Below are 54172 nucleotides of genomic sequence, written 5' to 3'. Positions count from 1 at the left end.
GGGCGCTGAGGGTCGCCACGCTTGCGACCGGCCTCGGCGACAAGGCCGTCAGCCTCTTTTACGAGAAAAGGCTGCACGGCGCGGTCTCGGCGCTCTGGGTCGACCGCTGCCGTCGCCAGATCGAAGAGACGCTTCAGGTTCTCGAAACGAGCCGCTCGGAAGGCACGGGCGCCTACTGGTTCGGCGAGCGCATCGGCCATGCGGATATTGCCGTTGCGGCCGTGTTGCGCTTCCTCAAGGAGGTGCATCCCGATCTGGTCGCGGTGGCGCGCTATCCGCGCCTGCAGGCGCATGCAGACATGCTTGAAGCGCTTCCGGTGTTCCAGACGATCAGCCAGCCCTTCATCCCGCCGGCATGAGGGGCAGGGCTTCTCGTCGAAGCCTGGCCGCCACATCACCAAGGCGTGATTGCCCGGCTACCTTCAGCCCGGTGCAATTTCCATCATCCGGTCACAAACGCGGCAGATTCTCGTGGTGAGGCTGGCGTTCAGGAGCCTCTTGGGCGTTTGGTGCCTCTGGCAAAGGGGAATTTCCATGAAAATCACCCGCATTGCAGCCCTCACCGTTCTCTCGCTTTCTCCCTTCTTTTTTTCATCCGGCGCACACGCACTGAGCATGAGCGAGTGCAGCGCGAAGTATAAGTCGGCGCAGGCTGCCGGCTCGCTCAATGGCATGAAGTGGAACGATTTCCGAAAAGCCCAGTGTGGCACGGAAGCTGCCGCCAAGCCGACCGCCATGACCAATGAAGAGCCCACTGCAAGCAACACGGAAAGTGCTCCGGAACCGGCCGCGACGACGGCCAAGGCGCCGAAGGGCGTGGTCTTCCCGAGCAAGGTCGATGCGAAATACTCTACGGAAACAGCCGGCAAGGCGCGCATGCACACCTGCCTCGACCAGTACAACGCCGACAAGGCGAACAATTCATTGAACGGCCTCACCTGGATCAAGAAGGGTGGCGGCTACTACAGCATCTGCAACACGCAATTGAAGCATTCCTGATCTCAGGCCGTCCCGGCAGTCGGCATTTCGAGCCGCTGCCGCTCGATGCTGTCTCGCGGTGACCTGCCTTTGGCTGCGGCAACCCGTAAGCCGCCAAAGGCAGGTCATGGCACCGCGGGCGCTTTAGCGCGCCGGCAGCAGCGGCCAGCGGGCGAGGATCTTCGCGGAGCCCGTCCCCTTGCGCGCATGGATCAGCACGAGTTCGCGCTCCACCCAGGAGACCGGCTCTGAAACGCGGATCTCCGGCGCGACCCGATCGTTCCGGTAAAGCGTCATGTGAGGGATTGCCGCGAGCGGGCGTTTGAGCGCCCCGATCTGCCGGACCAGCGCGCTGAAGCCCGGTGCGGCGTCGCTCGTCGTCAGGGTGCGTGGGCGGTCGCGGCCATTGCCGTTGCTGACCAGCCTGTCGAGGTGGATCTCGACCGGCGGCACGTCGATGCACGCACCCTGCCGCAGCGCATCCGCGACCGCGAAGTCGGGTATGCCGCGGCCCTGCCAGCGCTTGTCGACGGAGACGTGCAGGCGATCGGGCCGGTAGATGAAGCCGTCCGCCGCCTGGTCGGCGAAATCCCTTTCGGCGATTGCCAGCGCCTGCGTGGCGGCGGGCTCGTCCGGAAGCAGCGCGAAGTAGAGGATCTCGGTTGCCGGAGCCGGCTGGGGATCACCGAGATCGAATGCGAATTGGTTCGACGACACGGCATCCTCCACCGCCCGGGGCGCGCGCCACGACATGTGGCCTCAAAGGCAGATGGGGATGCCGGCCGACAATGCCAAGGACATCCGGTGGGCAAGGGAAGACTTCGCCCGTTGGCTGAGACTCCTGCTTCGCTATTCCGTCGGCATCCGGCTAAATCTCTGCAGGTCCGGATCGAGACGGTCCCAGGCAAGGCCGCGCACCGCATAGGTCACCGCCTGCGGCCTGTAGCGGCTCGGATCGTCGAGGCTTGCCGCGCGAACGCTGAAGAATTCCGGCATGGCCGAGAAGGTCATGTAGACCGGCGAGCCGCAGGTGGGGCAGAAGCCGCGCGTCTTCACATGGCCGCTGTCGGCGACCATGTCCCAATGCGAGGCCTGGCCTTCGAGCTTCACGCCCTCGCGACGGAACGTCATATGCGATCCGTGCCCGGTCCCGCTTTCGTGCTGGCAATCACGGCACTGGCAGTCGTTGGAAAAGACCGGTTCACTCGAGATCTCGTAGCGGATGGCGCCGCAGGCGCAGCCGCCGATATATGACTTGCTCATGCATTCCTCCTGTTGCGGGCACGACAAAGCCGGCGCGCGGCCGCACAGGCGGGCGCCGATCGAACGCTTTGTCTATCGAGGTGGGTACGGTGCCGGATCGCCGTGGCGATCCGGCCGGGCTTCAATGCTGTTCGTCGGTAACGGTGCCAATACGCGACAGGACCTTCGGCCAGCCATTGCTCATGTTGGCATAGGCGCTGTCGTTCTTCGGCGTGACGAAGCCGGAATGAACGAGCCGGAGGCGGGTGCCGTTGTCGACCTTCGTCAGCGTCCAGGTGACGACCGTATCGAGGCGCGAGCCATAGCCGCTATTGCCCACGTCGCCGCCTTTCCAGGAATAGACGAAGCGTTCATGCGGGCGCACTTCCAACACCTGGCAACGGATGGTGCCATCCCACGCGCCGGCCGGCGTCGTCTGGAAAGTGAAATGGGTGCCTTCCACCGGTTGGAAGCCCGCCGGCGGCATGATCCAGCGGCCCATCAATTCGCCGTTGGTCAGCGTCCTCCAGATCGTCTCAGGCGTATGCGGAAAGACCTCGTCGACGACGATATCCTGGGTCTCGAGTTTCAAGGCTGCTGCGTCGGTCATGGATCGATCTCCTTGAGAAGGGTGCGCAGATTGGCGAAGCGGTCGCGCCAGAAGCTGCCGTAGTGGCTCATCCAGTCGACGAGCGGCGCCAGGCCCTCGGGCTCGGCGCGGTAGTAGACGTTGCGGCCCTCCGGACGCTCGGCGACGAGGCCCGCCTGCTTCAGCGATTTGAGGTGCTGCGATATCGCGCCCTGCGTCACGCCGCTGCCGCGCGTCAGTTCGACGACGGTGATTTCCTCGGCATTGGCGATGCGCTCGAACACGGCGCGCCGGGTCGGATCGGCAAGGGCGCGCATGACGGCGGTGATAGGGGCGGTTTCGATCATCATGAATAAACGAATAGCGGATGCTAATTGATTAGTCAATGCTATTGATTTTTATGCTGCTGCAGAAAGAAAAGGCACGCTCCAGGCGTGCCTTCTGTCGCTTTGATCCCAGGAGCGGATCGCCTCAATGCGGGCTCGCCGTCGGGCGCACGATGATCTCGCTGACGTCGACATCGTTGGGCTGGCCGACGGCGTAGGAGGTCGACGATGCAACGGCGTCGGGAGTGATGCAGACGGCCCGCCATTCCTTCATCGCCTCGCGCGCGATGTGGTCGCTGATCGTATCGGCGAGCTCGGAGGTCGTTGTTCCGGGCGAGATGACGGTAACGCGGATGCGGTCGGTCTCCTGCCTCAGGCCGTCCGAGATCGCCCGGACGGCGTACTTGGTGGCGCAATAGACGGCGGCCGTCGGCGACACCGAATGGCCGTCGATCGAGGAGATGTTGATGATCTGCCCGGATCCTTGCGCACTCATGATCGGCAGGGCAGCGGCAATGCCTTAGAGCACGCCCTTGATGTTCACGTCGACCATGCGGTCCCACTCGTCGATCTTGAGCGCTGCCAGCGGCGACAGCGGCATCACGCCGGCATTGTTGACGATGACATCGAGGCGCCCGAATTCGGCTTGGGCAAAGCGGGCGAAGGCGGCAACGTCGTCGCGGTCGTTAACGTCGAGCACGCGAAAGCGCGTTTCGCCGCCGGCAGCGGCGATTTCGTCGGCGATGCGCTCCAGCCGGTCGGCTCGGCGTGCACCGATCACCACCTTGGCGCCGGCCGCAGCCAGCCGCTTGGCGGTGGCTTCGCCGATGCCGCTGCTTGCGCCGGTGATGGCCACGACTTTTCCCTCAACATTATCCATGGGTATCGCCTTTCAAGAGGTCCGTTTCTGATTGGCTCGGGTGCTGATGCCCCTGAGTTGATGAGACGGAGGATAGAAAAGGCGATCCGTTCGATCGAGCGGCCAATCGAGGATGGCGTGGTCAGAAGCTCTAACCAATGATGGCGACGGTGGAGCAGGGTTCCACGCGGATTGGTCGTTAGGCTGGCCCTGGAGACAAGCGAAGGGGCGAAGCTTCGCGCTTCGCCCCCATTTCTGTCGCTGTCCGTTGAGGCCGCTTATTCGCTCGCCTGCGCGGCCTGCTCGATGATCGCGGCCACCGCCTCGGGCTTGGAGACGTAGATGGCGTGGCTGCCGGGTGTCTCGACGACGGTGGAACCCGCCCGCTTTGCCATCTGGCGCTGGGCGGCCGGCGGGATCATGTGGTCGTCGGTCGCGACCAGGTAGAAGCTCGGCTTTTGCTTCCACGCCGGAGCGGTGACGGCGCCGGTTGTCGCTTCAATGCCCCACGGTACCTGGGAGTCGGCCATGAAGGCGGCAAGCTCAGGATCGACATCGGCCGCGAAGGCGGCAGTGAACTTTTCCTTGTCGAGCGAGAGGAAGCCATCGACCGGCGGCAGGATCGGCGGAACGGGCGCGCCGGCCGGCGGGTTGGCGATGAGCGAGGAAACGGACTCGCCCTTATCCGGCGCAAAGGCGGCGATGTAGACGACCGACTTCACCTTCTCGTCGGTGCCGGCTTCCGAAACGACCACGCCGCCATAGGAGTGGCCGACGAGCACGACCGGTCCGTCCTGCGCGGCGATCGCACGCTTGGTGGCCGCAACGTCGCCGGCAAGCGTCACAGTCGGGTTCTGGACGATGGTGACGTTGTAGCCGTCCTTCTTCAGGATGTTGTAGACGCCCTGCCAGCCGGAGCCGTCGGCAAAGGCGCCGTGAACGAGCACGACATTCTTGGTGGCGGGGGCCGCGTGGGCCGGTGTCAGCGCGCTTGCGGAGAGGGCGAAAGCAGCGGCGGTGATCAGGGACTTGAGCATTTCGGATCTCCTTCGGTAAGTTGTTTTCGCGATATTTATTATCGCGATAGTCATCGTATACGGCGACTCGGTTTTCTTGTAAAGATATTAATTATCGCGATATCTAATTTCGCGGCGAAAGGCCGCAAACGCCGCAAGGAGGCCGGAATGTCCGACGACCCGACAACGCTGCCGCTCGACAGCCAGCTCTGTTTCTCGATCTACTCGGCGTCGATCGCCATCAACCGCGTCTACAAGCCGATGCTCGATGCACTCGGCGTGACCTATACGCAGTATCTCGTCCTGAGCACGCTTTGGGAACGGGATGGGCTGACGATTTCGGCGATTGCCGATCGGCTGGGTCTGGAATCGAGCACCATCACGCCGGCTGTGAAGCGCCTCGAAGCCGCCGGCTTCCTGGGGCGGCATCGCAGCGTCACGGACGAGCGGCAGGTCGAGGTCCATCTCACCGCGAAAGGGCGCAGCCTGCACGTGAAGACCGGTTGCCTGACCGATGCGCTCCTGGAAAATTCCGGCTTTACCGTACCGGAAATGATCGACCTCAACGAACGGGTCCGAAAACTGCGCGATGGGATGCGCGACGCGGTGAAGTAGGGCTGCATGCGGGCGGCGACTGTGCCGGGACGCAAAAAGGGCGCGCCGAAGCACGCCCTTTAACGTTTCTATCGCCGACGCAGCAGATGCGTCCGCGCGTTTATTCCCACTCGATCGTGCCTGGCGGCTTCGAGGTGACGTCGTAGACGACGCGGTTGATGCCGCGGACCTCGTTGATGATGCGCGTCGCCGCGCGGCCGAGGAATTCCATGTCGTAGTGGTAGAAGTCCGCCGTCATGCCATCGACCGAGGTGACGGCGCGCAGTGCGCAGACGAACTCGTAGGTGCGGCCATCGCCCATGACGCCGACGGTCTGCACCGGCAGAAGCACGGCGAAGGCCTGCCAGATGGCGTCGTAGAGGCCGGCCTTGCGGATCTCGTCGAGATAGATCGCATCGGCTTCGCGCAGGATCTCAAGCTTCTCGCGGGTGATGCCGCCCGGGCAACGGATGGCGAGGCCCGGACCCGGGAAGGGGTGGCGGCCGATGAAGCTGTCGGGCAGGCCGAGCTCGCGGCCGAGCACGCGCACTTCGTCCTTGAAGAGTTCGCGCAGCGGCTCGACGAGCTGCATGTTCATGCGTTCGGGCAGGCCGCCGACATTGTGGTGCGACTTGATCGTCACCGACGGGCCGCCGGTGAAGGAAACGCTTTCGATGACGTCGGGATAGAGGGTGCCCTGAGCGAGGAAGTCGGCGCCGCCGAGCTTCTTCGCCTCTTCTTCGAACACTTCGATGAACAGGCGGCCGATGGTCTTGCGCTTGGTCTCGGGATCGCTCTGGCCTTCCAGTTCGCCGATGAAACGGTCGGATGCGTCGACGTGCAGGAGGTGCAGGTTGTAGTGCTCCTCGAACATCGCAACGACGTTCTTCGCCTCGTCCTTGCGCATCAGGCCGTGGTCGACGAGGATGCAGGTGAGCTGGTCGCCAACCGCTTCATGGATCAGCAGGGCCGCAACCGAGCTGTCGACGCCGCCCGAGAGCGCGCAGATGACCTTCTTGTCGCCAACCTGCTTGCGGATCGCTTCGACCGCCTTGGCGCGGTAGGCCGACATCGACCAGTCGCCCTTGATGCCGGCAATCTTGTGCACGAAGTTGGAAATCAGCTTGGCGCCGTCGGGCGTGTGCACCACTTCCGGATGGAACTGCACGGCGTAGTACTTGCGCTTTTCGTCGGCGATGAAGGCGAAGGGCGCGTTGGCGGAGGTCGCGACGACCTCGAAGCCCTCGGGGATCGCGGTCACGCGGTCGCCGTGCGACATCCAGACCTGGTGGCGCGAGCCGACCGACCAGAGGCCTTCGAACAGCGGGCAGTCCTTCTCGACTTCGAGGAAGGCGCGGCCGAATTCGCGGTGATGGCCGCTCTCGACCTTGCCGCCGAGCTGGGCGCAGATGGTCTGCTGGCCATAGCAGATGCCGAAGACCGGCAGACCGGAATCGAAGATCACCGAGGGCGCACGCGGCGAGCCGATGTCGAGCGTGGAGGCCGGGCTACCGGAGAGGATGACGGCCTTCGGCTTCAGCCGCTGAAAACCTTCTTCGGCCGACTGGAACGGCACGATTTCGCAATAGACACCGGATTCGCGGACGCGTCGGGCGATGAGCTGCGTCACCTGGCTGCCGAAGTCGACGATGAGGACGGTGTCGGGATGGGCTGTCTGGGTCATTGGGTGCCTTCAAACAAGCTTGATCATGGCGAGCCTTTAATGAAAGCCCGCCATCGACGCAACGATTCAATTGCACCCGGACAATTCCGGGGTTTTAGAGCGGGATCGCGCCACTCAAGACCGCATTCTCCAACCGGTCGATCACGCTTGCAAGCCTCTCGTCGATGACGTGAAGATACTCCGTCCAGTCGTTGACATGCTTCAGTTCGGCCTTGCCGTCGGAAATGCCGCGAAGCGCAATCAAGGGAGTTCCGAAGGACTGGCAGGCGCGTAAGACCGCGAAGGTCTCCATCTCCACCATGTCGGCGTCGATCCCATCATAGGCAGCGCCCGAAACGATGTTGGCGCCAGTCGAAAGCCGCGCCTCGGGCACGCCGGGGATGCGCAGCGGCAGCGGCACCACGGCCGGAAGGTCGAGAAACGGCGTTCTCCCCTTCTCGAAGCCGAGCGGCGAGGCGTCCATGTCGCGGTAGCCGACGGAAACAGCCTGGTAGACTTCCGTCTGTTCGAGCTTGGCCGCACCCGCCGAACCGAGGGAAACGACGAGATCGGGCAGGGCCCGCTCGGCCGCGAGTTCAGCAAGCGTGCGCGTCAACACGACGGCCGCCTCAACGGGGCCGACGCCGGTCATCAGCGGCTTGATCCGGCGCTTCAGATGCGGACCGTATTCGGCATCCACGGCCATGACGTAGAGCACCTTGCGTCCGGCAACGTCCTTGACGGCAAAACTCATCCTTCGATCCCTTCGCGTCCGCGCACCACCATCATCGTTCCGGTCATCGACGCGATCAGCTTTGCCGGTCCGTCGGAGCGGATCGCATAGCCGCGACCGTCGGAAACGATGATCGTCGAGCCGGGCTTGGTCACCTCGCCGCGGAAAAGGAACCGCTCGCCACGTCCGGGCGAAAGCAGGTTGACCTTGAATTCGATCGTCAGGATCGAGGCATCCGGGTCGATCACCGAATAGGCCGCATAGGTGCCGGCCGAATCCAGCGCTGCGGAGATCACGCCGGCGTGCAGGAAGCCATGCTGCTGCGTCAGCTTGTCGTCGAAGGGCAGCTCGATTTCGACCGTGCCCTGCTCGACCAGCGTCAGTTCGGCACCGATCGTGCGCATCGCCGCCTGCCGCGCAAAACTGTTGCGGATACGGTTTCGGAAATCGGGGGGATCGCGGTCGTCCATCAGTCCACGGGCCTTTGTGTCGCGCGGCATCATTATGCTGGGCGGACAGTGGCACGCTCATGAAGGTCCGACAAGTTCAATTCATGAGCAAAATCGCGCTGTTGAGTGCGGTCGCAAACGCAACCCAGGCGAGATAGGGGAGGAACAGCAGGGCCGAAAGACGGTCTCTTTGCCAGCTTGCTATGACGAAGCCGGCGACCGCGATCACGAGCGCAAGGATGACGATCAACGCCGACGAGATATCCTGCATGCCGAAGAACAGCGGCGACCAGAGGAAGTTGAGGATCATCTGCGCCAGCCACAGGCGCATGGCGGCGGTACGGCGATGGTCGAGAAAGATCCTGGCACCGGCGATGCCGATCATCACGTAGAGGATCGACCAGACGGGCGCGAAGACCCAGTTCGGCGGATTGAAGGCGGGTTTTGCCAGCGACTGGTACCATTCGCCGGGGATGTTGTTGTAGCCGATGAGAAGGCCGAGGCCGAGAACGGCGGCGATGAAGATTGTGTAAACGATCGGTCTGTTCATGGCTTCGACAGATAGAACAAACTTTGACGCTTTCCAGCGGCCTTGCCGTTTTGAAGCCGCGATGTGTCACCTATATCATCGCCATGAAGAGCTTCAGACGCATCGACATCCGCCCGGCCGGCCCGGATGACATCATGATGATCGCCTCCGTTATCGTCGAAACCTGGCGATCGACGTTCCGCGGGCTGATTTCCGATGCCTTTCTCGACGGCATGAGCAGCGAGGAACAGGCGCTGCGTCACGCAAGGCGCATGCGCATCGCCGATGTGTTCCATCTGGTTGCGGTTGACATGAGCACGAACAGGGTGATCGGCTTTGCCAATTACGGCAAAGCGCGCTCGATGCCGCCGCGGTTCGACCGGGAACTCTATGCGCTCTATATCCTCAAGGAGTTCCAGGGGGCCGGCATCGGCTCGGCACTCGTGCGCAGCGTCGCCGGCCACTGCCGGGAACTGGGCGGCAAGTCGCTCTTTGCCTGGGTGCTTTCCAGCAACCCGAGCCGGGGTTTCTACGAGCGCCTCGGCGCCGTTGCCGTCGGCCAGGGACAGGTGAGTCTCGGTGGCGAAAACCACGACCAGACCGCCTATCGCTGGAACGATCTGGCAAGGCTCTCGGGCGACGGCCGCTTTTCGGCCTGAGATCGCTTTGGCGCTAAACCAGCCGCACGATGTGCTGGTCCCAGGCCACGCGGCTCTTGTTGGCCTTGAAGTGACCGTCATAGGAGGAAACGGCAAAGCCGTGATCGGCGCTGGCGACCCCCGCCGCATCGACGACGCGCTCTTGCTTCAGCACCGCGCCGGTTCGTGCGTCGAGCGTCACCGCCACGCCGCCCTTCGGAGACGTCAGCCCGATCAGTCCCTCGTTCCGGTTGACGGCGATGGCACCGACATAGTTCGCCAGCGCTTCCGTCGTGCGCTCGGGCAGCGACAGGAACTTCAGGTCCTCTCCCTGGGAAAACGAGCCGACGAGCGGCGGCAGATCGTTGCGCGCACCTTCGTATTGGCAGGCAAACCAGATTTCGCCCTTCGGGCCGATGTCGACATGCCGGGTCGACAGACGGCTGAGATCATCCGGCAGACCGTGCTTCTGCACCAACGCGCCGGTCGTGGTATCGACCAGCGTCAGGCTCGGCTGCATGTGGTCGAGATTGAGCTTGGTGCGGCCGAAATCCGGATGGGTCTCGATGCCGCCATTGGCGATCGCCAGCAGTTTCCCGTTGGCGCTCAGCGTCATGTCGTGCGGGCCGATGCCATAGGTCGGGAATTCGCCGATGCGAGCAAAGTTATCGCTGCCGTCATAGATACCGACCATGCCGCGGTTGGCGGCAAAGTCGTTCTCGGTGGCATAGAGCAGCTTGCCGTCTCCTGAGAAGCAGCCGTGGCCGTAGAAATGCCGGCCGTCGGCCGCGACAATGACCACCGGCTCGGCCGAGCCATCGGTCGCAAGGATCATCGCATAGGTGCCGGGTCTGCGGGCAAACGCGACGGCGCGGCGGCTGGCCGGCGAATAGGCCATGCCGTGGGCTCGGGCCGGCAGCGCCGTGCTGTCGATGATCTCGCCGGCTTCCGTCAGCGTCGCAACGCCATAGCTGCCATCAGGCGCCATGAAGGCCGAGGCGAAGACCGCATCCGCCCGGGTCAGAGCGAAGGCCCGGTCGGGCGCAAGGCTCGCCATCCAGGCAGCGCCCGCCACTTTCAGGAAACTGCGTCGGTCGATCAGGCCTGTGGCGGCTGTCATGCCATTGTCCCCAGTCATGGAATTTCCGCACAAACGGCGGCTGTGCCGCCGTTTGTCTTGGCACCTTAAACGCTCAGAGCCAGCCCCGGCGCTTGAAGTAGAAATAGGGCACGATTGCCGAGATCACCATCAGCATCAGTGCCGCAGGGTAGCCGAATTCCCACTGCAGTTCCGGCATTACCCCGAAGTTCATGCCGTAGATCGAGGCGACCAGCGTCGGCGGCAGGAAGACGACGGCGGCAACCGAGAAGATCTTGATGATCTGGTTCTGCTCGAGATTGATAAGGCCGAGCGTTGCGTCAAGCAGGAAGTTGATCTTGTTCGACAAAAACAGCGCGTGGTCGCCAAGCGAGGTCGCGTCCCGCTGGATCAGCTTGATCCGCTGACGGCTCTCCTTGCCGGCCTTGCGCGGCCCCATGCCTTCGAGCGCCACGTGATAGGCGACGAGCCGGCCGATGCTGACCAGGCTTTCGCGAATGACCGTCAACAGATCGCCCTTCTGGCCGATCTGCTCGATCAGCGACTGCAGGTTGCGCGTCTTCTTGGTAGCGCTGGCATTGGTCTTGCGGAACACTTCGCGCGAGATCGCGTCGACCTCGCTGCCGGCGCGCTCCAGCGCGTCCGCCGTGCGGTCGATGATCGCTTCCAGGAGGCCGAGCATCACAAGTTCGCCGCTCTCGCAGATCTGGCCGTTGGCCTTCTGGATGCGATGGGAAAAGGTCTGGAACGGCTTCGGGTCCGCATGGCGCACCGTGACCAGCGTCGTGCCCTTGAGGATGAAGGTCACCGGCACCTTGACCGGATAGTCGCTGTCGAGCTTGGCCGCTGCGGTCATCGTCATGAATTCCGCGCCGGCTTCCTGGTAGAGCCGGTCGGAAAGCTCGATCTCCTGCATCTCGTCGCGGGTCGGGATCTCGATGCCGAGCTGGCCCTCGACCAGGCGCGTCTCCTCGGAGGAGGGATTGAGAAGGTCGTACCAGATGGCAGGGGTCGGCAGCGCGATGCCATCGAGCATGTCGACAAGCACGAGGTGGCTGTTCTGGCTTTTGAAGATGCGCAGCATATTGGGCTCCATAGGGCGAGTCATCCGACCGCCGTGAAGCCCTGATCAAATCAGGACCGGACGGTCGTGAGCGTGAAGGCTCGACTTCGACTGTCGGGGTTCATTGGGAGTTGGTCCTTGTGGTGAAACGTGCCCGCGAGAGCGGACACGGGAAGCGCTTTGCGCCCAAAAATCGTCCTTGTCAACACCCGGTCGGGCCGCCGGATTTCTCAGTCGCCATCGGCGAAGGAGAAGCCGGCGCCAAGGCCGATCGCGCCGCCGAAATCGTTGTTCAGGCGGTTGAGCAGGTCGTTAACGTTGAGCGACAGGAAGGCGAGCTTGCCGCGTTTGCCTTCGTCGGCAAGGGCGGCGTCGATCGGCCCGTCGACATTGCCGGCCATGCTGATCACCGACTTGAAGACGAAGTCGGCCGAACCCGCGACCGAGCGGCTGTCTTCCGGCAGCAGGCTCTGCATGTCGGCCACATCGAACAGGGTCTTCAGCCCCCGGACGTTCGCGGCGATCGACGGCATGGTGTTGCTGGAGCGCCAGTAGATCGCGAGCTTCGGATGTCCCTTGTCGTCCTTGCCCTCGTAGAAGGGCTTCAGCCGTTGGTCCTTTACCGTCTCGACGCCATGGACGAGAATGCCGAGCAGTTCGGTGGCCGCCTCGCGGTTGTCGCGGAACTCGGGATTGTCGGGCCCCGGATGTTTCCAGGCCGCCTGAATGCCGTCGGGCTTTTGCCACGCGGCCAGGAACTCGTTGGCGATGGTGTCGAGGTTCTTGGTGATCGCCAGGCCGTAGCGGCAGCGGAAATCGCCGTCCTTGTTCAGAAGCGTCTCGGCGCCCGTGCCGTAGAGCACGTATTCGAGCGCGCCGAGGCCTTGCGCTGCAACGCTTTTGCCCTTGAGCTTGGCTTCGTCCGCAGCGCTTTCGTCCCTCTTCGAGATGATCGCCTGCACCTGCTTCAAGCCCGTGCTCTTGCGGTCGGGGTAGAACAGGAACCGCTCGAAGCGATTCTGCTCAAGCGCCGGACCAAGCCTCACCACCTCGATCGCCGACCAGGCGCCGACCACCTCGGAAAACGCAGTGCGAGCGCCGTCGACCGTTGCCTGTGATGGCGCCGCGCAGAGCTTGGCCGTGGCCTTTGTAGCGGCAGCGGTCTTTTCCGTGAGGTTGCGGTAGCCGGGGATGATGAAGTCGTCGACGGCCTTGGCCATGACCGTAGGCACGGCCGCCTCGTTGACGACGCGCGGCGAGAGCGCGCTTCCTTCTTGGGCCACTGCGGGGAAAACGGGCGTCAGTGTCAGGGCAAAAGCGAGAGTAAGCGTATGCGTGCGGGGCATCAGAGTGACTCCAGGAAGGCAAGGAGATCGCGGCGATCGCCTGCGGCAAGGGCGGCAAAGGCATCACGGGCCTTCTGCCCTTCGCCGCCGTGCCACAGGATCGCTTCGGTGAAATTGCGGGCGCGTCCGTCGTGTAGCAGAAAAGTGTGCCCACTGACGGTCTTCGTCAAGCCGATGCCCCAAAGCGGCGGCGTGCGCCACTCGCGGCCGGTAGCCACACCCACCTGCTGTCCGTCGGCAAGACCCTCGCCCATGTCGTGCAGCAGGAAATCGGAATAGGGCCAGATCAGCTGGAAGGATTGCGCCTTGCCCACCGCATCGCGGCGGGTGACGAATTTCGGCGTGTGGCAACTGGTGCAGCCGAGATCGTAAAAGACCTTCTTGCCGCGGAGCGTTTCGGCAAAGCTCGCCTTGCGCCGTGCCGGCACGGCGAGGTTCTCCGAGTAGAAGGTCACGAGGTTGAGCACCGGGTCGGGCGCCTCTGTGGGGCCGAGGCGCGCCTGCTCGCCGGTCGGCATGGTCAGGCATTCTTTCTGGGCTGCGGTGCAATCGCCGTGCGGCCGGTCGGCGTCGGGAGACGAGATGCCGATATCGGTGGCGAAAGCATCGGCGCTCTGCTGCCGAACGGTGGCGTTCTGCGCCTTCCAGCCGAAGCGGCCGAGCATAAGCTTGCCGGTCTTGGCATCCCGCGTCAGCGCCGGTCGGCCGCTGATGCCGTCACCATCCCTATCGTCGGGGTCGGCGTTCGCCAGAATATCCGCCTCATGGATCGCCTCTATCAGGCCGAGGCCGATCATCGGCTGCGCCACGCGGGGCGAGAGCGTCGTTGCCGGATCGAGCGGTCCGTAGGCAAGGTCGGCGACGGAATAGCTGGGCCGGCGCAGAGACGCGGCTTCGCCGTCAGGAAAGGTGAAGGGCTCTTCGGTGTAGCTGACCTTCAGATGGCCTTCGGCGGCAAGGCCGGGCACTGCGCTATCCTGAAGCTGGGCGCCATAGACAGGGTCGCCGAAGTTCACCACTTCGTGCGCCGTAATCATCCGCCGCTCCTCGTCGTCGCGGGGCGGCCGCGCCAGGCGGAAGAACATCGAGGTCGTATCGACGGCGCCCTCCGGCGGACGGCCGCGCCCGTCCTTCAGGTGACAGCTCTGGCAGGCGCGGGCGTTGTAGAGCGGGCCGAGCCCGTCGGAGGCCTGGGTGGAGGAGGGGGAGGAAACCCAAAGCTTGCGAAAGAGCGCGTTGCCGAGCTTGAAGCCCTCTTCCTCCTGGAAGGTGAGGTTGGCCGAAAACTGCGAAAAACTGTCGGCATTGACGGGCGCGATCGAGGTCGCGGCACCCCCGGACATGGCCTCGAAGGTTTCCGCCTTGGAGAAATCGGTCGCAGGCTGGGTCACCGCCTGCACGCGCTGGCGGTCCTTGTCGTCGAGATCGGAGCGTTCGGTCAAAAGGCCATCGCCTGCGAAGGCGGGCAGGACCGTGGAAAGCGCTTGCACGAGAAGAAGCGCGTAAAGGCGGGAAGCGCCGAGTTTCATCTCAGGAGGATCGGGCCGCATCTTTGTCGATGCGGCCCGCCTTTTCAGCTTATTGGAAGACGGCGTTAGGATTATCCAGGCTGTCGGAACCTTCAAGCTCGACGGTGCCGAGATCCAGCGACGCAATGACACGCTGTACGGTCTTTGCCTGGGCGATCAGGCCGTCGATCGCCGCCTGAATGGTGGCGTTGCCCTCGGCATTGCCTTCGCCGATCATCTGGTCGTAGGACTCGGTCGTTTCCGCGCGCTTGGCCATCGCCTGCATCTTCTCGACCGTGGTTGCGAGGTTGCCCGCCATCTCCTTGTCGAGCGCGGCATCCTTGGCCGCGACGAGTTCGGAGAGCGACGGGCCGGTCATCTTGGTGCCGTCGACGCGGGTGTATTCGCCGGTATAGGCCGACTGGATGCCGATCGCATCGTGCAGGTGCGAGTTGTGCGTGTTGTCGGAGAAGCAGTCATGCTCTTCTTCCGGATCGTGCAGCAAGAGGCCGAGCTTCATGCGCTCGCCGGCCAGTTCGCCATAGGAGAGCGAGCCCATGCCGGTGAGGATGGCGACGAGGCCAGCCTTCGGGTCGGCCTCGACCGCCTTGGTCGCGGCACCATCCGGCGTCCAGTTGGCGACCATTTCCTTGAGGTCGGAAACGAGCAGCTCGGTCGCAGCCTTCAGATAGGCGGCGCGGCGGTCGCAATTGCCGCCAGTGCAGGCCTTGGTGTCGTAGTCCGTGTAGAGGCGGTTGCCGGCGCCGGCCTTGGTGCCGTTCAGGTCCTGGCCCCAGAGGAGGAATTCGATCGCGTGGTAACCGGTCGCGACGTTCGCCTCGATGCCGCCGGCTTCCTGCAGCGTGCCCGCCAGGAATTCCGGCGTGATGTTGGAGGCGTCGACGTCCTTGCCGTCGATCTTGATCGTCTTGTTGGCGATGACATTGGCGGTGAACAGCGCGTTCTCGTCGCTCTCGGTGCCGTAGCTCGGGTCGACATAGTCGATCAGGCCTTCGTCGAGGGGCCAGGCGTTGACCTTGCCTTCCCACTCGTCAACGATCGCGTTGCCGAAACGGTAGACTTCGGTTTCCTGGTACGGGTTGCGGGCCTTCTTCCAGGCGTCGCGCGCGGCCTTCAGCGTTTCTTCGCTCGGCGTCGCGATCAGCGCGTCGACCGCCTTGTCGAGCGCTTCGGCAGTCGTCAGCGCGTCTTCGAACTTGGCGTGAGCGACGGCGGTGTAGTGCTTCACCACGGCGGCGGCATCGGTCGCGGCATGGGCCGGCTGCAGGGCCATCGCCGAGGTCGCCGTCATCAGCGCCAGCGCGGCGCCGCGGAAAAATTTCTTGGTCATGACCCTCTCCTGTTGCGTCCCCCGGCGCCGTCGAACGCGCCGCAAAACATGGCGTCGTTCAGCCGTCAGGCCATGAGAAAAGCCCCGCCGAGCCCGCTTCTCATGAACCAAAAGCAAACTTGTGTCAAAGTGTATAGTTTAGAACGCTTTCAATCTGATGCGTGTCTTTTGCCGATCGTCAAAAGGCCTTAACCCTTGCGTTGCATCAGGCAGAAGAAGAAGCCGTCCGTGCCGGTGGAAGCGGGTGTCAGCGTCACCGTCTTCATGTCCGCCGACCAGGGCTGCGGCTTGTCGGTGCCGAACAGCGTCGCCCAGATATCGGCGGCCGACAGGATCTCGAATTCCGGATTGTCTTCGCAGAAGCCGTAGACCTGCGCCTCGTTTTCCTCAGGCAGAACCGAGCAGGTGACGTAGATCAGGTGGCCGCCGGGTCGGACGAACTGCGCCGCACTTGCCAGCGCTTCTTCCTGCTGGGAGATGCGCTCTTCGAGGTTCTTCTGGTTCAGCCGCCACTTGGTGTCGGGGCGACGGCGCCAGGTGCCGGTGCCGGTGCAGGGCGCATCGACCAGCACGCGGTCGAAGCGGCCGACGAGCGGCGCAAGGCTTTCGGTCGATTCATGCACTTGGACATTTCGGGTGCCGGCGCGCTTCAGCCGCTCGATGATCGGGGCAAGCCGCTTGCGGTCGGTGTCGTAGGCGTGGACCTGGCCCTTGTTGTTCATCGCTGCCGACATGGCGAGCGTCTTGCCACCGCCGCCGGCGCAATAGTCGAGCACCTGTTCGCCTTCCTGCGGATAGGCGAGTTCGGCGACGATCTGCGATCCCTCGTCCTGGACCTCGAACCAGCCCTTCTGGAAGGAAAGCTCGGCGGTCACGTTCGGCAGGCGCGAGGCGCCTTCGCCGGCGGGAATGCGGATGCCGTTGCGGGCGATCGTTGCTGGCTCGGCGCCGCTGCGCTCGAGTGCCTTCAGGACCTTGGCGCGCGACGCCTTCAGCGTGTTGGCGCGCAGGTCCAGCGTCGGCCGGCCGGCGAGCGCCCTGGCTTCTTCCAGCCAGTCGTCGGAGAAGTTTTCTTCAAAGGAGGCTTGCACCCATTCGGGGATATCGCCCTGCACATGGGCCGGGGCGTCTTCGATCCGGCGCGACCTGAAGGCCTGAAGCTGTTCGGCCGGTGCCTCCGGCGCGAACTTGTCGCCATCGAGTTCGGCGGCCAGCTTTTCTGGCGAAAAGCCCCACTGGCGGTACATCACCGCATGGCCGAGCGCCGAGGCGCTGTCGCTGTCCATGAGGTAAGCGTGAGAGAGTTTCATGCGAAGGGCGTCGTAGACGATGTTGCCGATCGCCGAGCGATCGCCGGATCCGGCGAAACGGTGGGCAAGGCCCCAATCCTTGAGCGCGTCGGCGACCGGGCGCTTCCGCTTTTCGATATCCTCAAGAACCTCAATGGCTCCAGCGAGCCTGCCGCCCAAACGCATCTTCGATCAACTCCTTTTTCGCCGTGGTAACGGCGATGGCATCGAAGAGCAAGACGGCGGAGAAGATTAACCGCCGAGAACGGCCTTTAGCGAAGTAGATCCACCCGAACGCAGGCCGGGTAGCAGTATTTCAAGATCAGGAGTTGACGACGCGGTAGCAGACGCTGGCAGTACCGGAGCGAACCATGCCGATCTGCGAAGCTGCAGCCTTGGAAAGATCCATGACGCGACCGCGGATGAACGGGCCGCGATCGTTGATGCGAACGATCACGCTCTTGCCGTTGCGCTTGTTGGTGACCTGCACCTTGGTGCCGAATTTCAGGCTGCGATGGGCGGCCGTCAGGTGAGCGGCATTCATGCGCTCGCCGGACGCGGTCTTGGAGCTCAGCGCATACCAGGATGCGCCGCCGCAGCCGGCGCCGGCTGCATGGCTATCGGAAACGGAAACGAGACCGATAGTGGCCGTGAATAGCGCTGCAGCGGCAGCAGTCTTGATCTTCGCTGGCGTCAAACTGGCGATCCCCTCGGTCAAAACACTTGGTTAAGAACTTCTGGGAACCGCTAATTGGGGCGAAAAATGGCAAAAACGTGCTTCAACCATTTACGCTCTATTAGGATTTATTAAAAAAATGACGAAATTTCAAAAACGAAGATTGTTTGAAATAGTTTAAGCCTGCGCTGGAAGTTCTTTGGAATCAGGGGTTGAGCGCTCGCCAACTTCCGCACGCGGGCCGAACTCGCCGGTAAACGAAAAAAAACATTAAAAATTTCGAATTGGACCAATTGTCCGGAATCCGGATGGTCGAAAATTCGTTACTAGCGCACAGGTTGTGTGAAATTAGCCAAGTATCGAACGAATATCCAAAGAATGTCACAATTGCGCTCGCCCAGCCCTGACCATTACTGACGGACTGACTGTCGACGTTCTATAAGCATTACGGGTTATGCTATCTGGCGCGCGCCATATTTCGTTTCACTGTCCGCGCCAAGCGCCCGACTGCCAGAGCTGTGCAAGCGAGACGCGATAATCCGGAAACGCGAATTCAAAACCGGTTTCGCGCATGCGGGCGTTCGAAACCCGTTTGTTTTCGCCATAGAAGGTGCGGGCCATGGGTGACAGTTCGGCTTGCTCGAAGGGCGTTTCCGGCGGCGGCTCGACACCCATCAGCCGGGCGGCTTCCGCGACCACGTCCTGCGGCGGCGCCGGCTCGTTGTCGGTGATGTTGAAGACACCGCCGGTGCCAGTGTTGGCGAGGAACAGCGCCGCGGCGCCGATATCCTCGACGCGGATGCGATTGAACACCTGGCCGGGCTTGACCAGCCGCCGTGCCGTGCCGTTTTCGAGATTGCAGAAGGCGTTGCGTCCGGGGCCGTAGATGCCGGAGAGCCTCAGCACCGCGACGGGAATATCCTGCTTCTTGCCGAAGGCGATCCAGGCGTCCTCCGCCTCCACCCGCTCGACAGAGCGGGCCGAGACCGGTTTGCGCAGCATGTCCTCGGTGACCCATTCTCCGCCGTGGTCGCCATACACGCCGACCGTCGAGAGGTAGCCGATCCATTTGAGGTTCGGCGCGATCTGCGCGAGGTCCGGGCTCGTGGCGCGGAACATGGGATCGCCGTCGCGACCGGGCGCGATCGACTGGATCAAATGGGTTGCCTTGCCAAGGGCGGTGGCCAGTTCGTCAGCGATCGTCTCGCCGTCGAAGAGGACCGGGCGGATGCCGGACCTTTCGAGCTTTGCCGCCTTCTCCTCGGTCCGGGTGGTGCCGATGACACTTGTGGCCGTCAGGGCCATCGCTTTTGCGATTGCCGTACCGGAGTAGCCGGCGCCAAGGATCAGGACATGCATCGGCTCACTCCCGCGATCTGCCATTCGTTGAGGACGTCTTCGTCCGTCTCTGGCTCGCATTGTTCGGCGAATTCCGCAAGCGCCGCAGGCGCGACCAATCGTGACAGCGCCCAGACCGCCATCGCCCGCACCACGGCAGAGGCGTCGTTGACGCGCGCCTTGACTGCGGGCACCAGCGCCTCACTGCCGGAGTTGCCAGCGGCGATCAGCACGTTCCGCACGAAGCGGTCGCGACCGATGCGCTTGACCGGCGAGCCTGAGAACAGGCTGCGGAAGCTCGGGTCGTCGAGGTCAAGCAGGGTTTCGAGCGACGGCGCCTTCAGGTCGTCGCGTGCTCGGAGCTTCATTTCCGAGGCCGCCTGCGCGAACTTGTTCCAGGGGCAGGCGGCAAGACAGTCGTCGCAGCCATAGATGCGGTTGCCGATCAGCGGCCGGAATTCAGGATCGATCGGCCCCTTGTGCTCGATCGTCAGGTAAGAGATGCAACGGCGCGCGTCGATCCGGTAGGGCGCCGGGAAGGCATCGGTCGGACAGGCGTCGAGGCAGGCGCGGCAGGAACCGCAGTGGTCGCGCTCGGCCTCGTCGAACGCAAGGTCGGCCGTGGTGAACAGGCTGCCGAGAAACAGCCACGAACCGTATTCGCGGCTGACGAGATTGGTGTGCTTGCCCTGCCAGCCAAGGCCGGCCTTTTCGGCGAGCGGCTTTTCCATGACAGGGGCGGTATCGACGAAGACTTTCACATCCTCGCCGGCGCGGGCGGCAAAGCGGGTCGCGACTTCCTTCAGCTTGCCCTTGATGATGTCGTGATAGTCGCGGTTCTGGGCATAGACCGAGATCGCGCCGCGATCGGTCTGCTCCAGGATGCCGCGCGGATCGTGTTCCGGCCCGTAGTTCATCGCGAACATCACGACGGAGCGCACCTCGCTCCAGAGCGTGCGCGGATCGGAACGGCGCTCGGCCGTCTCCTCGAGCCAGTCCATCGTGCCGTGAAAACGTTCGTCGAGGAAATCCCTGAGCCGGCTTGGGGCTTGCGGAATGGCATCGGGCCGGGTGATGCGACAGAGATCGAAGCCCTTGTCTGCCGCTTCAGCCTTCAGGAACGCCGTCAGCTTCAGCCGGCGCCGTTCCTCACTGTCTGCCTTGGCATCGATGCCGGGCACGCTGTTCGCCTCAGAAGTCGAGATCCGCATAGTGCGGAACGGGGGTCACGCCGCGCACGCGTTCGGCAAGCAGCGGGCGGAACGAGGGGCGGGACTTCAGCCGCTGGTACCATTCCTTGGCGCTCGGAGCGTCCGACCAGTCGATTTCTCCAAGATAGTCGAGCACGGACACGGTCGCGGCCGCGGCGAGATCCGCATAGGAAATGCGGTCGCCGGCAAGCCAGGTGCGCGTGCCCGCGAGCCACGAGAGGTATTTCATGTGCTGGCGGATGTTGGCGCGGGACGTGCGCAGGATCTTGCTGTCGGGCGCGCCGCCGCCCTGGTCCGGCGTCATCTGCAGCTTGAAGATACGCTCGCGCACCAGCGGCCGGGTCACATCGGCTTCCATCTTCTGCAGGAACCACTCGACCAGCCGGCGGATCTCGGCGCGCTGGAACGGATCTTCCGCGAGCAGCCGGCGATCCCGCTTCATGATGCCGTTCGTCTCGTCGAGATATTCCGAGATGATCGTGGCCCCACAGAGAGCCCTCATACTATCGTCAACATAGACCGGTAGCGTGCCGGCCGGGTTCAACGCCAGGAAGTCGCGCCGATTTTCCCAGGGCTGCTCATCGGTCAGTTCCGTCTGATAGCCGTATTCCGAAAGGATCAGGCGAACGAACCGTGAGGCGGAGGACATTGGGTGATGATACAGTGTCGGCATCGATGATCTGGTTTCTCAGAGGCTTTTTGCTGGGGGCATCAGCGTGGCGGCGCAAGCGTCTGGCCACGGCTCATAAGAAAGAGCTATAGAAATTTGTGGTGGCAAACACAAGCGAATCAGCCTTTTCCCCCCACTTCAAAACTTGTCAGGAAAATCTCATATATGGCGGATCAATCGATCATCAGCGCGCTCGTCCTCGGGCTCATCGAGGGCCTGACGGAGTTTATCCCTGTCTCGTCGACGGCGCATGTTCTTCTCGCCGGCCACTTTCTCGGCTTCAAGTCGCCGGGCAACACCTTCGCCGTTCTCATCCAGCTTGGCGCCATTTTGGCGATCCTGCTCGTCTATTTCCAGAAGCTTCTGTCGATCGCGCTGGCGCTGCCGACAAGCATCAAGGCGCGCCGCTTCGTCGTGTCAGTGCTGCTCGCTTTCCTGCCGGCGGCCATCATCGGCGCCATCGCCCATGATTTCATCAAGACGGTGCTGTTCGAGACGCCTGTCCTTATCTGCGTCGTGCTGATCGTCGGTGGCGTCATCCTCTATGCGATCGACCAAATGCCGCTGAAGCCGCGCTATACCGACGTGATGGACTATCCGCCGTCGCTGGCGCTGAAGATCGGCCTGTTCCAGTGCCTGGCGATGATCCCCGGCACGTCCCGTTCGGGCGCAACGATCGCCGGTGCGCTGCTGATGGGCACCGACAAGCGCTCGGCCGCCGAGTTCTCGTTCTTCCTGGCGATGCCGACCATGCTCGGCGCCTTCACGCTGGACCTCTACAAGAACCGCGACGCACTGTCCTTCGACGATTTCACCCTGATTGCCGTCGGTTTCATCGCGGCCTTCGTCGCCGGCATCTTCGTCGTGCGCTCGCTGCTCGACTTCGTTTCGCGGCGCGGCTTCACGCCGTTTGCCATCTGGCGCATTATCGTTGGTACCGCTGGGCTCATCGGTCTCTGGCTGGTCGGCTGAGCAGAACCGACGATCTCAGAATGACAAAAGGCGCGTCCTGGACGCGCCTTTTTCTTTGACCTGTTGTCAGGCCCTAAAAACAAAGCCGCGTGCGTCTCATGGTGAAACGCACGCGGCTACTGGCCCCCGCCAATAACTTTTGATGCCTTGTCGAGGCGCCGGCCCTTAGTGGCCGGAAAGGTCGATCGATGCCGTGGTGCACGGATCGACGCCATAGGCCGGTGCGCAATCCTTGCCGCTGCTGGCGACCGTGTTCGGCGCCATGAACGAGCCAGCCAGAATGATCAGTGCCGCACACGCAAAAAAGATTGCGATCGACTTGCCCATGGACGCTATGCCTTTCGAGATTGATGCCGCCGCCCGCCGTCATGCCTTGGGATCGGGGGCGCGAGGCGGTGTTTAGTTGGTGGATATGACATGATCAATATCAGGACATGTTGAATTTGCGGTAAATGCCAATCGCTTTTGCCAGTGCGGCAGAACTGCAACGCTGTTACCGCAATACAACAGAAAACGGCCGCCGGAGGTTCCGACGGCCGTTCAAAAAATCGCTGGGTCGCTGCCGATCAGGCGGCGCGGCCGCTGCGGGTGTACTGGCCCTGTGGGCGGTAGCGCACGAGGTAGGTCGGCAGGATCGGTTCCAGCATCGTTGGGTCGATGCCGATGCCCGAAAGCGTGCGGCCTTCCGAAACGGCCTTTGCCGAGACGACATTGTCGGATTTCAGCAACACCACCTGGTCGGCGGTAAGCGGCGGCGTGACGAAGGGGATCAGCGACGAAACGCTGCCGATCAGGGACGCAACGCCGAAGGGCAGCGAGACGAGTGCGCGCTTGCGGTCGATCGTGTTGAGCATGATCTCGAGACAGTCGCGAAAACTCAAGACGTCCGGGCCGCCGAGTTCGTAGATCTTGCCCTTGGCGATCTTGCCGTCGACGGCGCGAGCAACGGCTTCGGCGACATCGGTCACGTAGACGGGCTGGAACTTCGTCTCGCCGCCACCGATCAACGGCAGGGCCGGCGAGAAGCGGGCCATGTTGGCAAACTTGTTGAAGAAGCCGTCCTCGGGACCGAAGACGACCGACGGACGCAGGATGATCGCGTCGGGCTTCGTTTCCAGGATCGCAGCCTCGGCGCGGCCCTTGCTGCGGGCGTAGTTCGAGGCGGACGATGCGTCGGCGCCGATGGCGGAGATGTGGGTCAGCGTGGCGCCGACGCTGCGGGCGGCTTCAGCCACCGCACGGGCGCCGAAATCCTGGACGGCATCGAAGGTGTTGCGGCCGCTTTCGAACAGCACGCCGACGCAGTTGATGACGTGATCGGAGCCTTCGACGGCGCGGTCGACCGACTTACGGTAACGCAGGTTCGCCTGGACGAAGGAGATCTGGCCGACATTGCCGAGCGGCTGGAGATGGCCGGCAAGATCCGGACGGCGAACGGCGACGCGGATGCGATAGCCACGCTTGGCGAGCGCGCGCACCACATGACGGCCGACGAACCCGGATCCGCCGAAAATCGTCACCAGCGGCGGAAGGTTGGACAAGGTCATGGGATGTGCACTCCTGATCGGATAGGAAAGAATTGATTGCTACATAGCCCAACAGCCGCGAGAGGTGAAGGCCAATCGACGCCTGCGTGCAGAGCCCGCTGAAGGTTAGAGGCGGTGGGGATCAGATCCCTTCGACGACCACCATCTCGGCGTCGGCGACTTCCTGGCGGATCGCAGCGGCAATCTGGTACTCGGGCGAGTTATAACAGTCGATCGCCGCCTGCAGAGATGGAAATTCGATAACCACGTTGCGGGCGCGAACGCCACCTTCCAGCCGGTGATGCACACCGCCGCGTGCCAGAAAATTGGCGCCGTACTTCTCGAAGGCCGGCTTTGCGGCCGCCACATAGTCCTTGTAGCGCTCGGGGTCGCGGACATCGACCCGTGCGATCCAGTATCCCTTGGCCATACTGAGCTCCTCGTCTTGCAGCACGAAAGGCTGACGGGAGTGTTACTTCCGGCAAATTTGGGCCGAGGTCAAGCGGATCGGCCGGCCGCGCGGGTCCGAGGGGTACCGCCCGGCATCAGCGGGCAAGCGCGCCGTTCATTTCGGCAAGGATGGCGCGGGCAGCGGCAAGCGGCTCGGCGGCTGCGACGATTGGGCGCGCGACGACGAGATGGCTGGATCCGGCCTTGAGCGCCTCGGAGGGCGTCATCACCCGCTTCTGGTCGCCCTTGTCCGCGCCGGCCGGGCGGATGCCGGGAGTGACGAGCGCCATGTTGGGGCCGATGATCTTGCGCACGGCCGAAGATTCTTCCGCCGAGCAGACGATGCCGCCCATGCCGGCGGTGCGCGCCTGTTCGGCCCGGCGCAGCACCAGCGTGTGGGGATCGTATTCATAGCCGGCATCGATCACGTCCTGCTCGTCCATCGAGGTGAGCACGGTGACGCCGAGCAGGCAGAGATCGGAGCCCTTCGCGGCCTCGACTGCCGCCTTCATCGCCTTCGGATAGGCGTGCAGGGTCAGCATCGACATGCCCATCTTGGTGATGTTCTCGACGCCCTTGGCCACAGTGTTGTCGATGTCGAGCAGCTTCATGTCGAGGAAGACCTTCTTGCCGCTCTTGGCCAGGTCGCGCGCGAATTCCAGGCCGCCGGCAAAGACCAGCTGGTAGCCGATCTTGTAGAAGGAGACGTCGTTTCCGAGCGTCGACACGATCTTCTCGGCATCCGCAATCGTCGGAAGGTCGAGGCCAACGATCAGTCTGTCGCGCGCGGTTTCGGTCATCGTCTAAATCCCCTGCCAGTGTTCCATCGGGGTCCAGTCGCATGCGACGGCTCGATCCGCAAGGCGGAAAGCAAAGACATTGCCGCCGCCGCCACCCTTCTGGTCGGCGGCGCGCGAGATCGGCGCGCCGGTGAGCCGGCATTTCAGAAGCGTGCCGACGCCGCCATGGCCCACGAAGGCGATCGGGATCTTCGGGTCGTGATCGCCGAGGATCCGAAAGACCGCATTCGAGATGCGGGCCTGGGCGTCGATCGCGCGCTCCCAGCCCTTGAAGCTCTCGGTGGGATTGGCGAAGAACCAGTCGGCCGCCTTCTCGAATTCCGGCGGCGGCAGGAAGCCGGTGGCCGACCGATCGTTCTCGCCCATGTCGTGATGGACCTCGACCGTCACGCCGGCCGCATCGGCCATCAGTTGTGCGGTCTCGATCGCCTTGGTTTCGTCGCTCGAAACGATCCGTCCGAGCGAACGCACCCAGGGCAATCGGGCGGTGATGACCGCGCGTTCGCGGCCAACAGTGGAAAGTCCCCATTGCGGGACGGGCACATCAGGATCGATCTGGACCTGCGGATGGGTGACGTAGATGCCGAACATCCCGTCAGTGCGCCCGGCGATAGACCCAGAGCTGCGCCGGCGGAATGTTGCGCACGACGAAGTCGAGATGCTGGATGCTGTAGCGGTCCGGCATGGCAACGACGGGCGACAAAGGTCCGTAGGAAATCTGCACGACCGGCCGGCCGACCGGAATGCGCGACAACAGATCGTCGATCAGTTCGACGCGCCGGTGCATCGGGAAGTTCAGAAGCGGAACGGCGGAGACGACGCTGTCGAAGGTCTGGCCATTGAGTTCGCCAAGGGTATGCTCCAGATCGAAAGCATCGCCGTTGATGAAGTTGACGCCGTTGAAGTTGGTCTTGAGCTGATTGTAGAAATCGGTCGAATACTCGATCGACACGAGATTGGACGGCTCAAGGCCACGTTCCAGGATCGCCTTGGTGATGACGCCAGTGCCGGGGCCGAGCTCAAGAACCGGAAGGCCCGAGGCCGGGTTGATGACGCTCGCCATTCGGCGCGCGGTGACGGAGGAGGTCGGCAGGATCGCGCCGACGGCCTTGGCGTTACTCATCCATCCCTTGAAAAAGCGAATCTCCTCGTCGAACTTCCGTCCGAGCCGTTCCTTCACCTTCACGCGCAAATTCATTGAACCCCTCAAAACCGCTGTCCTCTCCTCGCACAGGCCGTCCGCGCAAAATTCCCCACCCGGTGATTCGAGCCGGTGGCGGCGGCGTCAACATAATGTGTCCCCATCTGCGGCAAAAACAAGTCTGTCTGCGCCTGAAAGCGTTCGCTTATCAACAGCCCGCAAATGCCGCGGCCAACAAAAAACCCGCCACGCGCGGGCGCGACGGGTTGGCAATTCGTGCCGCGTCAGGCCCGGCTACACGCGCATCGGCATGAGCACATAGAGCGCATCTTCAGCGGCCAGATCACGGACGAGCGTCGGCGAGCCCGGGTCTGCCAGCATGAAGATCGCATCGGTGCCGGTCAGTTGCGACGTAATGTCGAGCAGGTACTTGGCGTTGAAGCCGATTTCGAGCGGATCGTGGTCGTAGCCGACGGGCAGTTCTTCCGTAGCACTGCCGGAATCCGGATTGTTGACCGTCAGCGTCATCTGGCCTTCGTTCAGCGCCAGCTTGACGGCGCGGCCACGCTCGGACGAGATCGTCGATACGCGGTCGACGGCCTGGGCGAAGGACTGGCAATCGACGCGCAGTTCCTTGTCGTTGTTGGCCGGGATGACGCGCTGGTAGTCGGGGAAGGTGCCGTCGATCAGCTTCGAGGTCATGACGATCGAGCCCATTGTCAGGCGGATCTTGGCGTCGGAGACTTCGACGGTGACGACGAGATCCGGGTTGTCGAGCAGCTTCTGCAATTCGCTGACGGTCTTGCGCGGGATGATGATGCCCGGCATGCCTTCGGAGCCGGACGGCGCTTCGACGTCGGCGCGCGCCAGACGGTGGCCGTCGGTTGCGACGGCGCGCAGCTTCAGTTCACCCTTGCTTTCGACCGTGTGGACGAAGATGCCGTTGAGATAGTAGCGGGTTTCCTCGGTCGAGATCGCGAACTGGGTGCGATCGATCAACATCTTGAGGTCGGTCGCCTTGAGGCGGAACGAATGCGAGAAACTGCCGGCGGTCAGGTCCGGGAAGTCGGATTGCGGCAGGCACTGCAGCGAGAACTTGGAGCGGCCCGAGGCGACGGTCATCGCCGTGCCTTCGGCGTTGGTGGCAAGCAGCACTTCCGAACCGTCGGGCAGCTTGCGCACGATGTCATAGAGCAGGTGTGCCGGCACGGTGGTCGCGCCCGCCTGTTCCACCTGCGCCGGCGTCGCCTCGGTGATTTCGAGGTCGAGGTCGGTCGCCTTCATTTCGAGGCTGGCGCCGTCGGAACGCAGGAGCACGTTCGAGAGGATCGGGATCGTGTTTCGCCGCTCCACCACGCGGTGCACGTGGTTCAGCGATTTCAGGAGGTTGGATCGCTCGAGAGTAATGCGCATGGGATGCCGCTTTCAACCATTGCCCGGCGGGCGAACGTCCGCCTGAGCGTCAACTGCGAGTGCCCCGGCCGACCGACCGGATAGATGTGGACCGGCAAAATGGCAGAAAGAGCGCCCGGAAAGCAAGGGGTTTGAGGGCTTCTGTCCCCAGATGCAGCACGTAGGCCCGCCGTCTTGCCCTTGCTCTGTCATGGTGGCTCACTCATAAAGGCCCGATAGACACATCGGTCAGCACGATCAGGACGTTACAGGTGGAAAAGCAGAAGACAGCGGAACCGGCAGGCGGACAGAGGGAGCGCAGCTACCGGCTGCACAATGTAAGCGTTCCGGCCCGCCCCCTCGATGCCGCGCTCTATCTGGTGGCGACCCCGATCGGCAATCTCGGCGATATTACGTTGCGGGCGCTGGAAACGCTGGCCGGCGCCGATGTGCTTGCCTGCGAGGACACCCGGGTCACGCGTGTGCTGCTCGACCGCTACGGCATCGTCAATCGTCCCTACGCCTACCACGAGCACAATGCCGACGAGGTCGGGCCGCGCCTGCTGGCAGCACTTGCGGAGGGGCGTTCGGTCGCGCTGGTCTCCGATGCCGGCACACCGCTGGTCTCCGACCCCGGCTACCGGCTGGGCCAGCTTGCGATCGAAGCCGGACATCGGGTCGTGCCGATCCCCGGCGCCTCGGCGCCGCTGGCAGCCCTCGTCGGCTCCGGCCTGCCGAACGACGCTTTCCTCTTTGCCGGTTTCCTGCCGACCAAGGACAAGGCCAAGCGCGATCGCCTCAGGGAACTCGCCGCCGTGCCGGCAACCATCCTGTTCTTCGAATCTCCGCACCGGATCGCTGCCACGGTTGCCGCGGCGGCCGACGTTTTGGGGGAGGGCCGGCGGGCGTCCGTCTGCCGCGAATTGACCAAGACCTTCGAGGAGTTTCGCCGCGGCACGCTCGGCGAACTTGCCGTTCATTATGAACAGGCGGGGCCGGTCAAGGGCGAGATCGTGCTCGTCATCGGCCCTCCTGACGCCGCGCCCGAACCGGAAGCGGCCGATGTCGATGCGTTGCTGCAAAGCCTCGTCGCCGATATGCCCACCGGAAAGGCGGCAACCGAAGCCGCCCGCCAGACGGGCCTGCCGCGCAAGGAACTCTATGACCGGCTGCTGCAACTGAAGGAGCGCCATGACGACTGATGGCGGCGACAGGCGGAAGCTGAAGGCGCTGAGGCGAGGATACCTTGCCGAATACCGCGCCGCGCTTTGTCTCCTGCTCAAGGGCTACCGCATCGTCGCGATGCGCCATCGCACCAAGCTTGGCGAGATCGACATCATCGCAAGGCGGGGCGATCTCATCGCCTGCGTCGAGGTCAAGGCCCGCCGCTCGGCCGAAGACGGCGTCTTTGCCGTAACGGCGACGGCACAGAGGCGCATTCGTGCCGCAAGCGATCTCTGGCTGGCGAAACAGCCGGATTTCAACAGGCTTTCCGTACGTTACGACATCGTCACGGTGACGCCCTGGGGCTGGCCGCGGCACCTGCCGGATGCGTTCTGAGCCGGTACCGGATGACGGAAAATGATCGTCTTGTTCCGTCCGGGTCTCCCGTTGGAACATATTCGCGGATTTGTAATCGTTCCGACATAAAAGCGTTACCAGCCTGTCATCGAAGGTCACTAGTCCACTGCCATCCGCAACCCGGTGGAGAGGATTAGTCATGTTCAAGAAGTTTACGCTCGCAGCCCTTACCCTTGCCTTTTCGGCGACCTCGTCGCTCGCCGCGACCAATATTACCTGGTGGCACGGCATGGCCGGCCGCAACGGCGAAGTCATCAATGAAGTTTCCAAGAAGTTCAACGAAGCCCAGAGCGCCTGCGCGCTGACCCCGGTTTCCAAGGGCACCTACGAGGAAGCGCTCGCTTCCGGCATCGCCGCTTTCCGCTCGGGCGAGCAGCCGAACATCCTGCAGGTCTTCGACGCCGGTGCCGCCACCATCATCAACGCCAAGGGCGCGGTCATCCCGGCCGAAGACCTCATCATCAAGGCCGGCCACAACTTCGACCGCAACGCCTTCATCGACGGCGTCCGCTACTTCTACGCTGACAGCGAAGGCAAGTTCGTCGGCATGCCGTTCAACTCTTCGGCGCCGATCATGTACATCAACGACGAAGCGCTGAAGAAGGCCGGCGTCGAAGCGCCGAAGACCTGGGAAGAGTTCGAAGCCGCTGCCCCGAAGCTCAAGGAAGCCGGCTACATCCCGCTCGTCCAGTCGCAGCTGACCTGGCAGTTCACCGAGAACTTCTTCTCGCGCAACAACATCCAGTTCGCCACCAACAACAACGGCTATGACGCCGTCGTCGACACTGAGCTGAAGGTCACCGACCCGAACCTCGTGATGATGTTCGACAAGCTCAAGGCCTGGAAGGACGAAGGCTACTTCGCGTTCTACGGCGCCGGCTGGAACGACAACCAGAAGGTCTTCGAAGAAGGCAAGGCCGCCTTCTGGATCGGCTCGTCTGGTTCGTTCGGCGGCCTGCAGAAGACGGCGCAGATGCCATTCTCGGCAACCTTCCTGCCCTATTGGGGCTCGATCAAGGGCGCCGGCACCAACTCCTTCATCGGCGGTGCTGCTCTGTTTGCCATGTCCGGCAAGTCGGATGAAGAAAACAAGTGCGTTGCCGACTTCTTCCAGTTTCTGACCTCGCCCGAGATCCAGTACTTCTACCACAAGGCCACCGGCTACGTCGCCATCACCAAGGCAGCCTATGAGCTTGCCCAGAAGGATGGCTACTACAAGGAGAAGCCGGTTGCCGAAGTCGGCATCAAGCAGCTCATGCTGCCGGCGGGCGACTGGTCGAAGGGCTACCGCCTCGGCTTCTACCCGCAGATCCGCGAAATCATGGAACGCGAATACGGCCGCATCTTCTCGGGCGAAACGACCGTCAAGGACGCGTTCGACACGATCGAGAAGGAAGGCAACGAGCTGCTCGCTCGCTTCGCCAAGACGGCCGGCTGATCTCCATGTCGACCGTGACAGATCTCCTCCCCGCATCGCGGGGAGGGACCGGAACAAAGACCGGGGGGCGTCGCTTCGGCGTCTTCCGGCTTTTCGGTGGCCAGTCGAATAGCGGAGGGGAAAGTGCTGCAAAGCGCGTGCAGTTCTCCTCGCGGTTCCTGCCTTACCTCTTCCTCGCGCCGCAGCTCGCGATCATCTTCATCTTCTTCTACTGGCCCTCGGTTCAGGCGATCCAGTCGTCCTTCTATCTCGAAGATCCCTTCGGCTTTGGATCGACCTTCGTCGGCATGACCAACTATACGGACGTGCTGAAGTCAGGCGAATATCTCGGCATCGCCCGCTTTACCGCGGTCTTCACCGCGCTCGTCACGTTCTTTGCGCTGTCGATCGGCCTGCTGCTCGCCGTCAAGGCCGATGGCGTCATCCGCGGCAACGCCGCCTACAAGACGCTGCTGATCTGGGTCTATGCCATCGCCCCGCCGGTTGCGGGTCTGATCGGGATGATGTTCTTCGACCAGCATATCGGCCCGATCGTCGAGCTCGCCCGTTGGTTCGGCTGGGACATCAAGGTTGGCCTGAACTACTTCGACACCGCCTTTTCCATGGTGGTCGTGTCGGTCTGGAAACAGATCCCCTACAACTTCATCTTCTTCCTCTCAGGGCTCCAGGGCATTCCGGTCTCGGTGCGTGAGGCAGCGGCGATCGATTGCCGCTCGGGCTTCCGCCGCTTCTGGACGGTGATCCTGCCGCTTCTGGCGCCGACCGCCTTCTTCCTTCTGATCATCAACGTCACCTATGCGCTGTTCGACACCTTCGGCGTGATCGACGTGATGGTGAAGGACAAGGCCGCCAACAACCCGATCACCCTTGTCTACAAGGTCTACATGGACGGTTTCCGCGGCAACGACCTCGGCGGCTCGTCGGCCCAGTCGGTGATCCTGATGCTGATCGTCTTCGTGCTCACCATCTTCCAGTTCCGCTTCATCGAGCGGCGCGTGCACTACAACTGAGGTGGAGCCGATGTATCGCACCAAGATTTTCGACCACGTCATTCTGCTCTTCGGCGTCTTCATCATGGTGGCGCCCGTCGTCGTCGCTTTCATGACCTCGACGCACGAGGCAGCCGACATTCACCGCAACGGTCTCAGCCTCACCTGGGGCGGCCATTTCGTCGAGACCTACACGACGGTGCTCACGCGCGAGGGCGGCTTCACCGGCAAGATCACCGGCTTCAACATGATGCTGAACTCGATGATCCTGGGCCTCGGCTTTGCCGTCGGCAAGATCGTGCTGTCGATGCTGGCGGCCTATGCGCTGGTCTATTTCCGCTTTCGGCTCGCGACCTTCTTCTTCTGGGTGATCTTCACCACGCTGCTCCTGCCGCTCGAAGTGCGCATCCTTCCCTCCTACGAAGTGATGAACACGCTGAAGCTGACGAACACCTATACCGGCCTGATCGTGCCGCTGCTCGCTTCGGCGACCGGCACCTTCTATTTCCGGCAGTTCTTCAAGTCGGTGCCGGACGAGCTATTGGAAGCCGCGCGCATCGACGGCGCCGGGCCGTTCAAGTTCTTCATCGACGTCCTGGTGCCGCTGTCGCGCACGATGATGGCGGCGATCTTCATCATCATGTTCGTCTATGGCTGGAACCAGTATCTGTGGCCCACCCTGATGACGACGGACGAAGGCTTCTTCACGCTGGTGCGCGGCATCAAGCAGATCCTGCTCGTCTGGGTCGGCTCGAACATCCCCGACTATAACGAGGCCTTTGCGCTGGCGATCCTCGCGATGCTCCCGCCGGTCATGATCGTGGTGATCTTCCAGCGCTGGTTCATCAAGGGGCTGACCGAAAGCGACAAGTAAGCGGAGGCGGGGGCGGGACAAAGGTCCCGCCCGCTCCTGAAACGACACCAATTTTACGGAGGCAGCCATGGCGGCCATTACCATCGCCGAGGTCTCGAAGATCTATCACGGCAATGTCGAGGCGGTGAAATCCGTCTCGATCGACATCGACGACGGCGAATTCATCGTGCTGGTCGGCCCGTCCGGCTGCGGCAAGTCCACGCTCTTGCGCATGGTTGCCGGCCTTGAAACGATATCCAAGGGGACGGTGACGATCGGCTCGCGCGTGATCAACGACGTCGATCCAGCCGAGCGCGACATCGCCATGGTCTTCCAGAACTACGCGCTCTATCCGCACATGACCGTCTACGAAAACCTGGCCTACGGCCTGAAGAACCGCAAGACGCCGAAGGCCGCGATCGACGCCCGCGTCGCGGAAGCCGCGCGCATGCTGGAGATCGAGCCGTATCTCTCCCGCAAGCCCCGCGCGCTCTCGGGCGGCCAGCGCCAGCGCGTCGCCATGGGCCGCGCCATCGTGCGTAAGCCGGCGGCCTTCCTCTTCGACGAGCCGCTCTCCAACCTCGACGCCAAGCTGCGCGTGTCGATGCGCGGCGAGATCAAGCGCTTGCAGAAACGCCTCGGCACCACATCGCTCTACGTTACCCACGACCAGCTCGAAGCGATGACGCTTGCCGACCGGCTCGTGGTTTTGAATGGTGGCCGGATAGAGCAGATCGGCCGTCCGCTCGACGTCTACCACCGCCCGGCCTCGACCTTCGTCGCGAGCTTCATCGGCTCGCCGGCTATGAACCTGATCAAGGGGCACATCGATGGCGGTGGCCTGCAGATCGGTCTCTACCGGATAGACCTCGCCGGCCGCGCGCCGGTGGAGGGTGCCGTCACCGTTGGCCTTCGCGCCGAGGATCTCCGGCTTGCTGGCGTCGGCGAGGACGCCATGCTGTTTCAGGTCGACTATGTCGAGGAACTGGGCGCGCAGCGGCTCGTGCATGGCACCATCGAGGGCCAGGCGCTGACCATCGCGCTTTCGCCGGAAACGCCGCTATCGGGCGATCTCGCGGTGACCATCGCGGTCGACCGCCTGCACTTCTTCTCGCTCGAGACCGGAAAGCGGCTGGAGCGCGGCACGTCGTTTGCCAATGAAGCCCCGGCGCAGACCCTTCGCCTGGAGACCGCATCGTGATTTTCGAAACCGTCGAGCAACTTGCCGTTCCCTCGCTTGAAACCCGCGCCAGCTTTGCCGAGATCGTGCGCACCATCGCCGCCCATGACGCCGCCATGGCTGCCCGGCCGGAGATGAACAGCGTCGAGGTCGGTGGTGCGCCGTCCTCCTCCGAGACGTCGCTCGCCTTTCCGTTCACCGTCTCTGCCTGGAACCTGGAGCGCTGCCTGTTTGCGCCGGAAAGTGCTGCACATCTGGCAGAAACGGGCGCGCCGGTTGTCCTGCTTTCGGAAATGGACAACGGCATGGCCCGCACCGGCCAGCGTCATCCGACCGCCGAAGTCGCCGATACGCTCGGCATGCAATACGCCTATGGCATCGAGTTCATCGAGCTTGGCCTCGGCTCCGACACCGAGCGCGAATTCTGCGAGGACGATTTCAACGCCAAGGGTTTCCATGGCAATGCGTTGATGGCATCCGTACCGCTCGGTCGACCCTTCATGCTGCGCCTCTGGGGTGAACGCCTGTGGTTCACCGATGGCGAGCAGCCGCGCCTTGGGGAACGTATGGCGATCGGCGCCGTCCTCGAGACCGAGGATGGTCCCTTCGTCGCCGTCTCCACCCATCTCGAAAGCGCAACGACCGCCGTCTATCGCGAGCGCCAGTTCAAGGAATTGATCGACGCGGTCGTTGAAGCCTTCCCGGGCCTGCCGCTGCTGATCGGCGGGGACCTCAACACCGGCAACCATGCCGGCGGCGACTTCGAGGCCGAAGGTCTATTTGCCGTCAGTGCTGCACGCGGCTTTACCCGCCACGGCGGGCCATTGGACGTGATGACCACACGGCCGAGCCTCATCACCCGTTGGCCGGAACGGGCGATGAAGCTCGACTGGTTCCTTTCGCGCGGTCTGAAAATTGGCGAGACCCGCATCATCCCGTCGCTCGACGAAACCGGCCGGCCGCTCTCGGACCACGATCTCATCACCTGCGTCGTCGAAGGCTTCGAATAGGCCCGGCTCTCCTTGCCTAAGGCCCGCCCGCATTCTACATGTCGAGGGCTTTACCAGTGCGGCAGGGGGTAGCGGTTTTTCCGGTCCTCTTCCGTTCCGGTAGTTTGAAATCGATCACGGCTGTCCGTGATCCATGAGGGATGGGTAGATGGCGAAAATCGTCAATGTCGGGGTCCAGATGGACCATGTGTCGGGCATCAACATTGCGGGCGATTCCACTTTCGCCATGAGCCTCGAGGCACAGTCGCGCGGCTATCGCCTTTTCCACTACACGCCCGAAAAGCTGTCGCTGCGCGACGGCAAGGTCTATGCGAGCGCGCAGCCGATGACGCTGCGCGACGTCAAGGGCGATCACTTCACGCTTGGCGAAGCCGAGCGCGTCGATCTCTCGACCATGGACGTCATCCTGCTCCGCCAGGACCCGCCCTTCGACATGGCCTACATCACCTCGACGCATCTTCTGGAGCGCCTGCATCCGAAGACGCTCGTCGTCAACGATCCGGCCTGGGTGCGCAACTCGCCGGAGAAGATCTTCGTCACCGAATTCGCCGACCTGATGCCGAAGACGCTGATCACCCGCGATCCCGCCGAAATCGCCAGCTTCCGCCAGGAAATGGGCGACATCATCCTGAAGCCACTCTACGGCAACGGCGGCGCCGGGGTCTTCCACTCGACCCGCGACGACCGCAACATGTCCTCTCTGCTCGAAATGTTCGGCCAGATGTTCCGCGAGCCCTTCATCGCCCAGGAATACCTGCCGGCAGTGCGCAAGGGCGACAAGCGCATCCTGCTCGTCGACGGCGAACCGGTGGGCGCCATCAACCGCGTTCCGGCCGACCATGACGCCCGCTCCAACATGCATGCCGGCGGCCGCCCGGAGCCGACCGAACTGACGGCGCGCGAGAAGGAAATCTGCGCGCGCATCGCGCCGGCACTCAAGGAGCGCGGCTTCCTCTTCGTCGGCATCGACGTTATCGGCGACTACATGACCGAGATCAACGTGACCTCGCCGACCGGCATCCGCGAAGTCAAGAAGTTCGGCGGCGCCGATGTCGCAAGCCTGCTTTGGGACGCGATCGAACGCAACCGCGCCTGATCGGCGCTAGCGTGTAATCTGCCTCCGGTGGATCAAGCGTGCCGCGGGTCTTTGCCCGCGGCCGTTTTCTGGAACGGCCCTTGCCGGTGCGTCCACCCCTCTCAAATGTTCTGTGATTGTTCTTGTTTTTGTGCGCGATCCGTGCAAGGCTTCTGCCTGCAACCCTGGGCGGTTGCGGCGCCCGATAGCCGGGCTGCCTGGGCGAGGGGGCAAGCATGGTCGCGCGCGTCAGCACGGTCGCATTTCAGGGTATCGAGGGCCTGCCTGTTGACGTGCAGGTGATGGTCGCGCCGGGCAAGGTCGGCATGCAGATCGTCGGCCTGCCGGACAAGGCCGTCGCCGAAAGCCGCGAGCGGGTACAGGCGGCCCTGCATGCCTCCGGTCTCGCCCTGCCGGCCAAGCGGGTGACTGTCAATCTCGCGCCCGCCGACCTGCCGAAGGAAGGCAGCCATTTCGACCTCGCCATCGCACTCGGGCTTATGGCAGCCCTCGGCGCCATCCCCGGCGATGCACTGGCGCCTTACGTCGTGATCGGCGAACTCAATCTCGATGGCACCATTGCCGCCGTTGCCGGAGCGCTTCCCGCCGCGATCGGCGCCAATGCGCTCGGCAAGGGGCTGATCTGCCCGGCCGAAAGCGGACCCGAGGCGGCCTGGGCCGGCGCCGATATCGATATCCTTGCGCCGCGCAGTTTGATCGCGATCGCCAATCATTTCCGCGGCACGCAGGTGCTTTCGCGGCCTGAAGCGGCCATCCGCTCGGGCGCGTCTAACCTGCCCGATCTCGCCGACATCAAGGGACAGGAGAGCGCCAAGCGGGCGCTCGAGGTGGCTGCTGCCGGCAACCACAATCTCTTGATGGTCGGCCCGCCCGGATCGGGCAAGTCGATGCTTGCTGCCCGCCTGCCGTCGATCTTGCCGCCGCTCAATCCGGCCGAATTGCTCGAAGTGTCGATGATCCACTCGATCGCCGGGCAACTGCCGGGCGGCAAGCTTTCGGACCGGCGGCCGTTTCGCACGCCGCACCATTCCGCCACCATGGCCGCGATGGTTGGTGGCGGCCTTCGCGCCAAGCCCGGCGAGGCCTCGCTCGCCCATCATGGCGTGCTGTTTCTCGACGAGTTCCCGGAATTCACGCCGCAGGTACTCGATGCGCTACGCCAGCCGCTCGAAACCGCCGAATGCATCATCGCCCGCGCCAATCACCGGGTGAGCTATCCCGCCGCGATCCAGCTTGTCGCCGCCATGAACCCCTGCCGCTGCGGCATGGCCGGCGAGCCGGGCCGTAGCTGCGCCCGGGCCCCGCGCTGCATGTCCGACTACCAGGCGCGCATCTCCGGCCCGCTGATGGACCGCATTGATATCCGCATCGACGTGCCGGCCGTCAGCGCCGCCGACCTCTTGAAGCCGGCAGCGGCCGAAAGCAGCGAGGTCGTCGCCCGTCGCGTCGCCCGCGCCCGCGCCATGCAGATCGACCGCTTTGCCGCCCTCGGCCATGCGGAGTTGACCAGCAATGCCCGCGCATCGACCTCGCTGATCGAGAAGATCGCGGCACCCGATGCGGCCGGGCTGCAGCTGCTCAGGGACGCTGCCGAAAAGATGAAGTTCTCCGCCCGCGGCTACCACCGTGTACTGAAGGTCGCCCGCACGCTCGCCGATCTCGATGGCTCGATAACCGTCGGCCGCATTCATCTCGCCGAGGCGATTTCCTACCGGATCGCCGGCGAACGGCTGCAGGCGGCTGCCTGACGAGGGCAGACACGACTGTGCATGCCCAACTCTCGCCGTCTCGGGCACGCATGATGCTGGAGTTGAAGCGGATCGTCCAAGCTTTCTTGAACCAGCTTGGCCGGCGGGGAGTGAACTGGATGACGGATACTCCAAAGGGCAGAAGAACGGATCGCGCCGAACGTCGGATCAAGGCGTCGCCGTCGGCGATCTACGCCGCGCTGGTCGATCCCGATGCGGTGGCGGTCTGGTTGCCGCCCGAAGGCATGAAGGGGCAGGTGCATGCCTTTCAGCCGCACGTCGGCGGCGTCTTCCGGATGACGCTGATCTACGAGACGCCGGACGACAGGACGCAGGGCAAGAGCTCGGAGGATGCCGACATCGTTTCCGGTCGCTTCGTCGCGTTGGAGCCGGATCGGTGCGTGGTGCAGGAGACGGAGTTTCAATCCGACGATCCGGCTTTTGCCGGGACGATGCGGATCACCTGGGCGCTGGAGCCGGTGGCAGATGGCACCCGCGTCAGCGTCACCTGCGAAAACGTGCCGGAGGGCATTTCGAAGGAAGATCACGACGCCGGCCTGCGCTCGACGCTCGCCAATCTTGTAGGCTTCACGGAGCAGGCTGGCTGAAGCAGAACCACGCATCAACGACAAACAAAAAGGGCGCCCGTGGCGCCCTTTCCAATTGCAAGTGATGCCAGCCCGATCAGCCGCCCAGGCCCTCGAACAGCACCGTCGAGAGGTAGCGTTCGGCAAAGGACGGGATGATGACGACGATGGTCTTGCCGGCATTTTCCTCACGCTGGCCGACCTCGATCGCCGCCGTGAGCGCGGCACCTGCGGAGATGCCGACCGGTACGCCTTCGAGCTTGGCGACAAGGCGGGCGACCTCGATCGCTTCCGCGCTGTTGACGGTGACGATCTCGTCGTAGACCGTGGTGTCGAGGATCGCCGGGGCAAAGCCTGCGCCGATGCCCTGGATCTTGTGCGGGCCGGGGGCGCCACCGGAAAGAACCGGCGATTCTTCCGGCTCGACGGCGATCACCTTGACCGAGGGCTTGCGCGCCTTCAGCACCTGGCCGGTGCCGGTAATCGTGCCGCCGGTGCCGATGCCGGAGACGAAAATGTCGACCGCGCCGTCCGTGTCGTTCCAGATTTCCTCGGCCGTCGTCTTGCGGTGGATTTCCGGATTGGCCGGATTTTCGAACTGCTGCGGGATGATGGCGTCCGGCAGCGTCTCGACCAGTTCCTGCGCCTTGGCGATCGCGCCCTTCATGCCCTTGGCGCCTTCGGTCAGCACCAGCTCGGCGCCGAGCAGCGCCAGCATCTTGCGCCGCTCGACCGACATGGTCTCCGGCATCGTCAGAATCAGCTTGTAGCCTTTGGCGGCCGCGACGAAGGCAAGCGCGATGCCGGTGTTGCCGGAGGTCGGCTCCACCAGCGTCGTGCGGCCGGGCGTAATCTTGCCCTGCGCTTCCAGGCTCTCGATCATCGCCACGCCGATGCGGTCCTTGACGGAGGCGATCGGGTTGAAGAACTCGAGTTTGGCCAGCAGGTTCGCCTTGACGCCCTTTTCCTTGGCAAGCTTGTCCAGCCGCACGATGGGCGTGTCGCCGATCGTTTCCGTGATCGAGGAGTAGACGCGGCCGCGGCCGGGCTTGCGTGTGTCGGACATGGGTTTCTCCCTTGGGCTTGAAGTGTCGTGCTATGAGAATAGGAACAATGAACGCGCAATTCCAGAACGACAAACACCGCGCGGCGATCCGTCGAAGGAAAAACCACCGGCGAAGTCGTTGTTCGGGAAAAGTTTTTTCAGTTGGCGCGAACGGCGAGATAGGCCGCCGTTCCGGCAAGCACGCTGGCGGCGACCCGGTTCAGCGCTTTCAGGGCCTTCGGTTGCTTGAGCAACAGGCGCGCACGCGAGGCGAGCAGCATATAGGGCACGAGCACGCTTAGGAGCAGCAGGAAGGTGGCGGTCAGCAGCAGGCCGTAATCGCCGGGGCCGATCGCCCTGATGTCGATCAGCGTCGGCACCAGCGCCACGTAAAACAGCATCGTCTTCGGATTGCCGAGCGTGATCAGCAGGCCGGACAGGAAGGACATGGCCGCACTCGTCGACGGCTTTGCCTTGATGTCCTCGGGCAGCAGCCCCGCGCTCCAGAGCTTCCAGGCGATGTAAGCGAGATAGAGAACCCCGGCAAACTTCACCACCAGGAAGGCTGTGGTGAAGGTCTGGGCGATCAGCGCGAGCCCGAGGATAACGGCCGTCAGATAGATCATGTCGCCAAGCGCGATGCCGAGACCCATGAAGAAGGTTTCGCGGAAACCGGAGCCGAGCGCGCGCGCAACCAGCGCCGTCACGCCGGGGCCGGGGATGGCAGCGGCGATGAAGAGCGCGCCGCTATAGGCGATGAGGGCCGCGAGCGTCATGGAACGTCCTTGCGAAGATGATACCGATTTTTACCGCAAGCGACCGAAAAAGGAAATCACCGAACTGCGATCGGCGGGCGTCTGCTGGCGAAATTGATCGGGTGACAAGTCTGGCGTTGTCCGCTGCTGCGAAATGCGTAGAGCTTGCTGAAAACGAGCGAAAGGCGCCTCTCCATGCCCGAGTTGAAGGATATGATCGGCTTTGCCCTCCTGGCCCTTGGCATGGTGCTGACGCCGGGGCCGAACATGATCTACCTGATCTCGCGCTCGATCAGCCAGGGGCCTGGCGCCGGATTGATCTCGCTCGGCGGCGTGGCGCTCGGCTTCGTCGTCTACATGGTCTCGGCGGCACTCGGTATCACGGCGCTGCTCCTGGCCGTGCCCTTCGCCTATGATGCGCTTCGCATCGCCGGTGCGGCATACCTTCTCTATCTCGCCTGGCAGGCGGTTAGGCCCGGCGGACGCTCGCCCTTTCAGGTCAAGAACCTGCCGAAGGATGGGCCGAAGAAACTGTTCGTCATGGGCTTCCTGACGAGCCTGCTTAATCCCAAGGTGGCGGTGCTCTATCTCTCGCTGCTGCCGCAGTTCATCCGGCCGGAGCTCGGCAACGTGCTCGGCCAGTCGCTGGTCTTCGGCTCGATCCAGATTGCGACCAGCGTGACCGTCAACGCCATGATCGCGCTGGCCGCCAGCGGCATCGCCGCCTTCCTTGCCGGGCGGCCGTTGTTCATGGTGGTTCAGCGCTGGGCGATGGGCACGGCGCTGTTCGGCTTCGCGCTGAGCATGGCCTCGGAAGCACGGCGCTAACGCGCGTTTGCCGATGCCTTCTTCAATCCCGGAACGGGCTTACTCGAAAACCGGCCGCATGAAGCTGCGCTCGTAGCTGAGGATGCAGCGCGTCTTCTCGGCATAGGCGAAGGCCTCCTGGCATTCGGGATCCGCGGCCATTTCCTTGCGGTAGGCCTCGTATGCGGCCAGGCTCGGAAAGCTGAAGAGCGCCAGCCCAATATTGTTCGCCCCCTCGTGCGGCAGGAAGTAGCCGTGGTGCGTGCCGCCCAGCCGATTGACGAGCGGGATCCAGAGCTTGGCATAATGCTCGAACTCGGCCGCCTTGTAAGGGTCGATGACGTATTTCAGGTAGCAGGTGATCATGCGGTTCTCCCTTCGCGTTCCCGCTTGATAGAAGACGGAAACCGAAGTTTCCAGCCAAGAGTCATGCCGGCGGCGGCAACGAGGATCGCGACCGAGCCGGCGATCTGGATCGGCTGCAGCTGGTGCCCGAAAGCGAAGCGGTCGACGACGATCGCGGCGATCGGATAGATGAAGGAAAGCGCGCCGGTCATATGTGTCGGGAGCCGCTGGATCGCGCCGTAAAGCAGCACATACATGAGCCCGGTGTGGATGATGCCGAGGGTCAGGACGATCGACCACTGCGTTGCACCTGACGGGGCGGGTGCGGCAAGCGCCATCGGTGCCAGCATCACGGTGCCGGTGATCACCTGGATCAGCGCGATCAGATGCGGCGGCGTGCCCTTGAGCAGCTTGGTCGCAATCGCCGCGATCGCGTAGAAGAAGGCAGCGCCGATCGAAAGAGCAACGCCGATCAGGTAGTCTTCGGGCGCGAAGCCCTGGCCGGGCTTGGCCGAAATGATCGCGAGCATGCCGGCAAACGACACCAGCAGCCAGAAGATCTTGGTGACAGTGATCTTTTCGCCGAGGAACACGGCGCCAAGCCCCAAGAGCATGAAGGGCTGGGTGTTGTAGACCATGGTCGCGATCGAGATCGATGCGTGGGAATAGGCGGCGAACAGCAGCAGCCAGTTGACGACGATGGCGATGCCGCCGACGACCGACAGCAGCAGCATCCGCCGGCTGAAGTGACGACGGTCGAGAAGCCCGAGCGCCCCGGCGATGGCAACGAGTGTCACGGCCCCGAAGACGCAGCGCCAGAACACCACGCTCGTCACCGGCTGCCCCGACATCAGCACGAACCAGCCGATGGTACCGGAGATCAGCATTGCTGCCGTCATCTCGAAGCTGCCGCGTTTGAGCTCGGTATTCATGGTCACTGCTCTCCTATTGGTGATCGCAGAATAGCCTGTACTCAGGGCCTTTCCCATGGATGAACGAAGGCAGTTGTGCTATATTGCCTAATTATCGAAGTTCTGATTGTTGTTGTGGCTTATGGTGTCGTGATGCTGGACGAGATAGACCGACGAATCCTCGACATACTGGCAGCCAATGCCCGGGTGTCGCTGAAGGAGCTGGCGCAGGAGGCGGGGCTCTCATCGCCGAGTGCTGCGGATCGGCTGCGCAAGCTGGAAGAGCGCGGCGTCCTCGACGGTTTCACCATCGCCCTCAATCCGGCGAAGGTTGGCTATCCCTTGCAGGCGGTCATCCGCGTGCGGCCGATGCCGGGCATGTTGCACATTGTCGAGCGGCTGATCCAGGAGACGCCGGAATTCGTCGAGTGCGACAAGGTCACCGGCGACGACTGTTTCATCGCCAAGCTCTACGTGCGTGACATGGCGCAGCTCGACACGATCCTCGACCGGATCGCCGAGAAGGCGCAGACCAACACCTCGATCGTCAAGTCGACGCCGGTCAAGCGCCGCCTGCCGCCGCTCCTTTAATGGGAAATCTGTCTTAAACGCCGGTCGAGCCGAAGCCGCCGGCGCCGCGTGCCGTCTCGCTTGCCCCTTCGGCCTCGCGAACAGTCACCTGCGTGACCGGTGCGATCACCGTCTGGGCGATGCGCATGCCGCGCTCGATGATGAACTCCTCGTCGCCGAGATTGACCAGCAGCACCTTCACTTCGCCGCGATAGTCGCTGTCGATCGTGCCGGGCGTGTTGAGGCAGGTGATGCCGTGCTTGAAGGCAAGGCCAGAGCGTGGGCGGATCTGCGCCTCGTAGCCGGCGGGCACTTCGAAGATGAAGCCGGTCGGAACGAGGGCGCGCTTGCCTGGGTTAAGCATCAGCGGCCGATCGGCGGGAACGCCCGCGCGCAAATCCATGCCGGCAGCGCCTGCGGTCTCGTAGGCCGGAAGCTCCAGGCCTTCGCCGTGCGGCAGGCGAACGAGGTTGAGGGTTGGGCGGGATAGGGGCGTGTGCGTGCTCATGCCCGCATAAGCCGGGCCACGGGCGCCTCGGTCAATTGCATAATCGGGGCCGAGCCTGTAAAGGACGCGGCAACTCACAGGATTTTACGATATGGCTGAAACTCTCGCCGAGGCGGTCTCCCGCCGCCGCACATTTGCGATTATCGCCCACCCGGACGCCGGTAAGACCACGCTCACGGAAAAGTTGCTGCTGTTCGGCGGTGCCATCCAGCTCGCCGGTGAGGTCAAGGCCAAGAAGGACCGCATCCAGACCCGTTCGGACTGGATGAAGATCGAGCGCGAGCGCGGCATCTCGGTCGTCACCTCGGTGATGACCTTCGAGTATGGCGGCAACGTCTTCAACATTCTCGACACGCCCGGTCACGAGGACTTCGCCGACGACACCTACCGCACACTGACGGCGGTGGATGCGGCCGTCATGGTCATCGACGCCGCCAAGGGTATCGAGCCGCGCACGCTGAAGCTCTTCGAAGTCTGCCGCATGCGCGACATCCCGATCATCACCTTCGTCAACAAAATGGACCGTGAAAGCCGCGATCCCTTCGAGATCCTGGACGAGGTCGAGGAAAAGCTGGCGCTCGACTGCGCGCCGGTGACCTGGCCGATCGGGCGCTCCAAGACCTTCTGCGGCTCCTACAACCTCGCCGACAACACCGTGCGCGGGTCCGACACGCAGGAAATCCCGACCAAGGTCAACGGCCCGGAAATGGCCTCCCATCGCCTGCCGGAAAACGAGCGCGATGCCTTTACCGAAGAGCTGATGCTGGCGATCGAGGCGTGCAAGCCCTTCGACAAGAAGGCCTTCCTCGAAGGCCACCTGACCCCGGTCTTCTTCGGCTCGGCGCTGCGCAACTTCGGTGTGCGCGATCTCATCAACGCGCTCGGCGACATCGCGCCGCCGCCGCGCGACCAGGTCGCCGATATCCGCACGGTGCATGCGACCGACGACAAGATGACGGCCTTCGTCTTCAAGATCCAGGCCAACATGGACCCGAACCATCGCGACCGCATCGCCTTTGCCCGCGTCTGCTCCGGCAAGCTCGAGCGCGGCATGAAGGCACGCCTGTCGCGCACCGGCAAGCAGCTTGGCCTCAGCGCTCCGCAGTTCTTCTTCGCCTCGCAGCGCCAGCTCGCCGACACGGCTTATGCCGGCGACGTCGTCGGCATCCCGAACCATGGCACGCTCCGGATCGGCGATACGCTGACCGAGGGCGAGCCGCTGGTGTTCCAGGGCGTGCCGAACTTCTCGCCGGAAATCCTGCGCCGCGTGCGCTTGGAAGATGCGATGAAGGCGAAGAAGCTGAAAGAAGCGCTGCAGCAGATGGCCGAAGAGGGCGTCGTGCAGCTCTTCTCGCCGGAAGACGGTTCCCCGGCGATCGTCGGTGTCGTCGGTGCGCTGCAGCTCGACGTGTTGAAGGAGCGCCTCAGCGCCGAATACGGCCTGCCGGTCTCCTTCGAAATGTCGCGCTTCTCGGTTTGCCGCTGGATCTCGTCCGACCAGCCTGCCGAACTCGACAAGTTCGTCACGGCCCGTCGTGGCGACATCGCCCGCGATCTCGATGGCGACCCGGTGTTCCTGGCGCAGGACAGTTTCTCGCTGCGCTACGAGGCTGAGCGCTACCCGGCGATCAAGATGGTCGCAATCAAGGAATATCACGTCGCCAAGGCGGCCTGATTGTTTGCGTCCGGCCGGTGCCAAGGCATCGGCCGGTCTCTCGGCGCTCAAGCGCCGTTTCGGAACGAAATCCCTAAACCGAAAAATCGAAACGCGGCGACGAACGATCGAGCATGGTCATGCTTGGACGAGCGCCCCAGCTCTGTTCGATGGCCGGCGAAAGTGCTGTAAGCAGGCGTTCGATGTCCTCGCGTGCCGTCTCGTGCAGCGCTTCCGCTACGATCAGCGCTCGCGTTGTCTCAGGTCGTATCGCCGAAAGGCCGCTCTGCCGGTTGGTCCAGCGTCGGGCATGGGCCCGCCCCTCGGCGTCAGTGAAGACAACTTCGGCTGGTTCCGGATTTTCCGTTTCTCCTGAGAACGTCAGATAGCTCTCGTTGCCGGATGCCCGGCAGACATGCAGATGGCCGGCAACCTGCGCCAGATCGAAGGCCGCGATCGGAATGGCGAAGGCGAGCGACGCGGCGTTGCAGAGATCGATCAGAGGGTGGATCGAAGGCAGGTTGCCTTCCTTGCGGAACCGCCGGAGCAAGGCTTCGGACGCCGAGCGATACTGCGTCGGCTTCAATCCCATCTTGGCAAAGGTCCGGCGCCAGGCCTGGATCTCGGGCAGGTCGCTTTCCGAACCTGAACCGAGGCGATCGTTCGCGATCGCTTGGAACTGGCGAACATGGTCCCCGACCGAGACGCCGCCGCTGATGCCATCGATGAAAAGCGCGCCGGCGCTCAGCTCCGGGAAATCGCGCCAGATGTCGTCTACGTGCTGGAAGTGCATGGAAGTCCTCGAATTGGGTGCGTTCACTCTGGTTCAGGCCTTTGCGGTGGGAAGGGCGCGTGCTGTCCTTCGGCCAGCGCGGATTTGGCGTAGAGCCAGGCCGAGGACGGCGGCGAGCACGCAGCCGATCCCAAGCAATTGTGGGACGCCGACCGGCTCGCCGAGCAAGAGAAAGGCAAAGGCGACGGCTGAAACGGGCGCCAGCGCGGTGAAGACGGAGGCCTCGGTGCCGCTCACTTTGGCCGCCCCCGCATACCAGAGCAGGAAGCCGGCAACGGTCGGGATGAGGGCGTAGTAGAGAACCGCAACGATTGCATCCCTGTCGATCGCGGCCGTTGCATGCGTCTCGAAGAGCGCCGGGATGAGGGCGACCACGAAGCCGAGGCCGGCCATCAGCGTCGAAAGCGCCAGCGGCGAGATCTCCGTCTTCACGCGCTTGTTGAGGAGGATGAAAAGGCCCTCGCAGATGACGGCGCCGAAGATGAGGGCGATGCCGAGCGGCGAATGCGTGCCGCCTTCACTGGGCTTGAAGACGATGGTGAGCACGCCGGCTGCGGCAAGCGCGACCGCCGCAAGCACTTTGCGGTCCGGGCGCTCGCCGAGAAGAAGGATGGCGATGGTGGCGGAAACCACCGGCAGGGTGCCGATCACCACGCCGGCATCGGTTGCCGACGTCAGGCTCAGGCCGGCGATCAAGAGCGTCGTATAGCCGACGCTGCCGGCGCCCGCCTGGGCGATGAGGAGAAGCCAGTCGCGACCTTTCAGTTTCGGCCATGACGTCCTGGTGAGCCACATCAACAGCAGGAAGAGCGGGAAGGCGACGGCAAAGCGCAGCGCGGTGGCAGTGAACGGTGGCAGGCCCGCTGCTATGATCTTGCTGGCGATGACCGTGCTGCCGACGAGGATCATCGCGAGCGACAGGTAGAGATAGCCTTGAAATTTTCCCGACACGTCCGTTCTCCGTTGCTGCGCCACGCTTGTCGCTGCGCGGCCGGTGCAGCAATGCGCCCGGGGGAGGGCTCCGGTCTTGAACGGAATTGCGGGTGTTACTTTTTGGCCTCGGCATAAATGCCGGGCGAGAGGCCATATTTGCGGACGAAGACGCGGGTCATGTGGCTCTGGTCGGCAAAGCCGGCCGTAAACGCAGCCTCCGCCAGCGGCATGCCTCCACCGATCAGGCGGCGAGCGAGATCGATCCGGCGCTGGACGATATAGGCATGTGGCGTCAGGCCGACCGCGCTTGCGAAGTTGCGCACCAGCTGGAACCGGCTGAGCCCGGCTTCAGCGGCGAGATCGGCAAGCGTGATCGCGGCCGTCGGGTCGTCGTCGATCATCGTCTTGGCCGCCGTGACTGTTGCCGGCCTCTCACCCTGGTGTCGCTTGCCGGTGGCAAGAACGCCTGCCAGCAGCATGAGGAGCTGTTCTTCATGCCGGATGGCGTGGGCCCTGGCCGTTGGGTCGGTGATGGCCGCAAACAGCACCCGAAATTGATCTGCCACCTCCCGGTCGTGAAAGGCGGGGGCAGTGAACTCGCCGGAATCCGCACGGCCCTGGCTGATATCCTCGGCGGCAGTGGCGATGACGGATGGATCGAAATAGAGCATGCGCCAGGCGCGGCCGGCATCGCCGATCGGTATGCCGTCATGCACTTCGCCAGGGTTGACGGTGATTATGTCGCCAGCGCCGGCTTCGACCATGCCACGGCCACTGAGCGACTTCTGCGCGCCCTCATAGATGAGACCGATGCCGAACTGATCGTGCGTGTGACGGGCGAAGGACTGGCGCGTTTCGGCCTCGACCGCGTCTATGCCCGCGGCCGCGCTGTGCAGCATCCTGATCTTGCCCTTCGACATCTCGCGCGCCTGCTCCGGTCTCCAGCTTCGTCTTGTACACCGCAGCGCCGCCGCCGGCCATCGCAATGACGCGTCCTCGGGCCCGCATTCGCGGCTCACGGAAACTTTCATCTTTTCGACGTTGCAATCACAGGCCGCATCCCTACGTTGCGATTCCAAGCGGCGCGAAAGGGAGATGATCGAAATGCTGGATCTGCGTGTTCACTTCCTCGAAGCGGACGGATCTCTGGCGCCGTGGCGCGAACGGATACTGGAGTCCGTGCGCGAGAGCGCCGAGCGGATCGGCGCGGCGGTTTCTGCCTCAGACAGCGCCGCACCCATCGATGTCCTCGTCGAGCATCGTGCGGGTGAGACGATTCCCGAACTCGGTGTTGCAGGCGCCTGCTATCGCAGGGCACTGGTCTTCTTCACGGTCGATCCCGGCAACGAGAACTTCGAGGCAAGCCTTGCTGCAGGAGAAGTGCGCAAATTGCTGACGCACGAGCTGCATCATTCCTTCCGCCACGGCGCCTGCGGTTATGGTTCCAAGCTCGGCGAAGCTTTGGTCAGCGAGGGGCTAGCCGATGCCTTCGATGCGGAAATCAACGGCGGCGACGGCCACGCGTGGAATCATGCGCTCAAAGCTGCAGACTGGGAAGGCTTGTTGGAGCGCGCCGAGCGAGAGCTCTGGGCCGAGACCTATGATCATGCGGGCTGGTTTTTCGGCACCGGTCGCTCCCTGCCGCGTTGGGCCGGCTACACGATCGGCTATCACCTCGTGAAGACCTATCTGGCGGCGAACCCGGATGCGCGCCCGTCGCAGATGACGGCAACGCCCGCATCGGTGGTGATCGGCGAAGCCTGGGCACCGCTCAAGGAACGCCTGCTCGTTGCGGCATGATGGTTGCGCCCGAGGCGGCTAAGTGTGCGGCGGCCCGTCGCGATCGCGGCCCGGCAGCTTCCTGACGTCGCCGATCCAGGGCAGTGCCGAGGCGCACCAGATCTGTGAGCGTGGCCGGAGCTGCCGGCGCTGATTGATCGTTCCCACCCGGATGCCGACCTCCAGGGCGTCCTCGTCCGTGCCGGTCGTATAGATCGGCGAGCCGCAGTTGGGGCAGAAGAACTGCAGCCGCTGCCGGCCGTTTGCGCCGATCTTCACATAGAGCTTCGGTTCGCCGCCGGTCAGCCGGAAGTTCTCTCGCTCGGTGCCGGCTGTGACGCGGTAGGCCGATCCCGTCAGTTGCTGGCAATCGGTGCAATGGCAGATGCCGACATCGGCCGGATCGATCTCCGCCTCAAAGGTCACGAAGCCGCAATGGCATTGCCCGTCGATGTGCATGAAGCCCTCCCTGAAAGCGGGAGAGCTAGGGCGGAGCCGCAAAAAGTGTATGCCGTTCTCATCCGCCCCTGAACCTCAGCGAGTGATGGGGCTCGACGGTTGCGACGCTTCGTTCCCCCCTGTGGCGTAGGGAGGACGGGCGATGGTGCGATGCCGTTTGGTTCGCCGCCGCTTACACGCCAGTGAACAGCCACTCGTGTTCGCGGGCGTTGTGGAACTTCCAGATGCGCTTCGGCCCGGCCATGACGTTGAGATAGTAGACGTCGTAGCCATGCACGGCGGCGACCGGATGATAGCCCTTCGGCACCAGCGTCACGTCACCGTCCTCGACAGCCATGGTTTCGTCGAGCGAGCGGTCGTCGGTATAGACGCGCTGCATCGCAAAACCCTGCGGCGGGTTGATGCGGTGGTAGTAGGTCTCTTCCAGATAGCTCTCGGCCGGCAGGTCGTCCTGGTCGTGCTTGTGCGGCGGATAGGAGGAGGTGTGGCCGCCGGGCGTGATCACCTCGACGACGAGCAGCGACTGCGCCGAGCCGTCGTCTTCCGGCATGATGTTGGTAACGTAACGGGTATTGGTGCCCTTGCCGCGGGTCATCTGCGGATGCGTGCCCGGCGCGATGACCTTCGTCTTGAAGCCGTCACCGCCCGGGGCCGAGCAGATGGCGAGATCGAGATCCGAGGTTGCCGTTGCCTGCCAGCGGCTGCCTTTCGGCACGTAGACGGCATAGGGCTGGCCCACAAACGGCGTCATGCGCTCGCCGAGTTCGCCGAAGCTTTCGCCGTCGACGGCGACCTTTGCCTTGCCGGACACCAGCACCAGGCAAATTTCCTTGTCGCCGGTCTCGCCCTCGGTCGTCTCGCCCGCTTTCAGCCGTTCCAGCGCGAAGCCGACATAGGTCCAGCCGGCGCTTTCCGGTGTCACGTTTTGCATGAGGCCCGATTTGGCCTTCGGTTTGACGAGCAGCCTGGACATGTCGATCTCCCTAACTCTTTATCATGGGGTGCCGGTCGTGCGGTCTGCCCCTCTCCTCGGGTTTAACCCGAAGGCTAGCCCACTCCCCGCTCGCGGGGAGAAGGTGGCGTTAGCCGGATGAGGGCTTTCCTCACCGTGCGGATGACGGGCCGGTCCCATCGAACCCGGCGACCGAAAGTCTGGGCTTACTTGTCGAGCCCGGCTTCCTTGGCAAAGGCCTTCAGCGACTTCAGCCCGAGCGACTGGTACTCGAACGGGTTGCGCACCGCCGAATCCTGCTCCGCCTCGATCACCAGCCAGCCTGAATAGTTGTGTTCTGCGGCGATCTTCAGCACGGGCAGGAAGTCGACCCCGCCTTCGCTATCGCCCGGAACCGTGAAGACGCCACGGCGCACGCCTTCGAGGAAGGAGAGGCCTTCGCCCTCGACGACCTTGCGGACGGCGGGCCGTACGTTCTTGCAATGGATGTGGCGGACGCGGTGCATGTATTTCTTCGCGACCTCGGCCGGATCCGAACCGCCGAACCAGGCGTGGCCGGTGTCGAGCAGCAACTTGGTCGCCGGGCCGGTGTTCTGCATCAGGAGATCGATTTCCTCACCGGTCTGGACGATCGTGCCCATGTGGTGGTGGTAGACGAGGTCGATGCCCTGATCGGCGCAATATTGCGCGATCGCTTCGAGATCGGCGCCAAACGTCTTCCACTGGTCAGCCGGCAGGACCGGCTTGTCGTTGGCGACCGACTTTCCGTCGTCGCCATGGATGGCGTTCGAGGTTTCGCAGACGATCGCCACCTTGCAGCCATTGTGCTTCAGGAGGTCGAGATGCGGCTGGATCGCCTTCTTCTCGGCCTCGACGTCATGGGTGAGCAGGTTGGTCGAGTGCCAGCCGGAAACGAAGACGAGGTCGTAGGCGCCGAGCTTCTGCTTCAGTGCTTCCGGATCGGACGGCATCTTGTGGCCCTTCTCGATGCCGTCGAAGCCGATCTTCTGGCAATCGGACAGGCAGTCCTCGAGCGTCAGATGCGCGCCGATCGAATGATCGTCGTCGTTGCTCCAGGCGATCGGGTTGGTTCCGTAGCGGATCATGTCTTTCACTTTCTGATGCCATCCGCGCAAGGCGGATATCTTGTGAGCATAAACGGGAAAAGCGCCCGCGCGAAAACGCGGGCGCCGAAAGGGCAATCTTAGCCGAAGCGCTGGGCGGCGAGCGCCTTCTCGTAGCCGTCACGCGCCGCGTTGACTTGGCTGCGACCTGAGACCTCGGGCACTGCGACGTCCCACCAGTGGCCGCCGGCCTCGGTGGTGATCAGCGGGTCGGTGTCGATGACGATCACGGTCGTGCGCGTCTCGCTCGCGGTCTCCTTGAGCGCTGCTTCGAGCTCGGAGATCGAGCCGACCTTGCGGGTGACGGCGCCCATCGCGCCGGCATGCGCCGCAAAGTCGATCTGTGGCAGTTCGACGTGATGCGTGTCCTTCAGGAGATTGTTGAAGTTGGCGCCGCCGGTGCCCATCTGCAGCCGATTGATGCAGCCGTAGCCGGCATTGTCGAGCAGCACGATGGTGAACTTGGCGCCGAGCATGATCGAAGAGGCGATCTCCGAATTTAGCATCATGTAGCTGCCGTCACCGACCATGACGATCACGTCGCTCTCGGGCTTGGCGAGCTTGACGCCGAGACCGCCGGCCACTTCGTAGCCCATGGTCGAGAAGCCGTATTCCATGTGGTAGCCGCCGGGCTCTTCCGCCTGCCACAGCTTGTGCAGCTCACCCGGCAGACCACCTGCAGCGCAGACGAGCGTCGTGTTCTTGGCTCCGCGGGCGCGCTGCACGGCGCCGATCACCTGGGCGTCGGAGGGAAGGGCCGCATTGGTCGTGGCCGTTGCCTTGTCGGCGACCGCCAGCCATTCAGCCTTGCCGGACTTGGCCTTGGCGGTCCAGCTCGGATCGGCCTTGTAGCTGCCGAGCCCGCCGGAGATGCGGTTAAGGCCGGCACGCGCGTCGGCAATCAGCGGCAGTCCGTTGTGCTTGCCGGCGTCGAAAGGCTGGACGTTGAGGCCGATGATCTTCAAGCCTTCGTTCTTGAAGAGCGCCCAGGAGCCGGTCGTGAAGTCCTGCAGGCGCGAGCCTACGGCGAGGACCACGTCGGCCTCCTCGGCAAGCGCGTTGGAGGCGGAGGTTCCGGTAACGCCGACCGAGCCCATGTTGAGCGTATGCGAATGCGGCAGCGCCGACTTGCCGGCCTGGGTCTCGACGACCGGGATGCCGTGGCGTTCGGCGAAATCGCCGAGTTCCTTGCTCGCTTCCGAATAAAGCACGCCGCCGCCGGCGATGATGATCGGCTTCTTCGCTGCCTTCAGCGCCGCAATCGCCGTCGCCAGTTCGTCGAGATCGGGCTCGATGCGGCGCGGCACCCAGACCTTCTCGTCAAAGAAGTTTTCCGGATAGTCATAGGCTTCGGCCTGAACGTCCTGGCAGAGCGACAGCGTCACCGGGCCGCAATCGGCCGGGTCGGTCAGTACCTGCATGGCACGGCGCAGCGCCGGGATGATCTGTTCGGGCCGGGTGATGCGGTCGAAATAGCGCGACACCGGGCGGAAGCAGTCGTTCGCCGAGATCGTGCCGTCGCCGAAGCTTTCCACCTGCTGCAGTACCGGATCGGGACGGCGGTTGGCAAAGACGTCGCCCGGCAGGAAGAGCACCGGCAGGCGGTTGACGTGGGCAAGCGCCGCCGAGGTCACCATGTTGAGCGCGCCGGGGCCGATCGAGGTGGTGCAGGCCATGAAGCGGCGGCGGAAGCTCGCCTTGGCAAAGGCGATCGCGGCATTGGCCATGCCCTGCTCGTTCTGGGCGCGGTAGGTCGGCAGCGTGTCCTTGATCGCATGCAGCGCTTCGCCGACGCCGGCGACGTTGCCGTGACCGAAGATCGCGAAGACGCCGCCGAAGATCGGTACCTTCTTGCCATCGATGACGGTCATCTGGCGTGTCAGGAACTGCGCCACGGCCTGTGCCATGGTCAGGCGCACGGTCTTCTGGCTCATAATCTGTTTCCTCCTCGTGGCGGAATCGTCCCGTTCCACCCTGCTTGCTGCATCGTCCGACGTTTGGAGTCGATCCTATGCCGCCTTTGTTTCACCCAGTTGCAGCCAGAGATCGACCAGGGCCTTGAACTTTCCGGCCATGTCGGCGATCGCCTGTTCGTCGCTCATCGTGCCGCCGAGCCAGGCCCTGCCGGCATCGGCGAAGATCGTGCGGCCGACGGCAAAGCCGCGAACCGTCTTCGAGGTGCGAGCGGCGGCAAATCCGTCCTTCAGCTGCTCATAGGGCGCCTCGAGGCCCAAGAGCACCACGCCGCGGCAGAGCGGATCCCGGGCTTCGATGACGGCATCGATCGCTGCCCAGGCGCCGCGGCTTGCCTGCGGCTCGAGCTTCCACCAGTCCGGCTTGAGGCCGGCATCGTAGAGCTCGGTCAGCGCCCGCGGAATGGTCTGGTCGTCGAGCTTGCCATGCTTGCCGGCAATGATCTCGATCAGGATCTCACGGCCAACCTTGCGCGCCGCCTCGAAGGCCGAGCGCAGCTTTGCCACCTGCTGAGCTTTCAGCTCTGCCGGATCATCCGGGTGATAGAAGGAGAGGACCTTGATGCAGTGATCGACCGGCCAGTCGATCAGGCGGCTGCCGAGATCCTGGCTGAATTCGAATTGCAGCGGCCGCGAGCCCGGAAGCTCGATCGGTTTGCCGATCCAGAAATCGCGATGGGCGCCGGCGGCGTAAAGCGCGTCACGGCCGTATTTGTCGTCGATCAGCATGCCGAAGCCGGAGCGGCCGGCCGCGACCTGTGCGGCGGCCTTCACCGCCAGCACCTTGAAGGCCGGAATGCGGTCCAGCAAGGACTGGTCGCCGGCGGCCATGTCTTCGAGTTGGCTGCGGTGGTCGATCGCCAGTGCCATCAGAAGCGGAATGTCGCGGCGGCGGGTGGTCGCCCAGTGAACGTGGTTGATCGCCTCGTCCTTGCGCAGGGCTCGCTCCTTGCTGCCCTTTTCCAGGAAGAATTGCAGTTCCGTCCAGGTCGGGATTTCAGGCGCGCAGAGAAGGCGGGAGACGGCGAAGGCACCACAGGCATTGGCCCAGGTGGCCGACGTCGCGTGCGGTTCGTTTTTCAGCCAGCCGCGCAGAAAGCCGGACATGAAGGCGTCGCCGGCTCCGAGCACGTTATAGACCTCGATCGGGAAGCCCTTACCGACGATGCCGTCTTCGAGGTCGTCGGTGATCGGACCGTCATAAACGATGCAGCCCATCGGCCCGCGCTTCAAGACAATCGTCGCCTTGGACAGCGAGCGGATCGTCTTCAGCGCCTGCAAGAGGTCGCTTTCGCCGGACGCAATCAGCACTTCCTCTTCGGTCCCGACGATCAGGTCGCAGTCGGCGAGAACGGTCTTCAGGTGCGCCGAAACGCGATCCGACGCGATGTATCGGCTCTCGCCGGCGTCATGGCCGGCAAGGCCCCAGAGGTTCGGGCGGTAGTCGATGTCGAAGACGACCTTCGCGCCGTTTTCCTTGGCGATGCGGATCGCCTTGCGCTGGGCAGCGTCGGTGTTCGGCTTGGAAAAATGCGTGCCGGAGACAAGCACGGCGCGGGCGGAGCGGATGAATTCTTCCGAAACGTCGTCTTCGCAAAGCGCGTTGTCGGCGCAGTTGTCGCGATAGAAGAGCA

Annotated in this window: 58 protein-coding genes and 1 pseudogene (2 of these 59 only partly in view); 19 read left to right on the top strand and 40 right to left on the bottom strand. The window is 63.6% G+C overall.

The features are described 5' to 3' along the window. Together JVX98_RS20960 and JVX98_RS20955 are read left to right on the top strand one after the other, a co-directional pair. Positions 1–359 carry the 3' portion of a glutathione S-transferase family protein gene (locus tag JVX98_RS20960; protein ID WP_205237300.1) on the top strand. The gene continues 268 nt to the left of window position 1, outside the view, so only the last 359 of its 627 coding nucleotides appear in the window; the start codon falls outside the window, past its left edge; its stop codon occupies positions 357–359. Positions 360–534: 175 nt separating this feature from the next. Next, positions 535–999 (top strand): hypothetical protein, encoded by a 465-nt coding sequence (locus tag JVX98_RS20955; RefSeq protein WP_043625866.1) that lies wholly within the window; start codon positions 535–537, stop codon positions 997–999. 123 nt (positions 1000–1122) lie between these two features. On the opposite strand, the gene JVX98_RS20950 is transcribed toward JVX98_RS20955, so the two are convergent. The 6 genes and pseudogenes from JVX98_RS20950 to JVX98_RS20925 all read right to left on the bottom strand — a co-directional run bounded on the left by JVX98_RS20950 (position 1123) and on the right by JVX98_RS20925 (position 5031). Beyond that, the gene (locus JVX98_RS20950) at positions 1123–1695 is read right to left on the bottom strand and encodes a 2'-5' RNA ligase family protein (RefSeq protein WP_205237299.1); all 573 of its coding nucleotides are present in this window, start codon (positions 1693–1695) and stop codon (positions 1123–1125) included. A 132-nt stretch (positions 1696–1827) separates the two neighbouring features. After that, positions 1828–2241 carry a GFA family protein gene (locus tag JVX98_RS20945; RefSeq protein ID WP_205237298.1) on the bottom strand — a complete coding sequence of 138 codons (414 nt, stop codon included), beginning with the start codon at positions 2239–2241 and terminating at the stop codon, positions 1828–1830. Positions 2242–2362: 121 nt separating this feature from the next. Further along, the gene (locus JVX98_RS20940; protein ID WP_205237297.1) at positions 2363–2830 is read right to left on the bottom strand and encodes an SRPBCC domain-containing protein; all 468 of its coding nucleotides are present in this window, start codon (positions 2828–2830) and stop codon (positions 2363–2365) included. Continuing rightward, complete coding sequence (locus JVX98_RS20935) at positions 2827–3156, bottom strand: helix-turn-helix transcriptional regulator (protein ID WP_192448326.1); 330 nt, start codon at positions 3154–3156, stop codon at positions 2827–2829. The genes JVX98_RS20940 and JVX98_RS20935 overlap by 4 nt, the downstream gene beginning before the upstream one ends. 124 nt (positions 3157–3280) lie before the next feature. Next, positions 3281–4015, bottom strand: a pseudogene (locus JVX98_RS20930) (SDR family oxidoreductase). Positions 4016–4272: 257 nt separating this feature from the next. Further along, positions 4273–5031: an alpha/beta hydrolase gene (locus JVX98_RS20925; RefSeq protein WP_205237296.1), complete on the bottom strand. Its 759-nt coding sequence runs from the start codon at positions 5029–5031 to the stop codon at positions 4273–4275. A gap of 147 nt (positions 5032–5178) precedes the next feature. Here JVX98_RS20925 and JVX98_RS20920 point away from each other — a divergent pair, with 147 nt between their 5' ends. Further along, the gene (locus JVX98_RS20920; RefSeq protein WP_205237295.1) at positions 5179–5625 is read left to right on the top strand and encodes a MarR family winged helix-turn-helix transcriptional regulator; all 447 of its coding nucleotides are present in this window, start codon (positions 5179–5181) and stop codon (positions 5623–5625) included. Positions 5626–5725: 100 nt separating this feature from the next. Here JVX98_RS20920 and guaA read toward each other — a convergent pair whose 3' ends face one another. From guaA to JVX98_RS20900, 4 genes are all read right to left on the bottom strand, one after another. Further along, a complete protein-coding gene (gene guaA / locus JVX98_RS20915) occupies positions 5726–7288 on the bottom strand; it encodes a glutamine-hydrolyzing GMP synthase (RefSeq protein ID WP_205237294.1) in 1563 nt (520 codons plus the stop codon). A 94-nt stretch (positions 7289–7382) separates the two neighbouring features. Beyond that, on the bottom strand, positions 7383–8021 hold the full coding sequence (locus JVX98_RS20910; protein WP_205237293.1) for a 5'-methylthioadenosine/S-adenosylhomocysteine nucleosidase: 639 nt from the start codon (positions 8019–8021) through the stop codon (positions 7383–7385). Then, on the bottom strand, positions 8018–8470 hold the full coding sequence (locus JVX98_RS20905; protein ID WP_043625842.1) for a PaaI family thioesterase: 453 nt from the start codon (positions 8468–8470) through the stop codon (positions 8018–8020). The genes JVX98_RS20910 and JVX98_RS20905 overlap by 4 nt, the downstream gene beginning before the upstream one ends. Before the next feature lie 76 nt (positions 8471–8546). Next, entirely contained in the window at positions 8547–8999 is a 453-nt protein-coding gene (locus JVX98_RS20900) for a TspO/MBR family protein (protein WP_205237292.1), read from the bottom strand. A gap of 83 nt (positions 9000–9082) precedes the next feature. On the opposite strand from JVX98_RS20900, the gene JVX98_RS20895 reads away from it, so the two are divergent. Next, on the top strand, positions 9083–9637 hold the full coding sequence (locus JVX98_RS20895; RefSeq protein WP_205239493.1) for a GNAT family N-acetyltransferase: 555 nt from the start codon (positions 9083–9085) through the stop codon (positions 9635–9637). Between the two features lie 13 nt (positions 9638–9650). Here JVX98_RS20895 and JVX98_RS20890 read toward each other — a convergent pair whose 3' ends face one another. The 10 genes from JVX98_RS20890 to JVX98_RS20845 all read right to left on the bottom strand — a co-directional run bounded on the left by JVX98_RS20890 (position 9651) and on the right by JVX98_RS20845 (position 21170). Beyond that, complete coding sequence (locus tag JVX98_RS20890) at positions 9651–10736, bottom strand: DUF1513 domain-containing protein (protein ID WP_205237291.1); 1086 nt, start codon at positions 10734–10736, stop codon at positions 9651–9653. A 73-nt stretch (positions 10737–10809) separates the two neighbouring features. Continuing rightward, a complete protein-coding gene (locus JVX98_RS20885; protein ID WP_192448091.1) occupies positions 10810–11799 on the bottom strand; it encodes a magnesium transporter CorA family protein in 990 nt (329 codons plus the stop codon). 209 nt (positions 11800–12008) lie between these two features. Further along, entirely contained in the window at positions 12009–13124 is a 1116-nt protein-coding gene (locus JVX98_RS20880; RefSeq protein ID WP_205237290.1) for an imelysin family protein, read from the bottom strand. Beyond that, the gene (locus tag JVX98_RS20875; protein ID WP_371826528.1) at positions 13124–14674 is read right to left on the bottom strand and encodes a di-heme oxidoredictase family protein; all 1551 of its coding nucleotides are present in this window, start codon (positions 14672–14674) and stop codon (positions 13124–13126) included. The genes JVX98_RS20880 and JVX98_RS20875 overlap by 1 nt, the downstream gene beginning before the upstream one ends. A gap of 28 nt (positions 14675–14702) precedes the next feature. Further along, positions 14703–15983, bottom strand: a complete 1281-nt coding sequence (locus tag JVX98_RS20870; RefSeq protein ID WP_205237288.1) for an imelysin family protein — start codon at positions 15981–15983, stop codon at positions 14703–14705. A gap of 188 nt (positions 15984–16171) precedes the next feature. Continuing rightward, positions 16172–17458, bottom strand: a complete 1287-nt coding sequence (locus JVX98_RS20865; RefSeq protein ID WP_205237287.1) for an RsmB/NOP family class I SAM-dependent RNA methyltransferase — start codon at positions 17456–17458, stop codon at positions 16172–16174. A 136-nt stretch (positions 17459–17594) separates the two neighbouring features. After that, complete coding sequence (locus JVX98_RS20860) at positions 17595–17969, bottom strand: septal ring lytic transglycosylase RlpA family protein (RefSeq protein ID WP_060519659.1); 375 nt, start codon at positions 17967–17969, stop codon at positions 17595–17597. A 462-nt stretch (positions 17970–18431) separates the two neighbouring features. After that, positions 18432–19307 (bottom strand): SDR family oxidoreductase, encoded by an 876-nt coding sequence (locus tag JVX98_RS20855; RefSeq protein WP_205237286.1) that lies wholly within the window; start codon positions 19305–19307, stop codon positions 18432–18434. Next, positions 19295–20497, bottom strand: coding sequence for a tRNA epoxyqueuosine(34) reductase QueG (queG, locus tag JVX98_RS20850; RefSeq protein ID WP_205237285.1), 1203 nt, complete (start codon positions 20495–20497; stop codon positions 19295–19297). Before queG ends, JVX98_RS20855 begins: the two co-directional genes overlap by 13 nt. Next, a complete protein-coding gene (locus JVX98_RS20845) occupies positions 20478–21170 on the bottom strand; it encodes a glutathione S-transferase family protein (RefSeq protein WP_043615432.1) in 693 nt (230 codons plus the stop codon). The genes queG and JVX98_RS20845 overlap by 20 nt, the downstream gene beginning before the upstream one ends. A 162-nt stretch (positions 21171–21332) precedes the next feature. Between JVX98_RS20845 and JVX98_RS20840 the strand changes: the two genes are divergently transcribed. Continuing rightward, complete coding sequence (locus JVX98_RS20840) at positions 21333–22139, top strand: undecaprenyl-diphosphate phosphatase (RefSeq protein WP_205237284.1); 807 nt, start codon at positions 21333–21335, stop codon at positions 22137–22139. Between the two features lie 165 nt (positions 22140–22304). Here JVX98_RS20840 and JVX98_RS20835 read toward each other — a convergent pair whose 3' ends face one another. The 7 genes from JVX98_RS20835 to dnaN form a co-directional block, all read right to left on the bottom strand. Then, the gene (locus tag JVX98_RS20835) at positions 22305–22466 is read right to left on the bottom strand and encodes a hypothetical protein (protein WP_034804494.1); all 162 of its coding nucleotides are present in this window, start codon (positions 22464–22466) and stop codon (positions 22305–22307) included. Between the two features lie 239 nt (positions 22467–22705). Then, entirely contained in the window at positions 22706–23686 is a 981-nt protein-coding gene (locus tag JVX98_RS20830) for a complex I NDUFA9 subunit family protein (RefSeq protein ID WP_205237283.1), read from the bottom strand. 121 nt (positions 23687–23807) lie between these two features. Continuing rightward, positions 23808–24095: a DUF1330 domain-containing protein gene (locus JVX98_RS20825; protein ID WP_192448083.1), complete on the bottom strand. Its 288-nt coding sequence runs from the start codon at positions 24093–24095 to the stop codon at positions 23808–23810. 115 nt (positions 24096–24210) lie between these two features. Then, the gene (pyrF, locus tag JVX98_RS20820) at positions 24211–24915 is read right to left on the bottom strand and encodes an orotidine-5'-phosphate decarboxylase (protein ID WP_205237282.1); all 705 of its coding nucleotides are present in this window, start codon (positions 24913–24915) and stop codon (positions 24211–24213) included. 3 nt (positions 24916–24918) lie between these two features. Then, complete coding sequence (locus JVX98_RS20815; RefSeq protein ID WP_205237281.1) at positions 24919–25506, bottom strand: histidine phosphatase family protein; 588 nt, start codon at positions 25504–25506, stop codon at positions 24919–24921. Between the two features lie 4 nt (positions 25507–25510). Further along, positions 25511–26113, bottom strand: a complete 603-nt coding sequence (gene pmtA / locus JVX98_RS20810; RefSeq protein WP_082005986.1) for a phospholipid N-methyltransferase PmtA — start codon at positions 26111–26113, stop codon at positions 25511–25513. 237 nt (positions 26114–26350) lie between these two features. Continuing rightward, on the bottom strand, positions 26351–27469 hold the full coding sequence (gene dnaN, locus JVX98_RS20805; protein ID WP_192448080.1) for a DNA polymerase III subunit beta: 1119 nt from the start codon (positions 27467–27469) through the stop codon (positions 26351–26353). A 251-nt stretch (positions 27470–27720) separates the two neighbouring features. Here dnaN and rsmI point away from each other — a divergent pair, with 251 nt between their 5' ends. The 10 genes from rsmI (at position 27721) to JVX98_RS20755 (ending at position 37951) form a co-directional block, all read left to right on the top strand. Beyond that, positions 27721–28650: a 16S rRNA (cytidine(1402)-2'-O)-methyltransferase gene (gene rsmI / locus JVX98_RS20800; protein ID WP_192448079.1), complete on the top strand. Its 930-nt coding sequence runs from the start codon at positions 27721–27723 to the stop codon at positions 28648–28650. Next, positions 28640–29008: a YraN family protein gene (locus tag JVX98_RS20795; protein ID WP_205237280.1), complete on the top strand. Its 369-nt coding sequence runs from the start codon at positions 28640–28642 to the stop codon at positions 29006–29008. Before rsmI ends, JVX98_RS20795 begins: the two co-directional genes overlap by 11 nt. 160 nt (positions 29009–29168) lie before the next feature. Next, the gene (locus JVX98_RS20790) at positions 29169–30467 is read left to right on the top strand and encodes an extracellular solute-binding protein (protein ID WP_077962674.1); all 1299 of its coding nucleotides are present in this window, start codon (positions 29169–29171) and stop codon (positions 30465–30467) included. A 5-nt stretch (positions 30468–30472) separates the two neighbouring features. Further along, positions 30473–31477 (top strand): ABC transporter permease subunit, encoded by a 1005-nt coding sequence (locus JVX98_RS20785; RefSeq protein ID WP_246764917.1) that lies wholly within the window; start codon positions 30473–30475, stop codon positions 31475–31477. 10 nt (positions 31478–31487) lie between these two features. Further along, entirely contained in the window at positions 31488–32330 is an 843-nt protein-coding gene (gene ugpE / locus JVX98_RS20780; protein ID WP_205237279.1) for a sn-glycerol-3-phosphate ABC transporter permease UgpE, read from the top strand. Between the two features lie 67 nt (positions 32331–32397). Then, positions 32398–33510: a sn-glycerol-3-phosphate import ATP-binding protein UgpC gene (locus JVX98_RS20775; protein ID WP_205237278.1), complete on the top strand. Its 1113-nt coding sequence runs from the start codon at positions 32398–32400 to the stop codon at positions 33508–33510. Next, positions 33507–34499, top strand: a complete 993-nt coding sequence (locus JVX98_RS20770) for an endonuclease/exonuclease/phosphatase family protein (protein WP_205237277.1) — start codon at positions 33507–33509, stop codon at positions 34497–34499. The genes JVX98_RS20775 and JVX98_RS20770 overlap by 4 nt, the downstream gene beginning before the upstream one ends. Before the next feature lie 148 nt (positions 34500–34647). After that, complete coding sequence (gshB, locus tag JVX98_RS20765; protein ID WP_205237276.1) at positions 34648–35595, top strand: glutathione synthase; 948 nt, start codon at positions 34648–34650, stop codon at positions 35593–35595. 215 nt (positions 35596–35810) lie between these two features. After that, the gene (locus JVX98_RS20760) at positions 35811–37343 is read left to right on the top strand and encodes a YifB family Mg chelatase-like AAA ATPase (protein WP_205237275.1); all 1533 of its coding nucleotides are present in this window, start codon (positions 35811–35813) and stop codon (positions 37341–37343) included. A gap of 119 nt (positions 37344–37462) precedes the next feature. Beyond that, positions 37463–37951, top strand: coding sequence for an SRPBCC domain-containing protein (locus JVX98_RS20755; RefSeq protein WP_205237274.1), 489 nt, complete (start codon positions 37463–37465; stop codon positions 37949–37951). Positions 37952–38027: 76 nt separating this feature from the next. Here JVX98_RS20755 and cysK read toward each other — a convergent pair whose 3' ends face one another. Together cysK and JVX98_RS20745 are read right to left on the bottom strand one after the other, a co-directional pair. Continuing rightward, the gene (gene cysK / locus JVX98_RS20750) at positions 38028–38996 is read right to left on the bottom strand and encodes a cysteine synthase A (protein WP_205237273.1); all 969 of its coding nucleotides are present in this window, start codon (positions 38994–38996) and stop codon (positions 38028–38030) included. Positions 38997–39133: 137 nt separating this feature from the next. Next, a complete protein-coding gene (locus tag JVX98_RS20745; RefSeq protein ID WP_205237272.1) occupies positions 39134–39751 on the bottom strand; it encodes a LysE family translocator in 618 nt (205 codons plus the stop codon). A gap of 174 nt (positions 39752–39925) precedes the next feature. On the opposite strand from JVX98_RS20745, the gene JVX98_RS20740 reads away from it, so the two are divergent. Continuing rightward, positions 39926–40558: a LysE family translocator gene (locus JVX98_RS20740; protein WP_043615486.1), complete on the top strand. Its 633-nt coding sequence runs from the start codon at positions 39926–39928 to the stop codon at positions 40556–40558. A 39-nt stretch (positions 40559–40597) separates the two neighbouring features. Here JVX98_RS20740 and JVX98_RS20735 read toward each other — a convergent pair whose 3' ends face one another. Next, complete coding sequence (locus JVX98_RS20735) at positions 40598–40903, bottom strand: NIPSNAP family protein (RefSeq protein ID WP_205237271.1); 306 nt, start codon at positions 40901–40903, stop codon at positions 40598–40600. Then, on the bottom strand, positions 40900–41814 hold the full coding sequence (locus tag JVX98_RS20730; protein ID WP_205237270.1) for a DMT family transporter: 915 nt from the start codon (positions 41812–41814) through the stop codon (positions 40900–40902). The genes JVX98_RS20735 and JVX98_RS20730 overlap by 4 nt, the downstream gene beginning before the upstream one ends. 132 nt (positions 41815–41946) lie before the next feature. On the opposite strand from JVX98_RS20730, the gene JVX98_RS20725 reads away from it, so the two are divergent. Continuing rightward, complete coding sequence (locus JVX98_RS20725; RefSeq protein WP_043615495.1) at positions 41947–42384, top strand: Lrp/AsnC family transcriptional regulator; 438 nt, start codon at positions 41947–41949, stop codon at positions 42382–42384. 13 nt (positions 42385–42397) lie between these two features. Here the strand turns inward: JVX98_RS20725 and dut are convergent, their stop codons facing one another. After that, positions 42398–42871 carry a dUTP diphosphatase gene (gene dut / locus JVX98_RS20720; protein WP_205237269.1) on the bottom strand — a complete coding sequence of 158 codons (474 nt, stop codon included), beginning with the start codon at positions 42869–42871 and terminating at the stop codon, positions 42398–42400. A gap of 91 nt (positions 42872–42962) precedes the next feature. Between dut and JVX98_RS20715 the strand changes: the two genes are divergently transcribed. Next, positions 42963–44546 (top strand): peptide chain release factor 3, encoded by a 1584-nt coding sequence (locus JVX98_RS20715; protein WP_034797554.1) that lies wholly within the window; start codon positions 42963–42965, stop codon positions 44544–44546. Between the two features lie 73 nt (positions 44547–44619). Here the strand turns inward: JVX98_RS20715 and JVX98_RS20710 are convergent, their stop codons facing one another. The 3 genes from JVX98_RS20710 to JVX98_RS20700 form a co-directional block, all read right to left on the bottom strand. Next, entirely contained in the window at positions 44620–45318 is a 699-nt protein-coding gene (locus tag JVX98_RS20710; RefSeq protein ID WP_205237268.1) for a B3/4 domain-containing protein, read from the bottom strand. A 33-nt stretch (positions 45319–45351) separates the two neighbouring features. Then, positions 45352–46269, bottom strand: coding sequence for a DMT family transporter (locus JVX98_RS20705; RefSeq protein ID WP_205237267.1), 918 nt, complete (start codon positions 46267–46269; stop codon positions 45352–45354). 95 nt (positions 46270–46364) lie between these two features. Continuing rightward, complete coding sequence (locus JVX98_RS20700) at positions 46365–47171, bottom strand: AraC family transcriptional regulator (protein WP_205237266.1); 807 nt, start codon at positions 47169–47171, stop codon at positions 46365–46367. Here JVX98_RS20700 and JVX98_RS20695 point away from each other — a divergent pair. Further along, positions 47158–48051 carry a DUF2268 domain-containing putative Zn-dependent protease gene (locus tag JVX98_RS20695; RefSeq protein WP_205237265.1) on the top strand — a complete coding sequence of 298 codons (894 nt, stop codon included), beginning with the start codon at positions 47158–47160 and terminating at the stop codon, positions 48049–48051. The genes JVX98_RS20700 and JVX98_RS20695 overlap by 14 nt on opposite strands. Positions 48052–48069: 18 nt before the next feature. Here JVX98_RS20695 and JVX98_RS20690 read toward each other — a convergent pair whose 3' ends face one another. From JVX98_RS20690 to iolC, 5 genes are all read right to left on the bottom strand, one after another. Next, a complete protein-coding gene (locus tag JVX98_RS20690) occupies positions 48070–48489 on the bottom strand; it encodes a GFA family protein (protein WP_205237264.1) in 420 nt (139 codons plus the stop codon). Positions 48490–48661: 172 nt separating this feature from the next. Continuing rightward, a complete protein-coding gene (gene iolB / locus JVX98_RS20685) occupies positions 48662–49462 on the bottom strand; it encodes a 5-deoxy-glucuronate isomerase (protein WP_192448059.1) in 801 nt (266 codons plus the stop codon). 185 nt (positions 49463–49647) lie between these two features. Next, positions 49648–50547: a myo-inosose-2 dehydratase gene (gene iolE, locus JVX98_RS20680; protein ID WP_205237263.1), complete on the bottom strand. Its 900-nt coding sequence runs from the start codon at positions 50545–50547 to the stop codon at positions 49648–49650. Positions 50548–50645: 98 nt separating this feature from the next. Beyond that, positions 50646–52499 (bottom strand): 3D-(3,5/4)-trihydroxycyclohexane-1,2-dione acylhydrolase (decyclizing), encoded by a 1854-nt coding sequence (gene iolD / locus JVX98_RS20675; protein ID WP_205237262.1) that lies wholly within the window; start codon positions 52497–52499, stop codon positions 50646–50648. A 75-nt stretch (positions 52500–52574) separates the two neighbouring features. Next, positions 52575–54172, bottom strand: partial view of a 5-dehydro-2-deoxygluconokinase gene (gene iolC, locus JVX98_RS20670; protein ID WP_205237261.1) — the 3' portion only. 340 nt of this gene lie beyond the right edge of the window; the window shows 1598 of its 1938 coding nt (coding positions 341–1938); the start codon falls outside the window, past its right edge — the gene reads right to left on this strand; it ends in the stop codon at positions 52575–52577.

Source organism: Ensifer sp. PDNC004 (genome assembly GCF_016919405.1).
Classification (GTDB): domain Bacteria; phylum Pseudomonadota; class Alphaproteobacteria; order Rhizobiales; family Rhizobiaceae; genus Ensifer.
The sequence above is the reverse complement of the archived record's forward strand: the minus strand, read 5'-3'. Positions and strand labels throughout refer to the sequence as shown.

Excerpts from the sequence above, each read along its gene's own strand:
- JVX98_RS20955 (WP_043625866.1), top strand. The coding sequence starts at position 535 with ATGAAAATCACCCGCATTGCAGCCCTCACCGTTCTCTCGCTTTCTCCC.
- JVX98_RS20945 (WP_205237298.1), bottom strand. The coding sequence starts at position 2,241 with ATGAGCAAGTCATATATCGGCGGCTGCGCCTGCGGCGCCATCCGCTAC.
- JVX98_RS20940 (WP_205237297.1), bottom strand. The coding sequence starts at position 2,830 with ATGACCGACGCAGCAGCCTTGAAACTCGAGACCCAGGATATCGTCGTC.
- JVX98_RS20935 (WP_192448326.1), bottom strand. The coding sequence starts at position 3,156 with ATGATCGAAACCGCCCCTATCACCGCCGTCATGCGCGCCCTTGCCGAT.
- JVX98_RS20925 (WP_205237296.1), bottom strand. The coding sequence starts at position 5,031 with ATGCTCAAGTCCCTGATCACCGCCGCTGCTTTCGCCCTCTCCGCAAGC.
- JVX98_RS20920 (WP_205237295.1), top strand. The coding sequence starts at position 5,179 with ATGTCCGACGACCCGACAACGCTGCCGCTCGACAGCCAGCTCTGTTTC.
- guaA (WP_205237294.1), bottom strand. The coding sequence starts at position 7,288 with ATGACCCAGACAGCCCATCCCGACACCGTCCTCATCGTCGACTTCGGC.
- JVX98_RS20910 (WP_205237293.1), bottom strand. The coding sequence starts at position 8,021 with ATGAGTTTTGCCGTCAAGGACGTTGCCGGACGCAAGGTGCTCTACGTC.
- JVX98_RS20905 (WP_043625842.1), bottom strand. The coding sequence starts at position 8,470 with ATGGACGACCGCGATCCCCCCGATTTCCGAAACCGTATCCGCAACAGT.
- JVX98_RS20900 (WP_205237292.1), bottom strand. The coding sequence starts at position 8,999 with ATGAACAGACCGATCGTTTACACAATCTTCATCGCCGCCGTTCTCGGC.
- JVX98_RS20895 (WP_205239493.1), top strand. The coding sequence starts at position 9,083 with ATGAAGAGCTTCAGACGCATCGACATCCGCCCGGCCGGCCCGGATGAC.
- JVX98_RS20890 (WP_205237291.1), bottom strand. The coding sequence starts at position 10,736 with ATGACAGCCGCCACAGGCCTGATCGACCGACGCAGTTTCCTGAAAGTG.
- JVX98_RS20885 (WP_192448091.1), bottom strand. The coding sequence starts at position 11,799 with ATGCTGCGCATCTTCAAAAGCCAGAACAGCCACCTCGTGCTTGTCGAC.
- JVX98_RS20880 (WP_205237290.1), bottom strand. The coding sequence starts at position 13,124 with ATGCCCCGCACGCATACGCTTACTCTCGCTTTTGCCCTGACACTGACG.
- JVX98_RS20875 (WP_371826528.1), bottom strand. The coding sequence starts at position 14,674 with ATGCGGCCCGATCCTCCTGAGATGAAACTCGGCGCTTCCCGCCTTTAC.
- JVX98_RS20870 (WP_205237288.1), bottom strand. The coding sequence starts at position 15,983 with ATGACCAAGAAATTTTTCCGCGGCGCCGCGCTGGCGCTGATGACGGCG.
- JVX98_RS20865 (WP_205237287.1), bottom strand. The coding sequence starts at position 17,458 with ATGCGTTTGGGCGGCAGGCTCGCTGGAGCCATTGAGGTTCTTGAGGAT.
- JVX98_RS20855 (WP_205237286.1), bottom strand. The coding sequence starts at position 19,307 with ATGCATGTCCTGATCCTTGGCGCCGGCTACTCCGGTACGGCAATCGCA.
- queG (WP_205237285.1), bottom strand. The coding sequence starts at position 20,497 with ATGCGGATCTCGACTTCTGAGGCGAACAGCGTGCCCGGCATCGATGCC.
- JVX98_RS20845 (WP_043615432.1), bottom strand. The coding sequence starts at position 21,170 with ATGCCGACACTGTATCATCACCCAATGTCCTCCGCCTCACGGTTCGTT.
- JVX98_RS20840 (WP_205237284.1), top strand. The coding sequence starts at position 21,333 with ATGGCGGATCAATCGATCATCAGCGCGCTCGTCCTCGGGCTCATCGAG.
- JVX98_RS20835 (WP_034804494.1), bottom strand. The coding sequence starts at position 22,466 with ATGGGCAAGTCGATCGCAATCTTTTTTGCGTGTGCGGCACTGATCATT.
- JVX98_RS20830 (WP_205237283.1), bottom strand. The coding sequence starts at position 23,686 with ATGACCTTGTCCAACCTTCCGCCGCTGGTGACGATTTTCGGCGGATCC.
- JVX98_RS20825 (WP_192448083.1), bottom strand. The coding sequence starts at position 24,095 with ATGGCCAAGGGATACTGGATCGCACGGGTCGATGTCCGCGACCCCGAG.
- pyrF (WP_205237282.1), bottom strand. The coding sequence starts at position 24,915 with ATGACCGAAACCGCGCGCGACAGACTGATCGTTGGCCTCGACCTTCCG.
- JVX98_RS20815 (WP_205237281.1), bottom strand. The coding sequence starts at position 25,506 with ATGTTCGGCATCTACGTCACCCATCCGCAGGTCCAGATCGATCCTGAT.
- pmtA (WP_082005986.1), bottom strand. The coding sequence starts at position 26,113 with ATGAATTTGCGCGTGAAGGTGAAGGAACGGCTCGGACGGAAGTTCGAC.
- dnaN (WP_192448080.1), bottom strand. The coding sequence starts at position 27,469 with ATGCGCATTACTCTCGAGCGATCCAACCTCCTGAAATCGCTGAACCAC.
- JVX98_RS20795 (WP_205237280.1), top strand. The coding sequence starts at position 28,640 with ATGACGACTGATGGCGGCGACAGGCGGAAGCTGAAGGCGCTGAGGCGA.
- JVX98_RS20790 (WP_077962674.1), top strand. The coding sequence starts at position 29,169 with ATGTTCAAGAAGTTTACGCTCGCAGCCCTTACCCTTGCCTTTTCGGCG.
- JVX98_RS20785 (WP_246764917.1), top strand. The coding sequence starts at position 30,473 with ATGTCGACCGTGACAGATCTCCTCCCCGCATCGCGGGGAGGGACCGGA.
- ugpE (WP_205237279.1), top strand. The coding sequence starts at position 31,488 with ATGTATCGCACCAAGATTTTCGACCACGTCATTCTGCTCTTCGGCGTC.
- JVX98_RS20775 (WP_205237278.1), top strand. The coding sequence starts at position 32,398 with ATGGCGGCCATTACCATCGCCGAGGTCTCGAAGATCTATCACGGCAAT.
- gshB (WP_205237276.1), top strand. The coding sequence starts at position 34,648 with ATGGCGAAAATCGTCAATGTCGGGGTCCAGATGGACCATGTGTCGGGC.
- JVX98_RS20760 (WP_205237275.1), top strand. The coding sequence starts at position 35,811 with ATGGTCGCGCGCGTCAGCACGGTCGCATTTCAGGGTATCGAGGGCCTG.
- JVX98_RS20755 (WP_205237274.1), top strand. The coding sequence starts at position 37,463 with ATGACGGATACTCCAAAGGGCAGAAGAACGGATCGCGCCGAACGTCGG.
- cysK (WP_205237273.1), bottom strand. The coding sequence starts at position 38,996 with ATGTCCGACACACGCAAGCCCGGCCGCGGCCGCGTCTACTCCTCGATC.
- JVX98_RS20745 (WP_205237272.1), bottom strand. The coding sequence starts at position 39,751 with ATGACGCTCGCGGCCCTCATCGCCTATAGCGGCGCGCTCTTCATCGCC.
- JVX98_RS20740 (WP_043615486.1), top strand. The coding sequence starts at position 39,926 with ATGCCCGAGTTGAAGGATATGATCGGCTTTGCCCTCCTGGCCCTTGGC.
- JVX98_RS20735 (WP_205237271.1), bottom strand. The coding sequence starts at position 40,903 with ATGATCACCTGCTACCTGAAATACGTCATCGACCCTTACAAGGCGGCC.
- JVX98_RS20730 (WP_205237270.1), bottom strand. The coding sequence starts at position 41,814 with ATGAATACCGAGCTCAAACGCGGCAGCTTCGAGATGACGGCAGCAATG.
- JVX98_RS20725 (WP_043615495.1), top strand. The coding sequence starts at position 41,947 with ATGCTGGACGAGATAGACCGACGAATCCTCGACATACTGGCAGCCAAT.
- dut (WP_205237269.1), bottom strand. The coding sequence starts at position 42,871 with ATGAGCACGCACACGCCCCTATCCCGCCCAACCCTCAACCTCGTTCGC.
- JVX98_RS20715 (WP_034797554.1), top strand. The coding sequence starts at position 42,963 with ATGGCTGAAACTCTCGCCGAGGCGGTCTCCCGCCGCCGCACATTTGCG.
- JVX98_RS20710 (WP_205237268.1), bottom strand. The coding sequence starts at position 45,318 with ATGCACTTCCAGCACGTAGACGACATCTGGCGCGATTTCCCGGAGCTG.
- JVX98_RS20700 (WP_205237266.1), bottom strand. The coding sequence starts at position 47,171 with ATGTCGAAGGGCAAGATCAGGATGCTGCACAGCGCGGCCGCGGGCATA.
- JVX98_RS20690 (WP_205237264.1), bottom strand. The coding sequence starts at position 48,489 with ATGCACATCGACGGGCAATGCCATTGCGGCTTCGTGACCTTTGAGGCG.
- iolB (WP_192448059.1), bottom strand. The coding sequence starts at position 49,462 with ATGTCCAGGCTGCTCGTCAAACCGAAGGCCAAATCGGGCCTCATGCAA.
- iolE (WP_205237263.1), bottom strand. The coding sequence starts at position 50,547 with ATGATCCGCTACGGAACCAACCCGATCGCCTGGAGCAACGACGACGAT.
- iolD (WP_205237262.1), bottom strand. The coding sequence starts at position 52,499 with ATGAGCCAGAAGACCGTGCGCCTGACCATGGCACAGGCCGTGGCGCAG.